A 56,635-nucleotide genomic window follows, 5' to 3' on the forward strand; every position below is an offset into this window, starting at 1 on the left:
TGGTGGCCGATTCCGCCAGCTGGTTGGCCTGGCGCGCGTTGTCGGCGTTCTGCTTCACGGTACCGTTCAGCTCTTCCATCGACGCCGCGGTTTCTTCCAGGGCGCTGGCCTGCTGCTCGGTGCGCACCGACAGGTCGGCGTTGCCCTGGCGGATTTCGCTGGAGGCCATGGCCACGGCGTCGGAGCTGCTGCGCACGCGTACCAGCACGTCCTGGATCTTGGCCACGAAACCGTTGAAGCCGCCAGCAATTTCCGCCAGTTCATCGTTGCCGCGCACGGCCAGCCGCGCCCCCAGGTCGGCGTTGCCGTTCGACAGGTCGGTCATCGCATGGGCCAGCACGCGCAGCGGACGGGTCAGGCGCCGCAGCACGCTGACCATCACGAAGCCGGCGACGATGGCGCACACCACCGACACCATCAGCGCATAGCCGACCAGCGCGCGCGCCGAGGCGGTGGCGACGGTTTCCGGGAAGGCCAGCGCGATCGACCACGGCGCCATGTCCGGATGCAGCTGCAGCGGCTGCAGCAGGTGGATCATGCCACGCTGGTCGCTATATTCGTAGGGCTTGCCCTGGCGAACTGCCTCGAGCGCGGCGGCCGGCAGGTCGTCTGCCTTCTTGCCATTGCGTGCAGGATCGACGTGGCTGGCGTACAGGCCGCCGTTCGACACCAGCGCCAGCGTGCCGCCCTCGATTCGCTCCATTCCGGCGAGGATCTTGCCCAGGCCGACCAGCATGAAGTCGGCCGAGGTGACGCCCACGGGTTTGCCGTCGACGACGATCGGCACCGCCAGCGAGGCGATCAGCTCCTCCTTGCCGTTGATCGGATAGGCGTACGGCTCGGTGAAGTGCTGCTTGCCGGTGGCCTTTGGCACGTCGTACCAGTCGTTGCCGCCCGGGGTCGTGACAAAGGCGATCGGTTCGACGCGCACGTCGCCATTGGCGCCGCGAATCCAGTAGGGCATGAAGCGGCCGGTGGCGTCGTACTCCGGCGACTTGCCAGCATATTCGGCATCCTTGCCATCCAGCGCATCGGGCTCGAAAGTCACGGTCATGCCGACGAAGTCGCGGCTGGCAAGTAGCGACGCCTTGACCAGGCCATTGACCTGTTCGCGCACCAGCGGCTGTTCGGAACCGCGGGCGGCGCCCATCACGGTGGCCATGGCCTGCACCTGCGCCATGCCTGCGCCCAGGCGGCCGCGCAGTGCGGCCGACGCTTCACGGGCGGCGGTGCGCGCCTGCGCCATCGCCGCTTCCTGCGACGAGGTGCTGCTCTCGATGCCGATGAAGGTCGAAGTAATGGCCAGGCTCAGTACGACCAGCGCGGTGGCGGTGGCGCACACCTTGGCGGTCAGGGAAAACGAAAAAGCGCGCGTGCGGCGCGGTAGCGATTGGTCGATCATCATGTCTCCGTCTTGCGTCAGAAAGTGCGCGCCAGGCTCACGGCGAATGTGCCCTTGGCGGGATTCGACACGGCGATCTCGCCGCTCGCGCGCGGCACGCCGGTGGTATAGCGGTCGTAGGCATCGGTCGCACCCCAGGCGCGGGTGTACGCGGCGGCGATGCTCCAGCCGCCGTCGAAGGTTCGGGTAACGCCCGCTTTCGCGTCGCGCCAGTCCCAGATGGCATTGCCGGCGCCCGCGACGCGGCCGTCGCCCAGATGCAGGTTGAGCGTGAAGCCGCTGCCCAGGTCGTAGTTGAAGCCCAGGTCGAGGTAGCCGGTACCGCGCGCATCCGTGATACCGAAGAAGTCGCGCGACACCGTGCGGTAATACTTCGCATAGAATGGCCCGAAGCCCAGGCCCGGTACCAGCTCGGTGTAGTCGTATCTGGTACCGGTAGCGCCGATCCGGGCGCCCGGGTAGCGGTAATGCATGGCCATCAGGCTGACATCGACCGGACCCAGGGCTCCGGCATAGCCGCCATACAGGTCCCATTCGACGCGGCCGCCCTCGATGAAGCGCTCGCTCACGGTGGATGTCCAGGTGCCGGCGGACCAGCCGCTCGGATGGACGACATCGACGCCTGCCTGCAGCGCGGGGCGGCCCCAGCTCTGGCGCATGCCGCGCGAGACATACTGCGAAGCGAGCGTGACCGTGGCGGTGACGGTGGTAGCCGGGGCGGTTTCCTGGCCGCCTGCCTGGACGGCAGGCAGGGCCAGCAACAACAGGGGAACCGGCAGCAGCCGGCGAAGTAGCGCAATCATGGTATCTCGTAGGTTCGTGGGAAGGCAGGACGCCTTGCCGTGATCGTGGCGATCAACTCAGCAATTAATGCCGCACGGAAATAATACGAGACAAATGTGAATATTCACGCGATTGTGACTTGTTCGACAACGAGATTTTGCTCGTCGTGCATCCTCGGTGCAACAATCCCAGCCAATTAGCAAACTCCAGCGGTGTCAATCCGCTTCGGACTGCGCGAGCAGTCCGTGCGCCAGCTTCATGCCCTCCACCATGACTGAAAATGCCTCGTGCTTGGCGGCTTCGTCCGGCACGCGCAGCACGTACGAAGGATGGTAGATCGTGATCACCCAGCAGCCGTCCACGCGCACCGGCTTGCCGAGAAAGTCCTTGAGCGTGACCGTGCCCTTGCGCATGATGGATTTCAGTGCAGTGGCGCCCATCGCGACGATGACCTTGGGCCTGACCTCGGCCAGTTCCTTTTCCAGCCAGTAGTGGCAGGCCTCGATCTCGCGCTGCACCGGCGTCTTGTGCAGGCGGCGCTTGCCGCGCGGTTCCCATTTGAAGTGCTTGACCGCGTTGGTGAGATAAATGGTCTTGCGGTCGACGCCGGCCTGGGCGAACACGCGGTCGAGGAGTTGACCTGCCGGGCCGACGAAGGGCTTGCCAGCCAGGTCTTCCTGGTCGCCCGGCTGCTCGCCCACGATCATGATCGGCGAATGTGCCTCCCCTTCGCCGCCGACCGCCTGGGTGGCGTACTGCCACAGTTCGCAGCGCCGGCATTCGTCGAGCCTGGAGGGCTGCTCGCGCTCCGGCTGCGCCGCTTCGGCGCTGATCGGGATGGTGGCGCCGCCGCGCCGGCCGACCGTGGCTACCTGTCCGATCTTGCGCGCCCCGAGCTCGGCCTGGCTCACCAGCGACGGCACGATCGCGCCTTCCGGCAGGTTCTTCCAGAAGCGCGACGGGATGTGGCTCTGCATCAGCTGGGCATTCACGCGCGCGGGATTGAAGATGCTGCGGTAATAGGTGAGCCACAGCGCTTCGCCCTGGTCCTCGAGCGCGGCCGGGCCGGCCATCAGGGGGCCGGCATGGTGCAGCGTGGCGCCGTCCCACAGCACGCTGGCTTCGGGGGTGGCGATCATCCAGCTGCGCTTGCCCATGCGGGCGATAAAATGCTCGGCCACCTGGGGCAGCACGTCATGGCGCGGCTCGAACCAGGCGACGAAGCGCGGGTCGCCCGCTTCAGGCGGACGTTCGCGGAATCGGATATACGCATGCATGTCGTGCTCCTCGCGGCGCACCGCCTTGACCATGCCATGCAGGCGCGCCCCGTCCGGATCGGCGGGCGACTGCACGTCGTGCTCGCCGTGCGTCCAGCGCCACAGCACGCGGTACAGGAAGGCCCAGCGGTCCGGGGCGCGGAAGCAGGCGGCGCTTTGCAGCATGTCCATCAGCGCGCGCGGGATGCGCGCGGCCGGTCCTGGCGGCGCAGTGGGTGACGATGGCGATGATGATGGCGCGGCGCCATGATCGTCCGCTCCCGCCGCGCCAGGCGCACCCGAGAACAGGTCGCCGCCATCCGCCCTGCCCCAGTCGGCCGCCTCGGGTGGCACGCCGGCTTTCAGCAGCGCGCGCGCCGCCATGCGCCATTCGGCGAAACCGTCAGGCGCCGGCGGCTGGCCGCCGGTGGCGGCGGGGACGTCGGCGGCGGGCTTCATGCCGCCTGCAGCTCCGGCCACAGGTTCATCTGCTCGGGCGCATCGGCCAGGTGGCGCCGCAGAAGGTGCGAACTGGCGGCTCCCTGCGCCGGCTTGTAGTCGGCGGTGACGATGAAGGGCGCCAGCTTCTTCATGCTGCAGCGCAGGCGCGACAGGTCTTCCCAGCGGATGCGGCGCAGGCGGCGCAGCTCGACGATGCGCTTGGCGTTGCGGATGCCGATGCCGGGCACGCGCGCGATCATGGTCTCGTCGGCGCGGTTCAGGTCGAGCGGGAAGTGCTCGCGGTTGCTGAGTGCCCAGCCCAGCTTGGGATCGACGTCGAGCGCCAGGTTGCCCGCTTGCGGCATCAGTTCGCCCGCCGTGAAGCCGTAGCCGCGCAGCAGGAAGTCGGCCTGGTACAGGCGGTGCTCGCGCAGCAGCGGCGGCGGCGCCAGCGGCACGCTTTTCGGGCTTTGCGGGATCGGGCTGAAGGCCGAGTAGTACACCCGTTTCAGCTTGTAGCTGCCGTACAGGGTCTCGGCCGTGTTCAGGATGGTGTGGTCGTCGCTGGCGTCGGCGCCGACGATCATCTGCGTGCTCTGGCCGGCCGGCGCGAAGCTGGGCGCCCTGGGTTCCTCGGCCTTTTCGTCGAGCTTGCGCCGGATCGATCCCATCGCCAGCTTGATGGTGTGGACGTTTTTTTCCGGTGCCAGGCGGGTCACGCTGTCGTGGGTCGGCAGCTCGATGTTGACCGACAGGCGGTCGGCCCAGCGTCCGGCCTCCGCGATCAGGAGCGGATCGGCGTCGGGAATGGTCTTCAGGTGGATGTAGCCGCGAAAGCCATGCACTTCGCGCAGCTGGCGCGCCACCGCCACCAGCTGCTCCATCGTGTAGTCGGACGACTGGATGATGCCCGAGCTCAGGAACAGGCCGTCGATGTAGTTGCGGACGTAGAAATCCTGGGTGAGCCTGACCACTTCGTCCACCGAGAAGCGGGCGCGCGGCACGTTCGAGCTGCGCCGGTTGATGCAGTACTGGCAGTCGTAGATGCAGAAATTGGTGAGCAGGATCTTGAGCAGCGAGACGCAACGCCCGTCGGGGGTATAGCTGTGGCAGATGCCCATGCCGGTAGTGGCCCCCAGGCCGTCCAGGCCCTCGGAACCACGCTTCGGCGCACCACTGCTGGCGCAGGACGCGTCGTACTTCGCGGCGTCGGCCAGGATTTCCAGCTTGTCGGTAAGTTCCATCGCGATCGTTGAACTGTATGGGCATACAGTATACTATCGCACCCGTAAGGGCAGGGTGGGCTTGTCTCGCGTGCGGACGGATGGGCGGTTCAAAGCCGGTGCAAAGCCGCCCGCAGGGTGGGCGGGATGACCCGCCCACCCCACACCTCAACGCAGCGGCTTGCCGTCGGCATCCACCACGGTGACTTCGCCCCAGCCGAGCGAACGCACGCCGGCCTCGATCTTGCGCAGGTCGCCGATCACCATCCACACCGCTTCGTCCGGCTTGATGAACTTGCCGGAAGCGGCGCCCAGCTGCTGCGGCGTGAGCGCGCGCACGTTCGCGGCGTACTTGCTCCAGTAGTCATCCGCCAGGCCGAAGTTGACCGTCGACAGGGCCGCCGATTCGAGCGCGTCCAGGGTGCCGAAGCGGCCCGGCAGGCGCGCCGTCATGTTGCGCATGATGCTCTCGTATTCAAGGCCCACCAGCGGACGCTCGCCGGCCACACCGCGCAGTTCCTTCTGGACTTCGCGCATCGCCTCCACTGTCTTGTCGGTCTGCACCGGCGCGATGATGTAGAACGGACGCTGGCCGCGCACATCGTTCAGGCGTGCCTGGGTGCCGTAGCTCCAGTGCTTGTCGAGGCGCAGGTTGCGGTTCAGGCGCGAGGTCGCGATGCCGCCGAAGTTGGCCATCACCGGTTCCATCGCCAGGTCCTCGGGCTGGCCATAGGCCTGCGACACGTGGGCGGCGACGATGGTCGACTGCGGCGCGTCCGGCTTGTCCACCAGGATCAGGCGCTTGCCGCGGGTCGGCGCCACGGTGGCCATCCCCTTGGCCGGGGCGGTGCCCGGCTGCCACTTGCCGAAGCTCGCTTCCAGCGCCGGCAGCAGCTTGTCCATGCTGGTGTCGCCGGCCACCACGATGGTGGCGCTGCCCGGCTTGAACCAGGTGGCGTGCCAGGCGGCCAGGTCGTCGCGGGTGAGCGACTGCACGCTGCCCTCGAAGCCGCTGGCCGGCTTGCCGTAGGCGTGCCCGGCGCCGTACAGCAGCGCAGGCACGAGGCGCAGCGCCAGGCTGTTCGGCTGCGCCTTTTCCTGGCCGATGCCGGCCAGGCGGCGGCTCTTCGACAGCGTGAACTGGTCCTGCGGGAAGCTCGGGCTCAATGCCGCTTCGGCCATCAGCGCCAGCGAAGGCGCCAGGTTGGCGCTGGTGCCCTGCAGGCGCACATAGGACATGTCCTGGCCGTTGCCGGTGTACAGGCGGGCGCCCAGGTTTTCCAGCGCGTCCGACAGCGCGAAGGCGTCGCGCTGCTTCGTGCCCTTGTCGAGCAGGTCGAGCGCCAGCGAGGCGATGCCGGCCTTGGCGGCGGAATCCGAGGCGGCGCCGGCGTCGATCGCCAGCGAAGCGTTGAAGATCGGGGCCGAGTGGCGCTCGAGCAGCACCACCTTCAGGCCATTCTTGAGCTGGGCGCGCTGCAGCACCGGGAACTTGACATCGGGCGCGTCGCCCAGGCCAGGGAGGACCTTGCGGTCCAGGGTCGACTTGGTGGCGGCCAGCTTGGGCGCCGGGCGCACCGTCATCGTGTAGTGGCTGGCGCGCAGCCAGCGGTTGGCGGCCGCCTTGACGTCGGCCGGGGTGCCGGTGGCATACAGTTCGAGGCGGTCGAGGTAGGCGTCCGGCTTGCCGCCATAGGTCATGCTTTCGGCCAGCACGTCGGAACGGCCGCCGAAGCCGCCCAGGCGCTCCAGGCTGCGCGAGAAGCCGGCCAGCTCGCTCGTCTTCACGCGCTGCAGCTCGGCCTGGGTCGGGCCTTTCTCCATCAGCTCGGCCAGCACGCGCTCCATCTCGCGCTCGACCTCGAGCGGATCGACGCCCGGCTTGACGGTGGCGACCAGGTTGAAGGTGCCGCCCAGTTCACCGTCGTTGACCGAGGCGTTCACGCTGGTGGCGATGCCCTTGTCGTAGACCAGGCGCTTGGTCAGGCGCGCGCTCTTCGAGCCGCTCAGCACGCCGGCCAGCAGGTTCAGGTGCTGGGTGTCGGCATCCTTCCAGGAACCGACGTGCCAGGCGCGGTACACGCGCACTTGCGGTACCTGGTCTTCCATCTCGTCGCGGATGTTGCGGTCCAGCTGCGGGATCCATTTTTCGGTGCGCGGCAGCGCCGGGCCCGGCGGGATCGCGCCGAAGTACTTGTTCACCAGTTCATAGGCGCGCTCCGGCGTGATGTCGCCGGCCAGCGAGATCACCGCGTTGTTCGGGCCGTAATAGGTGCGGTACCACTCCTTGATGTCGTCCAGCGAGGCGGCCTGCAGGTCTTCCATGCTGCCGATCGGCGACCATGAGTACGGGTGCGAGTACGGGTACATCTTGGCCGAGATTTCCTGCCACACGCGGCCATAGGGCTGGTTCTCGCCCTGGCGCTTCTCGTTCTGCACCACGCCGCGCTCGCGCTCGAGCATCGCCTGCGAGATGTAGTTGCCGAGGAAGCCCATGCGGTCCGATTCCAGGAACAGGGTGCGCTCCAGCGCCGATACCGGCACGTCCTCGAAGAAGTTGGTGCGGTCGGTGTTGGTGGTGCCGTTGCGGTTGTTCGCGCCGAGGTCGTCCATCGCCTCGCGGAAGCCGTGCGGGTAGTTCTCGGAACCGTTGAAGAAGAAGTGCTCGAACAGGTGGGCGAAGCCGGTCTTGCCGCGCTTCTCGTTACGCGAACCGACGTGGTACCACATGTTCACGCCGACCACCGGCACGCTGTGGTCGGTGTGGACCAGCAGGGTCAGGCCATTGGGCAGCACGAATTTCTTGTGGGCGATGCTGTAGGCCTTGCGGTCGAACTTGAAGGCTGCGCTGGCCTGGGTGCCGGCGGCCGGCGCGGCGGCGTGGGCGGGCAGCGCTGCCGCGGCGGCGAGGCCGAGCAGGAGGGGGATGGCGAGTTTTTTCATGGCGTCTCGGGGACAAGGTTGTTGTAGGTATGGGTCCTGGCCGCGCATGCGCAGCTTGAACGCGCGTGGGCGGCATAGCCGCCCACCCTACAGGAATCGCTGGGCTCACGCCAGAGGAAATGGATACATACGTAGGGTGGGGCGGCTATGCCGCCCACGCGTTCAAACCACGCCGGAAGACCCGTACGCCTTACGTAAACGCCTGCGCCTGCGCCAGCAGCTGCGGCTCCATGCGCGCCACGATCTTCTTCAGGTAGCCCGATGCCGCCACCACTCCCGCCCCGCCCGCGCGCTGCAGCCAGGCATAGGCCTCGACCAGGTCGCGCTGCACGCCCTGCCCCGCCGAATACATCACGCCCAGGTTGAACTGGGCACGCGCATGGCCCTGGCGCGCCGCGCACAGGTACCAGAAGTGCGCGGCCTCGTAGTCGCGCTCGATGCCCTTGCCGCAATCGTGGCGCAGGCCCAGCTCGAACTGGGCCAGCGCGTGGCCCTGGTCGGCCGCCTTGTGGAACCAGTCGGTGGCCTCGGCCGGATCGGCATGTTCGGCGCGGTCGAGCAGCACGCCCACCATGTACTGGGCCGGTGCGTACTCCTGGTGCGCGGCGCGGCGGTACCACTCCAGCGCCTGCGCCTCGTCGCGCGCCACGCCGGCGCCGGACTCGTAGCGCAGGCCGAGATCGAACTGGGCGCGCAGGTGGCCCTGCTCGGCCGCCTTGCGGTACCAGCCCTGCGCCGCTTCCGGATCGCGCGGCACGCCCTTGCCGGCGTCGACCAGCTGGGCCAGGTGGTACTGGGCCGAAGGCATGCCCTGCTCGGCTGCCTGGCGGTACCAGTGGGCCGCGGTGGCGGCGTCGCGTTCGACACCCTGGCCATGCTCGTAGCGCACGCCCAGGTTGTCCTGGGCGCCGGCATGGCCCTGTTCGGCCGCCTGGCGGTACCAGTGCAGGGCCAGCTCCTCGTCGCGCGCCACGCCGTGGCCGCTGTCGTAGACCAGGGCCAGGTTGAACTGGGAACTGGCGTGTCCCTGTTCGGCGGCGCGGCCGTACCACAGGATGGCACTGACGCTGTCCTGCTCCAGGTCCTGCCCCTTGTCGTAGCGCAGGCCGAGGTTGAACTGGGCCGGCGCATAGCCCTGCTCCGCCGCCTTGCGCAACCAGGCGATGGCCTCGGCGCCGCTGCTGCGCAGGGCCAGGCTGAACTGCGAGCGCGCGTGGTCCTGCTCCGCCGCGCGGCGGTACCACATGGTGGCCGTTTCCTGGTCCTGGGGCACGCCCTTGCCGGTCTCGTACATCATGCCGAGGTTGTGCTGGGCGCCCGGCTCGCCCTGGTCGGCCGCCTGGCTGAACCAGTGCAGGGCCTGGCCGACGTCGTTCGGCACGCCCTGCCCCTTGGCGTACAGCCAGCCCAGGTTGTACTGGGCCGGCGCGTAGCCCTGCTCGGCGGCGCGGCGGTACCAGTAGGCCGCCTGGCCGTAGTCCTGGGCCACGCCCTGTCCCTTCTGGTACATCACGCCCAGGTTGTACTGGGCCAGCTCGAGGTCGGCGCTGGCCGCCATGCGGTACCAGGCCACGGCCAGCTCGTGGTCCTGCGCCACGCCCTGGCCGCTGGCGTACATGAAGCCCAGGCTGTGCTGGGCCGAGGGCACGCCGCGTTCGGCCATCCCTTTCACGCGCAGGAATTCGGCCGTGTAGCGCGGCTCGGCCTTGCGTTCGGCGCGATCGGCGGGGTGGGCCGGGAAGTCGAGCATGGCGGGCGGCCTCTATGCCTGGACGGCGCGCAGGCCGAACAGGGTCGGCTGGGTGCGCAGCGACTTGATGAATTCGCCCAGCGGGATCGGGCGGTAGTACAGGTAGCCCTGCATCGTCATACAGCCGTTGGCGCGCAGGTAGCGCGCCTGCTCCTCGGTCTCGACGCCTTCCGCGATCAGGTTCAGCCCGAGGCCGCGCGCGATCGAGATGATCGCCAGGATGACCGGATAGTGCCCGCCCTCCTCGTGGATCTCCTTGACGAAAGACTGGTCGATCTTCACGGTGTGGATCGGGAAGCGGTGCAGGTAGGACAGCGAGGAGTAGCCGGTGCCGAAGTCGTCGATCGCGATCGACACCCCAAGCTGGCACAGTTTATTCAGCTGCTCGATCGCGTACTGCGGGTTGCGGATGCAGATGTTCTCGGTGATCTCGACTTCGATCTGGCCCGGCTGGATTCCGTAGCGCACCAGGGCGCCGCGCATCTTTTCGAAGAAGTCGCCGCGGTCCAGGTATTGCGGCGACAGGTTCAGCGACAGGCGTACGTGGTCGGTGCCGGAGGCGTTCCACTGCAGCATGTCGCGGCACAGGGCGCCGATCATCCAGTCCGAGATCGGCAGCATCAGGCCGTTCTCCTCCGCGAACGGCAGGAACTCGCCGGCCGACAGCAGGCCGCGGGTCGGATGGTTCCAGCGCATCAGGGCTTCGGCGCCGACGATCCGGCCGGTGAGCGCGTCGATCTGCGGCTGGTAGTACATCTCCAGCTCGTCCTGCTCGAGCGCGCGGCGCAGCGCCTGCTCGAGCGCGATCTTCTGGTGCGACACATCCAGCATCGAGGTGTGATAGAAGCTGTGGCCATTCTTGCCGAGCGCCTTGACCTGGTACATGGCGATGTCGGCGTGGCGCAGCAGCTCGTCGATCGACTCGCCGTCGGTCGGGTAGATCGCGATGCCGATCGAGGCCGAGATGTGCACTTCGTGGCCGTCCAGGTCGAAGGGGCGCTGCAGGGACTCGAGGAACTTGTCGGCGATGATGCGCGCGTCGTCGCGGTCGCGCAGCTCCGGCAGCACGATGGTGAATTCGTCGCCGCCCTGGCGCGCCAGGGTGTCGCCCTTGCGCAGGCAATCCTTCAGGCGGGTGGCGGCCTGCTGCAGCAGCTCGTCGCCCTTCACGTGGCCGAGCGTGTCGTTGACCAGCTTGAAGCGGTCCAGGTCGATGAACATCACGGCCAGCTCGGTCTTCTTGCGCTTGGCCTGGATCACGGCCAGGCCGAGGCGGTCCTTGAACAGGATGCGGTTCGGCAGGTCGGTCAGGATGTCGTGGTAGGCCTGGTAGGAAATCACCTCTTCCGCGCGCTTGCGGTCGGTGATGTCGCGCGCCACGCCGTAGGTGCCGAAGAACTCGAGCTTCTTGACCTCCTGGTCGGGCACGTGCATGCCGATCGCGTTCAGCGAGATCGTCATCAGGGTGTTGTTGAAGGTGCGCTCGTGGCCATTGCCGCCTCCGCCGCCGTTCCTGCACTTCAGGCGCAGCTCGACGTTGCGCGAGGCGCGCTCGTCGACGCGGCGCTCGTTGAACACGTAGCGCGCGCGCTCCAGGTCTTCTTCATGCACCAGCACCGAGTAGTGCTTGCCGAGCAATTCATCACGGGAGTAGCCGAGCAGCTGGTAGGCGCGGTCGTTCACGAAGGTGAAGCGGCCCTCGTGGTTCAGCGTGTAGATGATGTCCGGCGAGGAGTCCACCAGGTAGCGGTACATCTTCTCGGAGTTTTCCAGCTGGGTGGCCATGCGCTCGTTCTCGAGCGCCAGGCGGCGGCCCTTGAGCGCGTTGGCGACCGTGGCCAGCAGTTCTTCGCGCGCGTAGGGCTTGCGCAGGTAGTCGTAGGCGCCGCGCTTGAGCGCGCCGATCGCGGCGTCGATCCCGACCTCGCCGCTCATCACGATCACGTCGGCATCGATGCCCTTCTCGTTGATGAAGTCCATGATTTCGTGACCGCCGATGTCGGGCAGGCGCAAATCGAGCAGGACCAGGTCGAAGCGCAGGCGCGACAGGTGGGCCAGGGCTTCGCTGCCCGAACTGGCGGTGCTCAAGGAGTAGCCGCGGCCCTTGAGCAGTTCGTACAGCGAGGACAGCAGGCGCGGCTCGTCGTCGACCAGCAGCAGGCGTGGCTGGCCATCGGTGTCCAGCGTCGGGGAATAGGGAGCGAGCTCGCCGGGGAACATGGCGTTGTGCGCGTTCATCATGACTTCATGCGGAGCCGAGCGCGCGTGCCGGCAGCGTCATCGGGTTGCCAAGGCCGGTGCCGGCGCCGGCGCCGGACCATGCCGGCAGGAGGATTTCGAATGCGGTGCCGCTGCGGCCGCTGCGGCAGGCGATGTGCCCGCCCAGTTTCTTGACCAGGCTGTGCACGATCGACAGGCCGAGGCCATGGTGAGCGCCGTCCTTGGTGCTCTTCACCGGCGAGAACAGGTGGGCCAGCACCTCGCGCGACAGGCCCGGTCCGTTGTCACTGACGACCAGCTCCAGGTACAGGTGGCGCTCGCGGTTCACGTGGCCGCGGTTGACGATCTCGACCCGGCCGCCGCCCGGGCCCAGGGCCTCGATCGCGTTCTTCACCAGGTTCACCAGGATCTGCTTGAGCACGTCGGCGTCACCCTCGATGCGGGTCGCTTCCTCGTGCATGGTGACCGCGATCTCCACCGAGGCGGGCACGAAGCCGGTGCTGCGGAACAGGCGCTGCACGTCGTCGACCACCTTGGCCACGTCGGTCGGACGCGGGCCGGCATCGCTCGGCTTCAGGTCGGCCAGGCTGCTGACCAGCTGGCCGACGCGGTCGATTTCCTCGTTCAGGATCGACATCTCGCCGCTCACCGGCTCCTGGCGCGCCAGCTTGCTGTCGAGGACACTCAGGTAGTTCTTGATGATCGACAGCGGGTTGTTCACCTCGTGCACCACGCGGCGCGAGGCTTCGCGGTATTCCTCGGCCACGTGCGCCAGCTGGCGCCGCGCATGGCCGCGCTCGAGCAGCATGTTTTCCAGCGCACTGGCGGCCTGCGCCCCGAAGGACTGCATGAAGCGCTCGCGCCGCTGGCAGTACGGGACCTGCCAGGCGGCGATGCCGCCGATCAGCACGCCCAGGCAGCGCGCGCCGGCCACCAGCGGCACGCACACCAGGCTGTCGGTGCCGAGCATGCGCAGCAGCTGCTCCTCGGCCAGGCCGACCGGTTCACCCGCGCCGTGCTCGCGTCCGATGAAGGCCGGACGGCGCTCCAGCGCGCTCTTGGCGATGGCGCCGCCCTTGGCCAGCGGCACCGCGAATTCGGCGATGCGCTGGCTGCCCTGGGTGGGTGCGCCCACCAGCGCATGGCCGGTCGGATTTTCCAGCAGCACCACGGCGCTGCCGAAGTCGAACAGGATGCGCGCCGAGCGCGTCATCGCTTCCAGCAAACCCGATTCGCCCTGCGTACGCGCGAAGCTCTGCCCTACTTCCGAGACCAGCACCATGTTGCGCACCTCTTCCGACAGGCGCTGCTGCACCGGATCGAGCGCGGGCGGCGCGAAGGCCGGCGGCGCCGGCACGTCGTCGGCGCCCTGCAGGTCGATGCCCAGGTGGGCGGCCGCCTTCTCGACCTGGCGCGCGGCGCCCAGCAGCATCGGTTCGACCTGGCCGGCATCGATGCCGCACAGGGCGGCCGCTTCCAGCACCAGCGTCTCGTCCTGCGGATGGCAGGACAGCACATGGGCCAGGCGCACGATGCGGATCAAGGGGTGGGCCGACTCCAGGCGTTCGCTCGGCTCATGGTGGTACAGCACGGCGTCGGCCAGGAAGGAGTCGAGCTGCCAGCGCTCGATCAGCCAGGCGCCGGCTTCGGCATGGGTGATCTGCAGCGTGCGCTGCTCGACCGCGCACAGGTCTTCGTCGTCGCGCGCGGTGAAGTTGTAGGCGTATTCCTTGGGCGCGGTGGCCAGCAGCGCCAGGCGGCCGACGTTGTGCAGCAGGCCGGCGAGATAGGCTTCTTCCAGGTGCGGGTAGTCGACCGCGCGCGCGATCTCCTTGGCCATCACCGCTGCGCTCAGCGAATTCTTCCAGAACGCGCGCAGGTCGGTGCTGCCCGAATGCGGAAAATTATTAAAGGTCTGGAACACCGAATCGCTGATGACCAGGGTCTTGATCATGTCGGTGCCGAGGGCGACCAGCGACTGCTCGAGGTTGACGTTGCGGTGGTGGCGCTGGTAGGCGGAACTGTTGGCGACGGCCAGCAGCTTGCCGGTCATGCCGGCATCCTTCGAAATCAGGGCGGCCAGTTCCGGCATGCCGAGGTCGTCGGCCTGCAGGTGTTCGATGAGACGCACGAGGATCTGCGGCATGGCCGGCAGACGGGCAATCAACAGGCGATTGCGGATATCCTGATCCGAAGCTTGCATGGTCTCAAACGTGGCCGCTTGTCGAGGGTTGTTCCAGGCAACCCAGGACGGGCTGCCACAAGGTCTTGCTCGTTGATCTAGCGCACAGAACAATGTTTTCACGTTTGTTCCAAGCACGAAAAACTTATCTTAGCATATAGACATTTCTGATTAGGAACAATACTTTCTGAAAAAAGTGTTGCCCGGATGTGTCGCCCCGATGTGTCGCCTGCTTCGCCCCACCCAGGCGCCGCAAAAGCGGATGAAAGATTATTTCATATATGTATGCATATATGAAAGATTATTTCATCGACATAAAAAAGGCCGGTTCCGGGCCGGGGGCAAGCTACGGCATCGGATAGCCGTCGCGGATCTTGCGGCGCCGGTAGCGCCGCGCGGTTGCCCACAGTGCGATCGCCAGCAGCGTGAAGCCGGCCTGGCCGAGCGCCAGCGAGAGCACCGAATGCGAGAGCACCGGTGCGATCACGCCCGCCACGATCGCGCCCATCAGCGTGGTCACGAAGGACTGGCAGGAAGCCACGGTGCCGCGGATGTGCGGGAACAGGTCGAGCGCCAGCAGGGTCGCGCCCGGGGCGATGATGGAGCTGCCGAAGGTGAAGAAGAACATGTGGACCACGCTCCAGGGCAGCGACGGCGGCAGGAAGCTGTGGTAGGCCACGTTGAAGGTGATCGCCCCCAGCATGAAGAAGAAGCCGACCCGGATCTGGCGCGCGAAAGTGAGCTTGCCCGCCATGCGGTTGGCCGCCAGTGCGCCCAGGAAGATGCCGCTCACGGTGGGCACGAACAGCCAGGCGAACTGCGAAGGGCCGAGGCCCAGGTGCTCGGGCAACAGCACCGGCGCGGCCGCGATGTACAGGAACAGGCCGGCGAAGTTCATCGCCACCACACCCGACTTCATGTGGAACAGGAAGGAGCTGAAGATCGCGCCGTAGCTCTGGGCCAGGAAGCGCGGATTGAAAGGCTGGCGTCTTTCGACCGGCACCGTCTCGGGCAGGTGCTTCCACGAGAACCAGCCCAGCGCCACCGTGTACACGCACAGCGCCAGGAAGATCGCGCGCCAGTCGAAGAAGGTGACGATCCAGCCGCCCAGCACCGGCGCGATGGCCGGCGCGATCGAGAAGATCATGGTCACCATCGACAGCAGGCGCGCCGCCGCCGCGTCCGAATACAGGTCGCGGATGATGGCGCGCCCCACCACCACCCCTGCTCCCGCCGACACGCCCTGCATGATGCGGAACACCCACAGGTAGTGCACCGAGGAGGCCGAGGCGCAGCCGAAGGTGCCGATCGCGAACACCACCAGCGCCACCAGGATCACGTTGCGCCGCCCGAAGGCGTCGGACAGCGCCCCATGCCACAGCACCATGCCGGCGAAAGCCAGCATGTAGGCGGTCAGGGTCTGCTGCACTTCCAGCGCGGACGCGCCGAGGTTGGCGCGGATCTGCGGGAAGGCCGGCAGGTAGGCGTCGATCGAGAACGGTCCCAGCATCGACAGGCCGGCCAGCAGCGTGGCCAGGCCGCCGGCCGAGAGCATCGCGACCTTGTGCGGCGGGGGCAGCGGCACCGGCGTCACCGGATCCTTGGGCAAGTCGTCGGGTTCGGTCGGCGGCAGCATGGAGGCTTATTGCTCCTGTGTGGGTTTCGCGGGCTTGGCTTCCTCGCGCCGGTTGAAACCGGCCACCATGTCGAAGCGGAACAGGCGGCATTCGAGCGCGCCGTTGAAGAACGGGGTCTTGCGCGCTTCCTTCAGGCGCAGCAGCTTGGGCAAGCTCAGGTCCGCCGTGAACAGGAACACGGTCCAGCCGGCGAAGCGCTGCTTGAGCGTGGTGCCGAGCGCGGAATAGAAGGACACCGCCATCTCGTCCTGCGGCACCGTCGAGTCGCCGCGCACGCCGATCCGCTCGCCGTAGGGCGGATTGGTCAGCAGGATACCGGGCTGGCTGGTGGGCGGCGATACGTGCTGGGCCTCGATCTGCTTGAGCGGCACCTCGAACAGGATGCCGGCCACCTTCAGGTTATGGCGCGTCATCGCCACCATGTCGCCCGAGATGTCGGAACCGAAGATGGTCGGCTCGGTCGGAACAGGATTGGGCTTGATCTCGGCTTTGAGCGCGGCCCAGGCTTCGCGGTCGAAACCGGCGAATTTTTCAAAGGCGAAGCGGCGCCGCGCGCCCGGCGGGATGCCCTGCACCATTTGCGCCGCTTCGACCAGGATGGTGCCGGAGCCGCACATCGGGTCGAACAGCGGGACGCCCGGCTTCCAGCCGGCCACGCGCAGCATGCCGGCGGCCAGGTTTTCGCGCAGCGGCGCGTCACCGGTCTCTTCGCGCCAGCCGCGCTTGAACAGGGCTTCGCCTGAGGTGTCGAGGTAGATGATGAAGTTGCGCTGGTCGAGGAAGCCGACGATGCGCATGTCCGGCTCGCGGGTGTTCACCGAGGGGCGCTTGTTGAACTGGTCGCGGAAGCGGTCGCAGACGGCATCCTTGATCTTCAGGGTCGTGAATTCCAGGCTTTTCAACGGCGACTTCACGGCCGTGACGTCGACCCGGATCGTGTGGTTCACGCCGAACCAGTCTTCCCAGGGCTGCTCGAGCACCAGGTCGTAGATGTCGTTCTCGTTGTTGTAGCTGCGCTGGCCCATGCGCATCAGCACGCGCGAGGCGATGCGCGAGTGCAGGTTGATGCGGTAGGCGTCCACCAGCGAACCGGAGCAGTGCACGCCGCCCGGCACCTGGTTGTGCACCTTCATCGTGCTGCTGTGCTGGGCGATCTCGCCCAGTTCGTCGGCCAGTGCCGCTTCCATGCCGCGCGGGCATGGGCAAAAATAGGAGGTCATGAGGAGTACCCTTTGTCCGTTTGAATGAAATGTGTCAGGCGCCGCCGGTCCGCACCGGCGGCAATGCTATGGGGTGATGCTGTTCAGAACGGCTTGACGACGACCAGGATCACGATCGCCAGCAGCAGCAGCACCGGCACTTCGTTGAAGTAGCGGTACCAGCGATGGCTGCGCGCGTTCGCGCCGCGCTCGAATTTCCTGAGCAGCGAGCCGCAGGCATGATGGTAGCCGATCGTCACGATGACCAGCGCAAGTTTCGCGTGCAGCCAGCCGCCCTTGAACCCGAAGCCCAGCCACAGCCAGATGCCCAGCACCAGGGCCGGCACCATCAGGATGGTAGTGAAGCGGTACAGCCGGCGGCCCATGCCCAGCAGGCGCTCGGTTGCTGCCGGATGGCTTTCCTGCGCCAGGTTCACGAAGATGCGCGGCAGGTAGAACAGCCCGGCGAACCAGGAAGCGATGAAGACGATGTGCAGGGCCTTGATCCAGAGGTACATGCAGGTTCCTTGTTGTTGTCTAGCTGCGTACTTCGCCGTGTCCGAACACGACGTACTTGAGCGAGGTGAGCCCTTCCAGCCCGACCGGCCCGCGTGCGTGCAGCTTGTCGTTCGAGATGCCGATCTCCGCGCCCAGTCCGTACTCGAAGCCGTCGGCGAAACGGGTCGAGGCGTTTACCATCACCGAGGCGGAATCGACCTCGCGCAGGAAGCGCAGCGCGGCGCTGTAGTCCTCGGTGACGATCGATTCGGTGTGCTTCGAAGACCAGGTGTTGATGTGGTCGATCGCCCCGTCGAGCCCCTCCACCACCCGGATCGCCAGCACCGGCGCCAGGTATTCCGTGCTCCAGTCCTGTTCGGTCGCGTGCTTCAGCCACGGGTAGCCGGCGAGGATGGCATGGGCCTCGGCGTCGGCGCGCAGCTCGACCTGCTCGGCCTGGTACAGCTGCGCCAGCTGCGGCAGCACGGTGGGAGCGATGGCGCGCGCCACCAGGAGGGTTTCCATCGTGTTGCAGGTGCCGTAGCGGTGGCACTTGGCGTTGAAGGCGACCGGCAGCGCCTTGGCGATGTCGGCCTTGCCGTCGATGTAGACGTGGCAGATGCCGTCCAGGTGCTTGATCATCGGGACCGTCGCTTCCGCCATCAGGCGCGCGATCAGGCCTTTGCCGCCACGCGGGACGATCACGTCCACGTACTGCGGCATCGTGATCAGGGCGCCGACGGCGGCGCGGTCGGTCGTGTCGACCACCTGCACCGCGTCCAGCGGCAGGCCGGCGCCGGCAAGGCCCTCGGACACCAGTTTCGCCAGCGCGCGGTTGCAGTGGATGGCTTCCGAGCCGCCGCGCAGGATGGCCGCGTTGCCGCTCTTGATGCACAGGCCGGCCGCATCCACCGTCACGTTGGGGCGGGCTTCGTAGATGATGCCGATCACGCCCAGCGGCACGCGCATCTGGCCGACCTGGATGCCGCTCGGACGCGACTTCATGTTGGTGATTTCGCCGACCGGGTCGGGCAAGGTGACGATCTGGCGCAGGCCGTCCACCATGGTGCGGATGGCGCCGTCGGAAAGCTGCAGGCGGTCGAGCAGGGCCGGCTCCAGGCCGGCGGCGCGGGCAGCGATCATGTCTTCCTGGTTCGCCGCGCGCAACACGGCGGCGTCGCGCTCGATGGCGTCGGCGATCAGGAGCAGCGCGCGGTTGCGGGTGGCGCCGTCGGCGCGCGCCATGGCGCGCGCCGCGGCACGGGCCTTGCGGCCCATCGAGTGCATGTGTTCGGTGATGTCCATCGTGTAGCCCGTTTTCGATAATGTGTGGCGAAGTGGCGGATCGAACGTGATTCGACCGCGTGGGCGTTCGTCATTCCGGGCATTGCCCGAAATGACCCCGCCCACCCTGCCGATGTGCGTAGGGTGGGCGGATTCCGCCCACGCGTTCAACCGGCCCAGGAACAGCCGCGACAAACTTACCGCGCCACCCGCAATGCCAGCTGCAGCATGGCATCCCACGCATCCCCGGCAAACGCCTTCGCGCGCAGGCCCTTGACCATGCGGTCCACCTGCGCCGCCTCCTGCAGCGCGGCTTCCAGCGTGGCGAGCGACACGCGCCGCAGGGCCGGTTCCATCATGCGTTCGCGCGGTCCCCAGATGCGGTGTTCCTTCAGCAGCGCCCCCAGCGGCCGCCCCTGCGCCATGCCGGCCTTCAATTTTAGCAGCGTGCGGATTTCTTCACTGACGGCCCACAAGACCAGCGGCAGGGCCTCGCCCTCGCCTTTCAGGCCGTCGAGCATGCGGGCGAGGCGCGCCGGGTCGCCGTGCAGCATCGCCTCCGACAGCTTGAACACGTCGTAGCGCGCCACGTTCAGCACGGCGTCGTGCACCTGTTCGAAGCTCAGCTTGCCCGGCTCGTACAGCAGCCCGAGCTTCTGGATTTCCTGGTGCGCCGCCAGCAGGTTGCCCTCGACGCGGTCGGCGATGAAGTCCAGGCTCTGGCGCTCGGCCCCCTGTCCCTGGGCAGACAGGCGCATGCCGATCCAGTTCGGCAGCTGGGCGCGCTCCACGTTGGGGATCTCGATATACACCGCGGCCCCCTGCAGCGCCGTGACCCAGGAAGCCTTGGCGGTCTGCCAGTCCAGCTTGGGCAGGGTGATGAGGGTCAGGTTGTCGGGCCCGGGGTCCTTCGCGTAGGCCTGCAGGGCGGCGCTGCCGTCCTTGCCCGGCTTGCCGCCCGGGATGCGCAGCTCGATCAGCTTCTTGTCGCCGAACAGGGACATGGCCTGGTTCGCCGCCAGCAGCTCGCCCCACTTGAAATTGCGCTCGACCGTGAGCACCTCGCGCTCGGTATAGCCCTGGGATCTAGCGGTCTTGCGGATGCGGTCGGCCGCTTCCAGCGCGAGCAGGTGCTCGTCGCTGGTGATCACGTACAAGGGCGCCAGGCCCTTGGCCAGGTGGCCCTCGAGGGCCTCAGGCCGCAGCTGCATACAAGGGCTTCACAGCGGTTTGATGGCCGCCAGCCGGCGCAGGATCTGCTGCACCAGGTCGGCCTGCATGTCGCGGTACAGCAGCTGCTCTTCCGATTCCTTGGCCAGCACCTGCGATTCATCGAAGGCGATATTGCGGCGCAGGGTGATCTCCGTCGGGCCCAGCAGCTCCTTGTTGTTGGCATCGCGCACGCGGAACACCAGGGTGTAGCTGAGCGAGTATTCGCGCACCCGGCCCAGGCTGTTCAGCGACAGGATCGCCTTGCCGCGCGACTCGGACAGCACGTCGAACAGCGCCTGCGCCTTCGAGGCGTCGTCCTCGATGCGCACGGTGTCGCCCGCGCGCAGGTTGCGCTTGAGCTCCGTGCCCAGCGGCGAGGTCTCGGGGAAGGCCAGGTAGATGCTCTGGAAGGGCATGTTGTACTGGCCGGTCGAGCCGCGCAGCTGGAAGCCGCAGGCGGCAAGGCTGGCGGCCAGCAGGAGTGCAGCGCAGGTGCGCACCACGGTCGTCTTCATCGCTTACACCACGATGTTGACGAGTTTGCCCGGCACGACAATGACCTTCTTCGGCGTGCCTTCGATGAACTTCTGCACCGATTCCTCGGCCAGCGCCGCCGTTTCGATGGCCGCCTTGTCGGCATCCTTGGCCACCTTGACCGAGCCGCGCAGCTTGCCGTTCACCTGGATCATCAGCTCGATCTCGGACTGCTCGAGCGCTGCCGGGTCCACTTGCGGCCACTGCACGTTGAGGATGTCGCCGTGGACGGCGGCATAGCCCAGTTCCTGCCACAGGGCGTGGGTGATGTGCGGCGCCACCGGATTCAGCAGGCGCAGGAAGATCGAGAAGCCTTCGGCGACCACCGCATTCGACGCCGCACCTTCCGCCAGCTTGCTCGATTCCAGGGTGTTGAGCATCTTCATGCAGGCCGACACCACCGTGTTGTACTGGATGCGCTTCAGGTCGTAGTCGGCCTGCTGCAGCACCTTGTGCACTTCGCGGCGCAGGGTCTTCTGGGCGTCGTCATAGGACGCCTGCTGGCCGCCCTGCAGGGCGCTCGCGATGCGCTCGCGCTGCGCGTAGCCATAGGCCCAGACGCGGCGCAGGAAGCGGCTCGCGCCTTCGACGCCGCTGTTCGACCATTCCAGAGTCTGTTCCGGCGGCGAAGCGAACATGGTGAACAGGCGCGCGGTGTCGGCGCCGTACTGCTCGATTTGCGCCTGCGGGTCGATGCCGTTGTTCTTCGACTTCGACATCTTCTCGGTGCCGCCGATCGTGACCGGCTGGCCGTCTGATTTCAGGATGGCGCTCTGCGGGCGGCCCTTGTCATCAAACGTGAGCTCGACGTCCGCCGGGTTGTACCAGGTCTTCTTGCTCGATGCGTCTTCGCGGTAGTAGGTCTCGTTCAGCACCATGCCCTGGGTCAGCAGGTTGACGAAGGGCTCGTCGAATTTCAGCAGGCCGAAGTCGCGCATCACCTTGGTCCAGAAGCGCGCGTACAGCAGGTGCATGACGGCGTGCTCGATGCCGCCGATGTACTGGTCCATCGGCATCCAGTAGTCGTTGCGCTCGTCGACCATCTTCCCGTTCGAACCCGGAGAGGTATAGCGCATGTAGTACCAGGACGAATCGATGAAGGTGTCCATCGTGTCGGTCTCGCGGCGCGCAGGCTTGCCGCACTTCGGGCAGTCGCACTTCAGGAAGGCGTCGTCCTTGTTCAGCGGGTTGCCGGTGCCGTCCGGGACCAGGTGTTCCGGCAGCACGACCGGCAGGTCCTGCTCGGGTACCGGCACCGCGCCGCAGTCGCCGCAGTGGATCATCGGGATCGGGGTGCCCCAGTAGCGCTGGCGCGAGATGCCCCAGTCGCGCAGGCGGAAGGTGACCTTCTTGTCGCCCAGGCCCTGGGCCGCCAGGTCGCCCGCCACGGCGTTGACCGCCGCGATGTAGTCCAGGCCGTCGTACTTGCCAGAGTTGATGGTCTTGCCCTGCTCTTTGTCGCCATACCACTCCTGCCAGCCGTCGAGCGAGAATTCCTGGCCTTCCACGCTGACGACCTGCTTGATCGGCAGCTTGTATTTGGTGGCGAAGCCGAAGTCGCGCTCGTCGTGGCCCGGCACGCCCATCACGGCGCCGTCGCCGTAGGTCATCAGGACGTAGTTGCCGACCCAGACCGGCAGCTGCTCGCCGGTCACCGGGTGCGTCACGGTGAGACCGGTCGGCATGCCTTTCTTTTCCATCGTCGCCATGTCGGCTTCGATGACGGAACCCAGCTTGCACTCGGCGATGAAGGCCTGCAGTTCCGGGTTGTTTTTGGCCGCGTGCTGGGCCAGCGGGTGCTCGGCCGCCACGGCGCAGAAGGTCACGCCCATGATGGTGTCGGCGCGGGTGGTGAAGACGTACAGCTTGCCTTCGTTGATGGGCTCACCCGAGTCGTCCTTGATGTCGTGCGGGAAGGCGAAGCGTACGCCAGTCGACTTGCCGATCCAGTTGGCCTGCATGGTGCGCACGCGCTCCGGCCAGCCCGGCAGCTTGTTGTCGACGTAGTCCAGCAGCTCGTCCGCGTAGTCGGTGATGCGCACGTAGTACATCGGGATCTCGCGCTTCTCGATGGGCGCACCCGAGCGCCAGCCGCGGCCGTCCACCACCTGTTCGTTCGCCAGCACGGTCTGGTCCACCGGGTCCCAGTTCACAGTGCCGGTTTTCTGGTAGATGATGCCTTTTTCCAGCATCTTGAGGAACATCCACTGGTTCCACTTGTAGTATTCCGGCTTGCAGGCGGTCATCTCGCGCGACCAGTCGATGGCCAGGCCCATCGATTCCATCTGCTTCTTCATGTGCGCGATGTTCGAGTAGGTCCATTCGGCCGGCGGCACGTTGTTCGCCATCGCCGCGTTCTCGGCCGGCATGCCGAAGGCGTCCCAGCCCATCGGCATCAGGACGTTGTAGCCGTTCATCCGCAGGTAGCGGTACATCACGTCATTGATCGTATAGTTGCGCACGTGACCCATGTGCAGCTTGCCCGACGGGTAAGGCAGCATCGAGCAGGCGTAATACTTGCCTTTCGGGAAACGCGGGTCGTGTTCGACGGCTTTATAGGCGTCGATCGACTTCCAGTAGGCCTGGGCGGCTTGTTCTACTTCGGCTGGACTATATTTTTCTTGCATGATTTCTGCAGACGTAATGAGGGGTGGAACCGGACATTATACGACACTGGGCTGGTTCATTTTGCACTGCGGCGAATGCGCATGTGCCGCAAAAAAAACGGCCGCCACGCCTGCCTTGGCAGGGTTGGCGGCCGTCGGGACCGGCAGGCGCGCGACTAGCGCAGCACCAGTTTCAAGGCCGGCTTCTCGCCGTAGTCCTCGTAGCGCTCGTTGATGCCGCCGACGCAGAAGCTGATCTCTTCCAGCAGGTCCGGCACCGCGGCTTTCATCTGTTCGGCGTCACGGATGACGATCTCCAGTACCTCGTTCGGCTTGAGCCGGAAGCACGTCATGTTCTCCTCGTCGCGCAGGTAGCTCATGCAATCCACCCAGGCGTCGATCGAACCGGCGTAGTCCTCCGGGAAACCGAAGGCGCGCCGCGACTCGCGGTGGAAGGCGGCTTCGTCGACGATCGCTGCGCCGTTCAGTTCCACGCTGGCCATGCTCAAGCCTTCAGGCCCAGCACGTCGTCCATGCCGAACAGGCCATTCGGCTTGTCCGCCAGGAAGCGCGCGGCGCGCAGGGCGCCATGGGCATAGGTCACGCGGCTGCTCGACTTGTGGCTGATCTCGATGCGCTCACCGGTGCCGAGGAACATGACAGTGTGGTCGCCCACCACGTCGCCGCCACGCACGGTGGCGAAGCCGATGGTGGACGGATCGCGCTCGCCGGTCACGCCTTCGCGGCCGTACACGGCGCAGTCCTTCAGCTCGCGCCCGAGCGCAGTGGCGACGACTTCGCCCATCTTGAGCGCGGTGCCGCTCGGCGCATCGACCTTGTGGCGATGGTGGGCCTCGACGATCTCGATGTCGTAGCCTTCGCTGAAGCTCTTCGCCGCCATCTCGAGCAGCTTGAGGGTGACGTTCACGCCCACGCTCATGTTCGGCGCGAACACGATGCCAACCTGCTCGCCCGCGGCGCGGATCGCGGCTTTCCCGGCCTCGTCGAAACCGGTGGTGCCGATCACCATGCGCACGCCGTGCGCGGCGCAATAAGCCAGGTGCTGCAGCGTGCCTTCCGGACGGGTGAAATCAATGAGGACGTCGGCATCCTTCAGCGCGGCGGCGAGCTCGGACTGGATGACCACGCCGGTCAGCTGGCCGGCAAACGCGCCGGCGTCCATGCCGATCGAGGGAGAAGCGGCGACGTCCAGCGCGCCCGCCAGTTCGGCGTCCGGCGCGGCCAGGATCGCCTCGACCAGCATGCGTCCCATGCGGCCGCTGGCGCCGGCGACGGCAATCTTCAACTTGCTCATGGCTGCCGTTACGGTTGGATGACGGGCGCCCCGCCGACCTTGGCCGGTTCGACCGGGCGCGATTCCGCCTTGGCCTTGCTGCTGACCTTTGCCGGGCCGGCGATGCGGTCGATGTACTCGCGCTCGGTCGGCAGGTTGCCGCCCTCGAAGCGCTCGACCTTGTCGCCCTTGAAGAAGACGGTGACGCGGCTGGTGGTCAGCTCGCCGTTGCCGCGCGCGAGGTAGAACGGGAAGTCCCAGCGGTCTTCGTGGAAGACGTCGGTCAGCAGCGGCGTGCCGAGGATGAAGCGCACCTGGTCGCGGGTCTGGCCGACCTTCAGCTGGCTCAGCATTTCCTGCGAGACGAAGTTACCCTGCTGGATGTCGGGACGGTAAGGCGAGAAGATCCAGAAGAATTTCTGCAGCTTGGTCGCCTGTACGGTCTGGGCGCCGGCATTGGCCATGGTGGCCGATTTCTGGGCGTCGGCCACGATCGCGGCGGGGTCCGTTTCCACCGGCATGGCGGGACGCGTCTGGTTGCGCCAGGAGGCGCAGCCGGACAGTACCAGCGTGCATGCGAGGCCTGCCGCGAGCGCTGCCCGGGCAGAAAATCGATCAGGAACGGCTTGTTTGACGCGCATAGGTAACCTCAAAACGTTTGAGCGGGAGCTCCAAAACGCTATATCATAAAGCACTATGCCAAACTACGAGCAAGAAACGTGAGCACGCCCCATGAGTAACAACCCGACCGACCTGAAGGCAAGCGGCCTGAAGGCCACCCTGCCGCGCCTGAAGATCCTGGAAATCTTCCAGAACAGCTCGGTGCGGCACCTGACGGCGGAAGACGTCTACAAGATCCTGCTGGCCGAGAACATGGATGTCGGCCTGGCCACGGTCTACCGCGTGCTGACCCAGTTCGAGCAGGCCGGCCTGCTGAACCGCAACCATTTCGAGACCGGCAAGGCCATCTACGAGCTGAATGCCGGCTCCCACCACGACCACCTGGTCTGCCTCGACTGCGGCCATGTGGAAGAGTTCTACGACGAGGAAATCGAGTCGCGCCAGCACAAGATCGCGGTCGAGCGCGGCTACAAGATCGCCGAGCATTCGCTGGCGATCTACGGCAACTGCGTGAAAGTGGACTGCCCGCGCAAGCAGTGAGACTTGCGTCCCCCGGCACGCTTTCGTCCAGGCCGGCTCAGGGCTGGCTCAGGGCATTCGACAACAGCTTCGCCGTGATGTCCACGATCGGGATCACGCGCTCGTAGGCCATGCGGGTCGGGCCGATCACCCCCAGGGTGCCGACGATGCGGCCATTCACCTCGTAGGGCGCGGTCACCACGCTCATCTCGTCCATCGGTACCAGCTTCGATTCGCCGCCGATAAAGATCTGCACCCCGCCCGCCTTGCTGGAGACGTCGAGCAGCTGCATCAGCCCGGTCTTTTGCTCGAACATCTCGAACATCTGGCGTAGCGAACTCATGTTGGAAGACAGGTCGGATACCGACAGCAGGTTGCGTTCGCCCGCGATCACCATGTCGTCGCCCTCGGCCATGGCTTCGCTGCCCGCCTCCACCGCCACCTGCATCAGGCGGCCCATGTCGTCGCGCAGCTGGGCCAGTTCGCCGCTCAGGCGCGCGCGCACCTCGTCGAAGGTCAGGCCCGCGTAGTTCTGGTTCAGGTAGTTGGCCGACTGGGTCAGCTGGGCCGGCGAGTAGTCGGCCTCGGTCAGCAGCAGGCGGTTCTGGACGTCGCCGCGCGGATCGACGATCACCAGCAGGATCCGCTTCTCGGACAGGCGCAGGAATTCGATCTGCTGGAACACCGATTCGCGGCGCGGGCTCTGCACCACGCCGGCGAACTGCGACAGCGAGGACAGCATCTGGGCCGCGTTGGCGATGATCTTTTGCGGGTGCTGGCTCGGCAGGCGCATGTTCCGGGCACCGACCGCGTGCTCGTCGATGTGCTGCACGGTCAAGAGGGTGTCGACGAACAGGCGGTAGCCGCGCGGCGTGGGAATCCGGCCGGCCGACGTGTGCGGGCTGGCCACGTAGCCCATCTCCTCGAGGTCGGCCATGATGTTACGGATCGTGGCGGGCGACAGGTCGAGGCCGGAAATCTTCGACAGCGCACGCGAGCCGACCGGCTGGCCGTCGGCGATGTAGCGCTCGACGAGGGCTTTGAGCAGGGTCTGGGCGCGGGGTTCGAGTTCCATGGGTCCGGAAAGTACGGCAGGTAGGCTGGATGCGGTCAGCTATATTATGCACGCTCGGACGCGCATGGCGCCAGTCACGCGTGCTCGCGCCGCAGCCAGTCCAGCAGTCCGTCCAGGCTGCTCACCTCGGCGTCGGGCCGGACTTCGTCGCGCAGGTAATTGACCTGGCCGGTGCGGTTCATCCAGACGGCGCGCAGGCCGGCGCGCTGGGCGCCGTAGATGTCCAGGCGCAGGTCGTCGCCGACATACACCGCTTCGGCCGGCGCCACCTCCAGCTGGCGGCAGGCTTCCAGGAAGATCGCGGCGCTCGGCTTGGCCACCCCGAAGCTGGGCGCTGCCACCGAGGCGTCGAAGTGGCGCGCCAGGCCGATCGTCTGCAGGTCGGCATTGCCGTTGGTGACCGAGCCGATCTTCACCCTGCCCTTCAGGCGCAGCAGGCCGGGCAGCACGTCGTCGTAGGGAATCACGGCATTGCGGGCAGCGAAGAACTCGGTCATCGCCAGCTCCACCTTGGCCGCATCCTCGCCGGCCTGTTCGAAGGCGGCGATCAGGCCGGCGCGGCGCAGGGCGCCGAGGTCGAGCTGGAACGCGGGCTGGCGCGCCAGCAGCTCGAGCCGGGCCTGGCGCAGCGTCTCGATGGTGAACTGCTGCGCCACCCGCGGCGCATGTTCGCGCAGCCAGGCGAACAGGATCTGCTCGGCTTCCAGGATCACGGGAGCGATCGGCCATAGCGTATCGTCGAGGTCGAACAGGACGGCTTTGGGCCAGGCGCGGCGTGGGTTCATGGTGCGTTTCTGTCGGGTATGGGGTGAAAGCTCGGACCAAGCATAGCGAGCACGCCTGTAGAAAGCAATCGGTCACTGCCCGCTGCGACCGCCGGTTACACCGTGATACAAAGGCAAACCGTCCAGCGGCTTGGCAAATGCACTAAAATGTTGGGCGAATAATCCTTGGATGACGAGCGTCCAGACACGTGTGCGGCAATTTCTTGTGCAAGCGGTACACGTTCACCAGTCAGATTTTTTTGGAGAAATTATGAAGAGTACCTACCTGCGTGCCGGTGCCGTGCTGGCATGCGCGCTGGCGCTGTCCGCCTGCGGCGGCGGCGATGGCGAGCTGGGCATCGGCGGTTCGTTTAGCGGCGTGACCAAATCCGGACTGGTATTGACCAACAATGGCGGCTCCGACCTCGTGGTCGCCCCGACCGCGGACGGCAGGGGAACCTTCTTCTTCCCCGATCTGGTGGAGACTGATTCGAGCTACAACGTCAAGGTCAAGAGCATCCCGAGCAATGCGGTCAAGTGCGAGGAGTTCAACAATACCGGCAGGGCGGCGTTCAACATTACCAACATCGGCATTGTCTGCACCATCAAGCAGCATGCGCTGACCGGCAAGATCACCGGCCTGACCGGCGCCAACCTGGTGCTGGTCAACGGTGCCGACCGCGTGCCGGTCCCCGCCGGCGCCACCTCGTTTGCCATGGCCCCGGTCAGCGAAGACTCGCCGTATGGTGTCGTCGTGCTGACCCAGCCCGACAACCAGACCTGCACGGTCGCCAACGGCAGCGGCACCATGGGCGAAAACGACGTGACCAGCCTGGCCGTCACCTGCGGCCCGCGCGCCTAATCTTCCTGGAGCATACTGAATGAAGTTTTCCCTGATCCGTCCGGCCGGCATGCTGGCAATGGCGCTGGCCCTCGCATCCTGCGGTGGCGGCGACGACGATACCTACACGGTGAGCGGCACCGTCGAAGGCCTGGTGTATCCGAACCTGGTGATGACCAATAACGGCGGCGACGACGTGAGCGTGGCGCCGCCGGCCAAGCCCGGCGATCCGGTCACCTTCAGCTTCTCGAAGAAGCTCGAGTATGGCGATACCTACCTGGTCGCCGTCAAGACCCAGCCGCTGCACCAGAGCTGCGGAATCGACCCGAACTTCAAGCTGAGCGCCGCCGACACGGCTGGCCGCCTGGGGGCCATCAATGCGCGCTTCCGGTGCTACGTCAACGCCTACGCGGTCGGCGGAAAGATTACCGGCCTGACCAAGGACAACACCGGCCTGGAGCTCGCCAATGGCAGCGTCAGCGGCAAAGTGGCGATCTCGGCCCCGGCAGACAACACCACCGGCGCGGCCTTCGATTACCAGATCGCCGAGGTGCCATACGGCGAGACCTACAGCATTGTCGTGATCACCCAGCCGACCGGCCGATTCTGCACCGTCCAGAACCCGGCTGGCACCATGGGCGACGCCGCGGTCACCAACGTGAACATCAACTGCGTGCCGCGCTGATAGTTATCTGAAATACTTATGTCTTGTATGCGAAACAGGAATTGGATTTATATGCTGTAACGCAGCATAATGCTTCCTGTCTCCTCCAACTCTCCTCAGAAAAGAATTGGATTTCAGCCCGCTCCCGTAGCGGGCTTTTTTTTGTCCGCTCAGGACGGACGCTTGGCGCTGACCTTCACCACGGCGACCACCGGGATCTCCGCCGCTTCCACCACAGCCTCGGGCTGGGCCTTGCCGGCGTCGCCGCCGCGGGTGATCGCGGCTTGCGCATAGGTGCTGGCGCTTGCCAGGACCAGGGCTGCGACGAAGATGGCTTCCATGTTCTTGAGGATGTTCATGTGATTTCTCCTTCAGCATATCGTTGTTGGTGAGGGCCGGTTCCGGCTGTCGATGGAAGCACTGTAGCGAAGGGGCCAGCAAGGCTCCAGCGCAGTGCGACGGACTGCAGGAAACGGCGGCTGAAGGGAGGAAAACGCGTGTTGCGCCGCGATGTTGCGGCGCAAAAGAACAGACGGGAGATGGGATTAGAGCAGCTTGGCCAGGGCGACGTACTGCTCCAGCGTCACCGCTTCCGGACGGGCGCCCGGATCGATCCCGGCCTCGGCCAGCTGGGCTTCGGTAAACATTCCCGCCACGCAGTTGCGGATCACCTTGCGGCGCTGCGAGAAGGCCTTGGCCACGACTTTTTCCAGGGTGGCGGCGTCGGCTTCCAGCATCTGGCGCTTCGGAATCATGCGCACGATGGCCGAATCGACCTGGGGCGGCGGATCGAAGGCGGTGGGCGGCACGATGAACAGCAGCTCCATGTCGTAGCGCCATTGCAGCATCACCGACAGGCGGCTGTAGGCCTTGGTGCCCGGCTCGGCCACCATGCGCTCGACCACTTCCTTCTGCAGCATGAAATGCTGGTCCTCGACCAGGGGCGCGAATTCGGCCAGGTGGAACAGCAGCGGGCTCGAGATGTTGTATGGCAGGTTGCCCACCACGCGCAGCTTTTGCCCTTGCGCGACCGGGATCGATCCGAAATCGAATTTCAGCGCGTCGCCCGAGTGGACGGTCAGCTTTTCGCGCGGGTAGGCTTTTTCCAGGCGCGCCACCAGGTCGCGGTCGAGTTCGACCACATGCATGTGGTCGAGCGACTTGAGCAGCAGCGCCGTCATCGCGGCCAGGCCCGGGCCGATCTCGACCATCGTCTCGCCGCGGCGCGGGCCGATGGCGTCGATGATGTTGTCCAGGACGAGTTTGTCGGTCAGGAAGTTCTGGCCGAAGCGCTTGCGGGCGACGTGTTTCATGTGTGCTTTCTTGTTGCGTGTTCTGTTCAGGGACGGCGCGCGGCGCGCGCGGCCGCCATCTGCATGGCGGCGCGGATCGCTTCGATCATGCTGCCGCAGTCGGCCAGGCCCAGTCCCTGCGCCGCGAGGTCGAGCGCGGTGCCGTGGTCGACCGAGGTGCGCACGATCGGCAGGCCGAGCGTGACGTTGATGCCGCGCCCGAAAGTGGCGTGCTTGAGCACCGGCAAGCCCTGGTCGTGGTACATCGCCAGCACGCAGTCGGCATCCTGCAGGTACTTGGGCTGGAACAGGGTATCGGCCGGGTACGGGCCGCGCGCATCGATGCCGCGCGCACGGGCCTGTTCCAGCGCCGGGGTGATGACCTCGATCTCTTCGCGGCCAAGATAGCCGTTCTCGCCCGCGTGCGGGTTCAGGCCGGCGACCAGGATGCGCGGCGCGGCGATGCCGAATTTGTCCTTCAGGTCGGCGTCGATGATGTCGATCACCTGCGCCAGGCCTTCGCGCGTCAGCGCGGCCGGGACATCCTTCAGCGGCAGGTGGGTGGTGGCCAGGGCCACCCGCAGGTAGGGCTGCGCATCCGCCCCTGCTGCGGCAGGCTGGCCGGCCAGCATCATCACGACCCGCGGCGTGCCGGTTTTCTCGGCCAGGTATTCAGTATGGCCCGAGAAGGCCACGCCGGCGTCGTTGATCGTGCTTTTCTGGAGCGGCGCGGTCACGATGCCGTCGAACCAGCCGGCCTGCGCGCCCTCGATGGCGAGGTCCAGCGTGGCCAGCACCGCGCGGCCGTTTTCCGGGTCCAGCCTGCCCGGGACAACATGGGCCGCGAGCGGCACGTCGATCACGGCCAGGCGCTCAGTGCCGAAGTGCGGCAGGCCGCCATTGCGCAGCGCCTGGATCGACAGGGCCGAAAGGCGGATCGCGGGGTCGATCAGGCTGGCGGTGAGCGCCAGGAAGGCGGCGTCACCGACCAGCACACAGTTGGCGGATGCGCGCAGCGCCCAGGCTGCGCGGATGGCGATCTCGGGGCCGATGCCGGCCGGCTCGCCGACCGTGACCGCAAGCGTCGGACGGCGGCTTGCCTGCATGGCCATCGGATTACTGCTCCTCGCGGAACTCGACGTAGGCGCGGTCGCGCACCTGGCGCATCCAGTCTTCCAAGGCTTCCTGCAGCTTGCGCTCGCGCAGGACCTGGCGCGCCATCGCGCGTTCCTTCTGGGCGCTCTGGTCTTCGCTCTTGCGCTCGACGAGGCGCAGGATGCTGAAGCCGAACGGCGACTCGATCACGTCCGAGATCTCGCCCGGCTTCAGGGTGGCCAGGGCCTGGTCGAATTCCGGACCGGCATCGCCCGGCTCCAGCCAGCCCATGTCGCCGCCCTTGGCCGCGCTGCCCGGTTCCTGGCTGTTCTGGCGCGCCAGCTCTTCGAAGGTGGCGCTCTTGTCGAGGATCTTCTGGCGCAGCTCGCGCAGCTTCTTCTTGACCTCGTCCGCGTTCATGGTCGGCGTCGGCTTCATGAGGATCACGCTGACCCGGGTCTGCTGGACCACGTCCTTCTCGGGCGCGGCGGCATCGGCCAGGCTGCGCAGCTCGGCGATCTTGAGGATGTGGAAGCCGTTGTTGGTCTTGATGACCGGGGTGACCTGGCCGGCCTTGAGCTTGCGCAGCTCGGTGGCGAAGATCGGCGGCAGGCGGTCCGGATCGCGCCAGCCAATCTCGCCGCCCTTCAGGGCGTCCGGGGTATCGGAATAGGTGGCGGCCATCTTCGCGAAGTCGGCGCCGGTGCGCAGCTGGCGCGCCACGTCATCGGCGCGCGCGCGGCGCGCCGCGATCTGCTCGGGCGAGGCGTTCTCGGGCACGGCGATCAGGATCTGCGACAGGTTCATCTCGACCTTGTCCGCCGCCGCAGCCTTCGAGGCAGTCAGGTAGGTGTCGATTTCCGCTTCCGAGACCTGGATCTTGGAGTCGACCTCGTGCTCGCGCAGGCGCTGCATCATGATCTCGTTGCGGATGTCTTCGCGGAACTGGGCGTAGGGGGTGCCCTCTTTTTCCATCTGGTTGCGCATTTCCTGCACCGACAGCTTCTGGTTCTCGGCGATGCGGGCGATCGTGCTGTCGAGCATGCGGTCGTCGACGCGCACGCCCATTTCCTTGGCCAGCTGGATCTGGGCACGCTCGACGATCATCGCCTCGACCACCTGGCGCTCCAGCGCGGCCACGTCCGGCAGCTGCACGTTGCGCGCCTTCAGGTTCTGCACGGTCTGGGCGACGCGGCCGCGCACCTCGTTCTTCGTGATCACTTCGTCATTGACCACCACGTGGATCGAATCGATCACCTTGGCGTTGCTGGATGCCGGCGGCAGGAAGCCGCTGCCCGGCTTGGTGGCAGGCGCCGCTGCCGGCCCGGTCTGGGCCAGGACCTGGCCCGCGGTCAGCGCGCACAGCAGGGCCGTGGCGAGCAGCGCGGCAGGCTTGCCTGCGCGCTTGGTAGTGTGCAAACGGGTGGAACGCGTCATCGGGAAAGCACTCATTCAGGGTGAATAATTATTCAGTTGCCAGCCGGGCAGTGTACATCGCTGCCGTTAAGTCGTCCTTAAAATCTCAGGGACGTCCCACATTGGTATTCAGCTGCGTATAGCCCGGGACGCCTTTGCTGAACGCCTCGAGCGGGTTGCTGCCCAGGCTCAGGCGCGACAGGCCGTTGAGCTCGAGCTGGAAGAAGATCGGCGTCGAGGTGGTCTGGGCCGCGGTCACGAAGCGCTGGGCGCCGAAACGGAACACCCAGCAATCGGCCTTGTACTCGAGGCCGAGCAGGCTCTCGAGCAGCTTGCCTTTCCCGACCGGGGTCGCGCCGCCCACGCCGTACGAGCGCAGCGCATAGCTGACCCGTCCGACGCCGTACCAGCGCGCCGACAGCGGCCATTGCGCCGAGAAGTCGACGTTGCGGAAGCTGTCACGCTGATAACGGTACTCGGCGTTGACGACCTTCATCCGGGCCGGCTGCCACTGCATGCTCAGGTTCGAGCTATACAGGTTGCTGCCGGTCGCGTCGTATTGTACGCCGCTATCGAAAGTCCAGGTCTCGGAAATGCGGCCCGATGCTGCCAGCAGGACGTCCGAGCGGCTCTGGTGCACCGGTTCGCCCGGCAGGCGCACGCGCGGTTCGCTGAAGTACATGCGCTGGCCAAAAGCCATGCGCAGGCGTTCGGCGCCGTCCGGCTGGATGAAGCGCGACACCACCGCCGCGGTCAGCTGGTTGGCGTCGGACACCCGGTCGGCGCCGACGTAGCGGTTCTCGCTGAACAGCTGGGCGTAGTTGAAACCGGCGCGGCCGGTGTCGAAGTTCGGGAACAGGGTCTGGTCCTTGTACGGCGTGTACACGTAGAACAGGCGCGGCTCCAGGGTCTGGGTGACACCGCGGCCGAACAGCGAGGTGTCGCGCTCGAACACCAGGCCACTGTCGAGCGAGAAGGTGTTCAGGCTGCGCGACAGCTTGGTCGGGCCGGTATAGCTGGTGGTGCGGTCCAGGTCATACCTGGTGTGGTGGCTGATCAGCTTCGGGGTCAGGAACCAGCCCGGGCGCACGATCGGGTAGCTGGCCTGGGCCACGGCCACGGCGCGATTGCCGCGCACCCAGTCCGGATGCCGGAAGCTGACCGCCTCGGCGTCCACCGCCCAGTCGAAGCCGGCGACGTCGTAGCGGCCGGCATGGAAGTTAATCTGCGGCAGCCGGTCGTAGGGACGCGGCACCGTCAGGCGCGCATCCCTTTCCGCGGCCGGATCCTGCAGCACCTGGTAGTTCTGGGCACGCGCCGACAGGCTCCAGAAGCGGCCGACGTAGTCGGTGCGCACCTCGCGCAGCAGCTGGCGCTCGGCGCTGACCGCCACCGTGCGCGAGAAGTCGCTCGGGTATTCGTTGTCCGAGGCAGCGTGCAGGTTCCAGCCGTAGGACCAGCCCGGCCCCAGGGTCTGGGTGTGGACCGAATCCACGCGCCAGCGGTCCTCGCCGGTCTCGCGGTCATGGCGCAGGCCTTCGACGTGGGTCTCGCCGTTGTAGGGACCGCGCCCGGTCACGCCCAGGTAGCGTCCGGTGGCGCCGAGCTGCAGGCCGCGATCGAACATCATGCGCGGGAACACCGTCAGGTCGCGGTTGGGCGCGATGTTGAAGTAGTACGGCACCATCACCTCGGCCTTGCCCTTGGCGCCGAAGCCCATGGTCGGCGCCAGCCAGCCGGAGCGGCGCGCGCCCGACAGCGAGAACGACAGGGCCGGGGTGCCGAGGATGGGCACGTCCTTGAAATAGATGACGGTCTTGCCGGCCAGGCCGACGTCGCGCCCGCTGTCCAGGCGCAGCGTGCTCGATTTCAGGTACCAGTCCGGATCCGGCCCCTCGCAGGTACTGTAGGTGCCGTCGCGTACCAGCGCCACGTCCTCCCCCAGGAAGTCGATGCGCGAGGCGTTGCCCTGGGCGTTGTTCAGCTGCAGACGGTATTCGGGACGCAGCAGGTAACCCTTGCCGGTCTCCAGGTTCAGCTGCAGCTCGTCGCCCTTGTAGCGGTCGCCGAAGCGCCACATGTTCACGTTGCCGGTGGCCGTGACCTGGTCTTCGACCCGCAGGTAGCAGGCGCTGTCGGCGGTCAGGCGGGTCTGGCCGCGCGTCAGTTCGACATCGCGCTCGAGGTTCAGCTGGCGGTCGGGGCGGCCGCTGATCTCCTCGGCGCGGATCGTGACCGGCAGGTCCTGCTCGCTCGCATGGGAGGCGGGATGTGGTGCAGCGGGTACAGTCTGGGCATGCAGCGGCGCCGAGGTGGCGATCGCGGCCGTCGCCAGTACATACAATGCGCGCACTTGCCGTGGAGGAAATGGGTGGGCCGAAAACCAGCTCATGGAGAATCTGCGTGCGCCATAAAGGGCGGTATTTTTGGAATGAATCCCTTATTATATGGGAACTTACTCAACCAACCGGATTCACCAGGCCGTTTCATGTCTTCTTTGTATCAAAATCACTTCACTTCCGGCGGCCCCGACGCGCGCCTGCAGCAGCTGGCCGAATGGCTGGCATCGACCGGCCTGGTGGAAGTGGAAAGCGGCCGTCCGGCATCCGCCGATGCCAGTTTCCGCCGCTATTTCCGCTACGACGTCGTGCCCGCCATGCGCGACAAGCTCGGCGCCACCCTGGTGGCCATGGACGCGCCACCGGAACGCGAGAACGTGCCGGCCTTCATCCACGTGCAGGGCCTGCTGCAGGAAGCCGGCGTCACGGTGCCGGCGATCGTCGCGCGCAAGGTCGAAAGCGGCTTCCTGCTGCTGTCCGACCTCGGCGTGACCACCTACCTTCAGCGCCTGGACGCGGACAATGCCGCTTTCATGTATTCGGATGCGGTCGATGCCCTGCTCAAGTTCCAGCTCGCCAGCCAGCCGGGCGAACTCCCCGAGTTCGACCGCGCCTTCGTGCTGCGCGAGATGAACCTGTTCCCGGAGTGGTACATCGAGCGCCACCTGGGCGTGAAGCTCGATGCGAAGCAGCAGGAACAGCTGGACAAGGTGTTCGAAGCGATCACCGCCAACGTGCTGGCCCAGCAGCAGGTCTACATGCACCGCGACTTCCATTCGCGTAACCTGATGTGGCTGGAACAGGGCAACCCCGGCGTGCTGGATTTCCAGGACGCCGTCTACGGCCCGGTCACCTACGACCTGGCCTCGCTGCTGCGCGACGCCTACATCCAGTGGGACGAAGAGATCGTGCTGGACTGGGTGGTGCGCTACTGGCAGAGCGCCAAGGCGGTCGGCCTGCCGGTCAACCCGGACATCGACGCCTTCTACCGCGACTTCGAGTTCATGGCACTGCAGCGCCACCTGAAGATCCTCGGCATCTTCTGCCGCCTGAACTACCGCGACAGCAAGCCGCACTACCTGGGCGACCTGCCGACGGTGATGGACTACGTGCGCCGCACCGCCGGCCGCTACACCGAACTGAAACCGCTGATCCGCCTGCTCGACGCGCTCGAGGACAAGGCGCCGGCGGTCGGCTACACCTTCTGACGACGAGTCCATTCCATGAAAGCCATGATTTTCGCCGCCGGCCGCGGCGAGCGCATGCGTCCGCTCACGGACGCCTGCCCCAAGCCGCTGCTCAAGGTGCGCGGACGGCCGATGATCACCTACCACGTGCTGAACCTGGTGCGCGCCGGGATCACCGACATCGTCATCAACCACTCGCACCTCGGCCACATGATCGAGCAGGAGCTGGGCGACGGCAGCAGGTACGGCGCGCGCATCCGCTACTCGCACGAGCCGGTGCCGCTCGAGACCGCGGGCGGCATCGCCAATGCCCTGCACCTGCTGGGCGACGAGCCCTTCCTGGCGGTGTCGGGGGACATCTATGCGCCCTACTTCGACTTCTCGCAGGTGACCGATGTCCTGAAGGACAAGGACATGCTGGGCATTCCCTATCCTCCCGACAAGCGCGACATCGCCTGGCTGTGGCTCACGCCCAATCCCTGGCACAATCCGGAAGGCGACTTCGCGCTCGACATGTACACGCTGCGCAACGACGGCGACGTGAAGTGGAACTTCGCCGGCATCGGCGTCTACCGCCCCGAGATGTTCGACGGGATCAAGGCCGGGGAATTCGTCAAGTTCGGCCCCCTGATGCGCAAGTTCATCGAACAGGGCCGCGTGGGCGGCGAGTTGTACCAGGGTCCCTGGGTCAACGTCGGCACCGCCCAGCAGCTGGAAGAATTGAACGCGCCGCTGGCGGCCAAGACGGGGTCATGACCGCGGTCCCGGCTACCTGTATCGAACGCCGGGCGCGCCTGGCGGCGCGCATGCAGCCCGGGTCGGCGGCGGTGCTGGCCACCGCCCCCGAAGTGCTGCGCAACGGCGACAGCGAGTATCCCTACCGGCACGACAGCTATTTCTATTACCTGAGCGGCTTTGCCGAACCGGAAGCGGTGCTGGTGCTGCTGGCCGCGGCGGGCGATGCGCCGGTCCGCTCGATCCTGTTCTGCCGCGAGAAGAACCCGGAACGCGAGATCTGGGATGGCTACCGCCACGGCCCGGAGGGCGCGCGCATCGCCTTCGGCTTCGACGAAGCCTATCCCATCGGCGAACTCGATGCGAGGATGGCACAGCTGCTGGCCAATGTGCCGGCGCTGTACTATGCGCTCGGCCACAGCGCTGCGCTCGACGCCCAGGTGGCGGGCTGGCTCAGGGCGGTGCGCGCCCAAGGCCGCAGCGGCGTCGCCGCGCCTTCGTCCATGCACCACCTGCCGGCCATGCTCGACGAAATGCGCCTTGTCAAGGATGCGGGTGAACAGGGGCTGATGGAGCGCGCCGCACGCATTGCGGCCGGCGCCCATGCGCGCGCGATGCGGTTTACGCGCCCCGGCGTGTTCGAGTACGAGATCGAGGCCGAACTGCTGCACGAATTCCGCCGCCACGGCGCCCGGTTCCCGGCATATACCCCGATCGTGGCGTCGGGCGCCAATGCCTGTGTCCTGCACTACAACCAGAACGACCGCCAATGCCGCGCGGGCGAGCTGGTGCTGGTCGATGCGGGCTGCGAGTTCGATGGCTATGCCTCGGACATCACCCGCACCTGGCCGGTGAACGGTCGTTTCAGCCAGGAGCAAAAAGCCTTGTATGAGCTGGTGCTGCACGCGCAGGACGCGGCCTTTGCCGCGATCGTGCCCGGGCGGCCCTACAGCGGCATGCACGAGGCGGCGCTGCGGGTACTCACCGAGGGCATGCTCGACCTGGGCCTGCTCGACCGGTCCAGGTATGGCTCGCCGGAAGACGCGATCGCCGACAAGGCGCACCTGCAGTTCTACATGCACGGCACCGGGCACTGGCTCGGGATGGACGTGCATGACGTCGGGTCCTACCGCGACATGGCCGCGGCCGAGCGTCCTTCGCGCCCGCTGCTGCCGGGCATGGCGCTGACCGTGGAGCCGGGCATCTATGTGCGCCCTGCACCAGGTGTGCCGGAAGCGTACTGGAACATCGGCATCCGCATCGAGGACGACGTGATCGTCACCGACAGCGCTTGCCGCGTGCTGTCCGCGGATGCGCCGAAGGGCGTGGCGGAGATCGAAGCCTGGATGGGAGAAAGCTGATGGCGGACGACGACATCCTCGACGTCGATGTGGCGGTGTGCGGGGCCGGCCCGGTGGGCCTGGCGCTGGCGGCCTTCCTGGCGCAGCGCGGCGTGGCGGGCAGCCGCATCGCCCTGGTCGACGGCAAGTCGCTGGGCCAGGCGATCACGGACCCGCGCTCGATCGCCCTGTCCTGGGGCAGCGTGCAGCTGCTCGAGGAAGTGCGCGCCTGGCCGCTGCCGGCCACGCCGATCCACGAGATCCACGTCTCGCGCCGCGGCCAGCTTGGACGCAGCCTGATGGACCGGTCCGAGCACGCGCTGCCGGCGCTGGGCTATGTGGCGCGCTACGGCGACGTGGTGGATGCGCTGGCGCGCGCCTGCGACCGCGCCGGCGTGCGCACCCTGCGCCCGGCGCGGGTTGCGTCCTTCGATGAGGGGCCGGATTCGGTGCGCCTGCTGCTGGACGATGGCCGCCATGTGGATGCGCGGGTGGCGGTGCAGGCCGAGGGTGGCGTGTTTGGCCAGCAGGAAGGCAAGGCGCGGCAGCGCGACTACGGGCAGACGGCGATCATCGCCCGCGTGAGCGTGAGCGAGCCGGTGCCGCACCGCGCCTTCGAGCGCTTCACCGACGAGGGCCCGCTGGCGCTGCTGCCGCAGGATGGCGGCGATGGACACGGGTATGCGCTGGTCTGGTGCATGCGCCCGGAGCGCGCGCTCGACGTCCAGCTGCTCGACGACGCTGGTTTCCTGGCCCAGCTCGGCGACGCCTTCGGCACCCGCCTGGGCCGCTTTACCGCCAGCTCGCCCCGGGTCGCCTTCCCGCTCGGCTTGAACGCCGAGGCACGCGCCACCAGCCGCACGGTCGCCATCGGCAACGCCGCCCAGACCCTGCATCCGGTCGCCGGCCAGGGCCTGAACCTGGGCCTGCGCGACGCCGCCGTACTGGCGCGCCAGCTGGCCCGCGGCGCCGCGCCGGCCGCGATCGCGGCCTTCATGGCGGCACGTGCACAAGACCGCCGCCTGACGATCGCCCTGACCGACACCATGGCCCGCATCTTCGCCGGCCGCGGTCCGCTGCAGCCTTTGCTGGGCATGTCGCTGGCCGCCCTCGACGCCGTCAAGCCCGCCCGCCTGCTGCTGGCCGAACTGATGATGTTCGGCCGCCGCTAAACCCTTAGTGGGGTCAGAGTCGAATTATTTGCCAAGATCTTTCAATTCACTGTGCGTGGGCCATTAACCATAATGGCAGGCAGGTGATTGAAAGCTCGTGCTCGAAAAATCGACTCTGACCCCAAGCCGGCTTAGAGGCGGGTGACGGTATCGCAGCCGGGTGCGGCGTCTTCGTGGAACAGGTCAGCCAGGTATTCAGCCAATCCCTCTTCGCTTATCTCAACTGGGATGACGAAATCGGCTGGGCGGCGCGTACCGTCGCTCCCAGGATAAAAGGCGTGCCACGATCCCGCTTGCCCAGCGATGCCGACGATCTTGCCGAAGACCTTAAACAGCATATGGGGTCAGCGTCGAATTATTGGCCAACAGCCTAGGATCAGTTGAGGAGGCGCCATGTTTCTTGCAATGACGACTGATCTCCGGATCAATTGGTAAATAATTCAACTCTGACCCCAATAAGCTTTAGTCGACGGCCTTGACCATCGCTTCGATGACTTTCTTGGCGTCCCCGAACACCATCATCGTATTGGGCTGGTAGAACAGGTCGTTGTCCAGGCCCGCGTAGCCCGAGGCCATCGAGCGCTTGTTGACGATGATGCTCTTGGCTTTGTAGGCCTCGAGGATCGGCATGCCGGCGATCGGCGACTTCGGGTCCTTGGCCGCCGGGTTCACCACGTCGTTCGCGCCCAGCACCAGCACCACGTCGGTCTGGCCGAACTCGCCGTTGATGTCCTCCATTTCCACCACCTGGTCGTAGGGCACTTCGGCCTCGGCCAGCAGCACGTTCATGTGGCCCGGCATGCGGCCCGCCACCGGGTGGATCGCGTAGCGCACCTGCACGCCATGCTCGACCAATTTGTCGACCAGTTCCTTCACCGAATGCTGGGCACGCGCCACCGCCAGGCCGTAGCCGGGGACGATGATGACCGATTCCGCATTCTGCAGGATGAAGGCGGCGTCGTCGGCGGAACCGGATTTCACCGGACGCTGCTCTTTCGCGGTGCCGTCGTCCACCGGAGCCTCGCCGCCGAAGCCGCCCAGGATCACGTTGAAGAAGGAGCGGTTCATCGCCTTGCACATGATGTACGAGAGGATCGCGCCGCTCGAACCCACCAGTGAACCGGCGATGATCAGCATCGAATTGTTCAGCGAGAAGCCGATGCCCGCCGCCGCCCACCCCGAATACGAGTTCAGCATCGATACCACCACCGGCATGTCGGCGCCGCCGATCGGGATGATGATCAACACGCCCAGCACGAAGGACAGCGCGGCCATGACGATGAACGGGGTCCAGGCTGGCGCCACATTGTCATCGAAGCAGAACAGCAGTCCCAGCCCGATGATCGCGATCGCCAGCACCAGGTTCAGGATATGCTGGCCGGCGAAGCGCACCGGCGCCCCCTGGAACAGGCGGAATGTATATTTGCCCGACAGCTTGCCGAAGGCGATCACCGAACCGGAGAAGGTCACCGCACCCACGAAGGTACCGATGAACAGTTCCAGGCGGTTCCCGAAGGGCAGCGCGCCGCCACGCTCGGCGATGTTGAAAGCCCAGGGCTCGGACACGGCGGCGATCGCGATGCACACGGCGGCCAGGCCGATCAGCGAATGCATCGCCGCCACCAGTTCGGGCATCTTGGTCATCTCGACCCGCTTCGCGGCCACGGCGCCGATCCCGCCCCCCACCACCACGCCCAGCAGCACCAGCGCAAAGCCCATGCCGCCGCCGGTCGCAAGCTGCGCCTGCAGTTTCAGCATCAGCGCAATGGTCGTGACGACCGCGATCGCCATCCCGGCCATGCCGAAGGTATTGCCGATGCGTGCCGTCGCCGGTGACGACAGACCCTTCAGTGCCTGGATGAAGCAGACCGAGGCCACCAGGTAGAGCAGGGTCACGACGTTCATGCTGATGAAGTTCATGCCCGCTCCTCCGTTGCAGTCTTCGCGGCCGCCGGATCGCCGGACCGTTTCGGCTCCTTCTTCTTGAACATCTCGAGCATGCGGCGCGTGACCATGAAGCCGCCGAATACATTGACCGCGGCCAGCGCCACCGCGATGGTGCCGGCCACCTGCCCGATCAGGCCTTCGGTAAGGCCGGCGGCCAGCATGGCGCCGACGATGATGATGGCCGAGATCGCGTTGGTCACCGCCATCAGCGGCGTGTGCAGCGCGGGCGTGACGTTCCAGACCACGTGGTAGCCGACGTAGATGGCCAGCACGAAGATGATCAGGTTGATGATGGTGTGGCTGATGTCCATGCTTCGCTCCTCCGGTCCGGTTCTTAAGTGCGTAACACTGCGCCGTCCGCGCACACCAGGGTGGCGCGCACGATCTCGTCCTCGCGGTCGATCACGAAGCGGTCTTCCTTGTCGATGACGAGCTTGAGGAAGTCGAGCACGTTGCGCGCGTACAGGGCCGAGGCATCGGCCGGCACCAGCGCCGCCAGGTTCGGCTCGCCGATGATGTGCACGCCGTGCCGGCATACCGTCTGGCCCAGTTCCGCCAGCGGACAGTTGCCGCCCTGCTCGACCGCCATGTCGACGATCACCGAGCCCGGCTTCATGGCCTTGACCGTGTCTTCGCCGATCAGGATCGGCGCGCGGCGGCCCGGGATCAGGGCGGTGGTGATGACGATGTCGGCCAGTTTGGCGCGCTCGTGCACCAGCGCCGCCTGGCGCTGCATCCAGCTGGCGGGCATCGGGCGCGCATAGCCGCCCACGCCTTGCGCGATGTCGCGCTCTTCATCGGTTTCGTAAGGCACGTCGATGAACTTGGCGCCGAGCGACTCGACCTGCTCCTTCACGGGCGGGCGCACGTCCGAGGCTTCGATCACGGCGCCCAGGCGCTTGGCCGTGGCGATCGCCTGCAGGCCGGCGACGCCCACGCCCATGACCAGCACGCGCGCAGCCTTGACCGTGCCGGCCGCCGTCATCAGCATCGGCATGAAGCGCCCATAGGTGTTCGCCGCCAGCAGCACGGCCTTGTAGCCGGCGATGTTGGCCTGGCTCGACAGCACGTCCATCGACTGGGCGCGCGTGATGCGCGGTGCAGCCTCGAGGGCGAAGGCGGTGAGGCCGGCACCGGCCAGCTGCGCCAGGTTCTCGGTATCGAAGGGATTGAGCATGCCGACCAGGACGCTGCCGGGCCGCATGCGGGCGCGTTCGGCGCCGTCCGGGCTGCGCACCTTGAGCACCAGCTCGGCGCCGAGGGCGCCGGCGCCATCGACGATGGTGGCGCCCGCAGCCTCGTAGGCGGCATCGGGACAGGAGGCGCGCAGGCCGGCGCCACTTTCCACCAGCACCTGGTGGCGCGCGGCCAGCTTCTTGACGGTTTCGGGAGTTGCAGCCACGCGGGTCTCGCCCGGCCGGGTCTCGGCCGGTATGCCAATTCTCATGAATCCCTCCGTTCAGTGGACCATTCTGGCCACAATCTACCATGTAATTACGACAATTGCTCGATATCAAATACCAAAAAACCAATATTCAATTCTGGCAAAGGCGCCGGAATGTGACCAGCCTGGCGGCTTGGCAGTTTGCAATGAATCAAGGCGATTTAACGACAGGCAAGCGCACCGTATCCGGCACGGATGAGCAGAGCTGCCCGCTGTCAAGGTAGAATGTCGGCTCATTTTCAAGGACGCGCATGACCGATATCTTCAAACCATCCGTGACCGTCGCTGCGATCATCGAGCGCGATGGACGCTTCCTGCTGATCGAGGAAGAGACGAGCGAGGGCGTGAAGCTGAACCAGCCGGCGGGCCACCTCGACCCGTACGAGTCGCTCGAGCAGGCGGTGGTGCGCGAAGCGCTGGAGGAAACGGCGCACGAATTCGTCCCGACCGCGCTGGTGGGCATGTACATGTCGCGCTACCATTCGAAGTCGCGCGGCACCGAAGTGACCTACCTGCGCTTCACCTTCTGCGGTCATGCCGGCCGCGAACTGGACCAGCCGCTCGACGAAGGCATCCTGCGCACCATGTGGATGACGCGCGACGAGATCGCCGCCTCTGCCTCCCGCCACCGCAGCCCGATCGTGCTGCAGTGCGTGGACGACTACCTGGCCGGCCACCGTACCCCGCTGCACCTGCTGTACACCCATCCTTCGGTCTTCGAAGGCGGAATCTAAAAGAACGGAAGCGAAGTCAAACAAGATGAGCAAGAAAAAAGTCGTGATCGGGATGTCGGGCGGCGTCGACTCCTCGGTCGCGGCGTGGATGCTGAAGGAACAGGGCTACGAAGTCATCGGCCTGTTCATGAAGAACTGGGAAGACGACGACGATTCGGAATACTGCTCGACGCGCCAGGACTGGATCGATGCGGCCAGCGTGGCCGACGTGGTCGGCGTGGACATCGAGGCCGTCAACTTCGCCGCCGAATACAAGGACCGCGTGTTCGCGGAATTCCTGCGCGAGTACCAGGCCGGCCGTACCCCGAACCCGGACGTGCTGTGCAACGCCGAGATCAAGTTCAAGGCCTTCCTCGACCATGCCATGAAGCTGGGCGCCGACCTGATCGCGACCGGCCACTACGCGCGCGTGCGCGAAAATGACGGCCGTTTCGAACTCCTCAAGGCGTTCGACCACACCAAGGACCAAAGCTACTTCCTGCACCGCCTGAACCAGGCCCAGCTGTCGAAGTCGCTGTTCCCGCTGGGCGAGATCCCGAAGACGGAAGTGCGCAAGATCGCCGAACGCCTGCAATTGCCGAACGCGGCCAAGAAGGATTCGACTGGCATCTGCTTCATCGGCGAGCGCCCGTTCCGCGACTTCCTGAACCGCTACCTGGCACACAAGCCGGGCCCGATGAAGCTCGACACCGGCGAAACCGTGGGCGAACACATCGGCCTGTCGTTCTACACGCTCGGCCAGCGCAAGGGCATCGGCATCGGCGGCCTGAAGTCGCGCAAGAACGCGGACGGCACCAGCGAGCCGTGGTTCGTGGCGCGCAAGGACGTGGCCAGCAACACCCTGTACATCGTGCAGGGACACGACCATCCGTGGCTGCTGTCGCCGCACCTGGAAGCGGGCCAGGCCAGCTGGATCGCGGGCGAGGCGCCCGCTGATGGAAAAGCACTGTCGGCCAAGACCCGCTACCGCCAGGCCGACGTGGCCTGCAGCGTGCATGCCGACGGCATGGACCGTTTTGCGCTCGATTTCGAGGAAGCGCAGTGGGCGGTCACGCCGGGGCAGTCGGCCGTGCTGTACGACGGCGACGTATGCCTGGGCGGCGGGATTATCGATACCGGCGCAAGCTGATTCCCTGGCGTGGACGGCCTGGCCGTCCACCTACCGGAGCGCGAGCCACTCCGTCAACAGGGCCGGCGCCATCGGCCGTCCATAATGATAACCCTGCGCCTCGTCGCAACCCGCGGCGCGCAGCAGCTGCGCCACTTCCTCCGTCTCCACGCCTTCCGCCACCACCCGGTGCCCGAGGTCGTGCGACAGCTTGATCATGGTCGCCACCAGCGCACGCGTGCGCTCGTCCTTTGCCATCCCGCGCACGAAGGACTGGTCGATCTTGACCACGTCGGCCGGCATCTCCTGCAGGTAGGCCAGGCTGCTGTAGCCGGTGCCGAAATCGTCGATCGCGATCTTCACGCCGCCGGCCACCAGCCGCTCCATGGTTTCCCGCGCCGCCTTCGGCTTGCGCATCAGGGCGCTCTCGGTCAATTCCAGCGCCAGGCTGCCGGCCGGCATGCCATGGCGCGCCAGGCCGTCCAGCACGCGCTCGCAGAAATCGGGTTCTTCCAGGTTCACGGCCGACACGTTGATCGCCACCTGCAAGTCCACGTCCGCCGCGCGCCAGGCCACCAGCTGGCACAGCGCCGCTTCCAGCACCCATTCGGTGGTGGCGCGTGCGAGCGAGGTACTTTCGACGATCGGGATGAACTCGGCCGGCGACAATGCACCCTCATCGGGGTGGGTCCAGCGCAGCAGCGCTTCCACGCCGCGGCAGGCGCCGGTATGCAGGTCGATCTTGGGCTGGAAAGCCAGGTGCAGCTCGCCCGGCTGGGCCAGCGCGCGCCCCAGTTCGCCGATCAGCCAGAAGCGGCGCTGGTAGGCCGCGTCGAGCTCCGGCGAGAACACGCGCAGGCCGGATTCGGCGCTCAGGGCGTCGTGGACGGCACTGTGCAGGTTGCGCAGCAGGTCGAGCGGCGCCTCCTCGCCCACCGCGAAGCGCGCCAGGCCGACGGTGGTCGTGGTGAGAAAACGGGTGCCGCGGGCGGCGGCCGATTCGCCCAGCCAGCCGAGCAGGCTGCCGCTGAAGCGCACCAGCGTGGAGCCGGCGGGCGCCAGCAGTACGAACTGGGCGGTGCCCACGTGGTAGACCTTGCCACCGCCGGCGAAACGGCGCATTGCCGGCACCGCGGCCCGCACGATCTCGTCCAGGTGCGCACTGCCCATCACGCGCATCGCGTCGCTCAGTTGTTCCGGGCTGGCCAGGCTGACCATGGCCGCCAGCTGCGCCGTCCCTGCCGGCAGGGCCAGTGCCAGGTCGCGCACGTCACTGACGAACTGGTTCCGGTTGGGCAGGCCGCTGATCGGATCGATCCGGCCAAGCGCGTGCTGGAGTTCGATCTGCGCCATCGCCATTGCCGCCAGGTCCTGCAACGCGGCGCGGTCGGCCTCGCTGACGCTGCGTGGTTCGAGCCCGAGCACGCACATCGCGCCCAGGCAGTGGCCGGTCCTGGTCACCAGCGGTGCGCCGAGATAGAAGCGGATGCCGCTGTCGGCCAGCGGACTGTCGCGGAAGCACGCATCCTCGAGCAGGTCCGGTACTGCCAGCAGCTGGCCGCTCTCGGCCACCGCCGCGCAGGGCGCGCGCAGGCGCGGGATCTCGTTGTGTTCGACCCCGACCTTCGACTTGAACCATTGGCGGTCGGCATCCGTCAGCGACACCGCGGCGATCGGCAATCCAAACAGTTGCGCGGCCATGCGCGTGATGCGGTCGAAGGCCTCGCTCGGCGCGGTGTCGAGCAGTTGCAGCTGGTGCAAGGCGTCCAGCCGGGTCATCTCCCGCACTGATGGGTCGAACGGAGGCGTCATGGGGTGGGCTTGGCGCTGCCAGTGCGTCGAATGTATTTATCGGAAATGATGATTACGAAGAGGATTCTGCGTTATCCATCGCTGAGCAGTCAATGTTTTTTCACACTAATAATCATTTCCGTCAGATAGTGTGGGATTTCGGGTAGAATGGCTGCATCGACTACCTATAACGACAAGCATGAGCGAGGACGACCCGATCCTGACGACACGCGAAGCGGCGCAGTTGCTGGGCGTGGCCGTCAGTACCGTGCAGATCTGGATGGAAAACGGTGCCCTGCCAGCCTGGAAAACCCCGGGTGGCCACCGGCGCGTGCGCCTGAGCGCGGTGCGCGGGCTGCAGTCGTGCCAGCCGCGGGAGGCAGCGGAAGCGGACCTTGGCGCAGCGCCTGCACCTGGCCATGCGCTGCTCGACACGCCGCCCGAGGAAGCCTTCGACCGCCTGGCGCGGCTGGCCGCCCAGGTGACGGATTGCCCGATGGCGCTGGTAACGGTGCTGACCCCGCGCCGCCAGTGGTTCAAGGCGCGCGTCGGGCTCGCACTACGGGAGACTCCGCGCGAATGGGCATTCTGCAACGAGGCGCTGGCCAGCGGCGAGGCGTTCGTGGTGGGCGACGCCGCCAACGATGCGCGCTTTGCCGATCATCCCCTGGTGACGGCGGCGCCGCACGTGCGCTTCTATGCCGGCGTGTCGCTGGAAGACGCCCACGGCCGGCGGATCGGCACCCTGTGCGTGCTGGACCGCGAGCCGCGCCGCCTGCGCGAGCGCGAACTGCGGGCGCTGCGCGAACTGGCGGCGATCGCCTCGGACGAGATCAAGCGGCGCGGCTGAAGCGCCGCCGCGCTTTACGCCGGCTTGCCGGACGCCGCGGCCTGCTGCTTGCGCACCACCGCGATCACGGTGTTGCGGATGGTCTTGAGCACGGCGTCGGCCTTGAAGGGCTTGACGATGAAGCCATGCACGCCGCGCTGCAGCGCCTCCTGGATCGCGGTAGCGTCGAGCGTGCCCGAAACAATGAAAATCATCGCCTTCGGCAGCTGGGCGCGCAGTTCCTCGACAATGCGGCTGCCGTCCTCGACCTGCTCGCGCGCGATGCAGACGATCTGCGGCCGGTGCTTGAGCGCCAGCGCGCAGCCCAGCAGTCCGGTATGGGTCTGGGCCACCACCTCATAGCCGCCCTCCATCAGCACCGTGTTGAGCAGGCCGCGCGAGATGGCGCTGCCGTCCACGATCAATGCCTTGAGCATCGCTCTACCTCCCGATCTCAGTGCGATTCATACGCCAGCATGTTCCAGGTGACGCCCAGCCGCACATCGGTCCTGAGCTCGACCAGCCGGCGCGACAGCGCCAGTATCTCACGCTCGGCGCGCAGCCGTTCGCCCAGCGGGGTCTTGAGGATGCCGGCGCCGGCCATCACCGCGTCCAGGCTGCCGTAGGCATTGAGCAGGCGCGCCGCGGTCTTCATGCCGATCTTCGACACGCCCGGCACGCCGTCGGTCGGGTCGCCCATCAGCGCCAGCAGGTCATGCAGCAGTTCCGGCGCCACGCCGAAGCGCTGGCGCACCCAGCTGTCGTCGTGCCATTCGTTCTTGAAGTGGTCCCACACCAGGGCCCCGTGCGCGATCAGGATGTGCAGGTCCTTGTCGGTGGTGGCGACGATGGCTTCGCCGCGCCCCTCCTGCAGCCAGCGCATGACGCCAGTGGCGATCACGTCGTCGGCCTCGACTTCGGGCACGGCCAGCACCTGCAGGCCGGCCTGGCGCAGGCGTTCATGGAACTCCGGCAGGGCTTCGCGCAGCGGCGCCGGCATCGCGGCGCGTCCCTCGCGGTAGCGCGGATACAGGGCGTGGCGCCAGTTCGGTCCCCCGTAGTCGAAAGCGGCCAGCACGTGGGTGGGCGCATGCGCTTCCAGCACGTTGCGGAAGGACGAGAAGGCGTGGCGCAGCGCGATGCTGGCCTTCAGGTCGGAATCGGGCTCGGGGCTGGCTTCGTACACGCGGCGCACGATGTTCAGGCCGTCGATCGCGAGCAGCTTTCCCTGTTTGCTCATGTGATGCGCTTGTCGGAGATGGTTGCGGCGCCGCCATGATAAACCGGACTGCGCGCGCGGCAAAGCCGGACAGCCTCCTATTGCCCCGCCGTGGCCCCCGCCTGGTACCAGGCGCGCACCATCTCTCGCTCGGCCTGGGTCATGCCGGTCTGGTTCCCGTAGGGCATGAACTGGGTCTCGACCACGTTGACGTAGATGCGGCGCGCGTCGGCCAGGATCTGCTCCGGCGTGTCGAAGCGGATGCCGCGCGGGGCGCCATGAAAGCCCGGGATGGTCGGCGTCACCGAATGGCAGGCCACGCAGCGCGCACGCACGATCGCCTGCACCCGCGGGAAGGCGGGCGAAGCGGCGACCACGGCCAGCGCCTCCTGCACCAGCGCGCCCGCTTCGGTTTCGGTGGTAGCGGGCGTCACCTTGCCCAGTACCTGGCGCAGCGCCGCCACTGCGGCCTCGCCATGGTAAGCAGCAGCGCGCTCCGGTGTATCGAGCGCGGTGGTGAATGCCGCCGCCACCTCGGCCTTGCGCTCGAACATCCGCAGGTCGTCGCTATGCGCCCCGGCCAGCAGCGCCACCGGCACCTGGCCGCGGCTCAGGATGCCGTTCGCCAGCGCGCCGGCCCAGAACGCCAGGCCGCCGGGATCGGGCGCGCGGTTGAACAGGTTGCGGTACATGGCTGTCACGGCAGCCTCGTGCTCGCCCGAGTACAGGGCAAAGGCCTCGGGGCTGTTGGCCAGGCTGTCGAGCACCTGGCGCAGCCCGGAATCCGCGCCATAGCGCGTGTACATGGCGCCGGGGTCCATCGGCAGCATGGCGCGGCTGCTGGCGCCGGCGAAGAACTGCAGCCCGGCAGGGTCGGCGGCGCGGCCCAGGTAGGCCAGATACAGCTGCTGGGCGAGGCGTTCGTGGTCGGCCTGCGAAACCGGCACCGGGGCTGCGGTGCGCGGTGGCGGGACCGGCTCCTCGACGGCGCTGCCGCCGCAGGCGGCCAGCAGCGTGGCGCTGCAGGCAAACGCCAGGAAAAAACGTGGCCTCATGCTGTTCCGAAAGGTGTGTAGTCGATCCCACCTTCGATGGCGGCGATCACCTGGGCGCGGTTTTCCGCGCTCTCGGCAAACATTGCCAGCAGGTCGGCGCGCGAATAACCTGCGCGGATGGCTGTGACCCAGAAGTCGAATCCGGCCTGTTCGGGCGCGCGGTGCAGCACGTTCTGGTACAGCTTGCCGACGAACTCCTCGGCCGTGGGGTTGGCGCCGTACAGCCTGATCGCTTCGGCCGACTCCAGGAAACCCTGTGCGACCGAAATCACGTCCACGCCGTTGTCCAGGTTATAGAGCCAGAAGCCGAGACCGCCCACATCTGCCGGGCGGTCGAAGGCTGCCTGGTAGATGCGGTAAGTCTGGCCCGCCGCGCCGTCGATGTCGAACGCCACCGCCGTCTTGTCACCGAACAGCACGCGCTCCACGTCGACCAGGTGGTCCTTGCCGCCGGACTTGGTGGCGCTGACGCTGCCGTCATCGTTGCGGGCGAAGCTGACGCTGGCACGCGCTCCCGCATAGCTCAGCACGTCCAGCCCGGCACCACCGTTGATGTGGTCCCAGCCGGCACTGGCGGCGATGCGGTCGTTGCCGCCACCGGCCAGTACGGTGTCGTCGCCGGCGCTGCCGGCCAGGCTGTCGGCACCATCGCTGCCGCCCGCCGTCGCCGACAGCTGGCGCACGGCGACGAAGGCGGTGTAGTCGTTGCTGCCCCTGGCGTCGGTGATGGTATACGTGAAGCGGTCTTCGGCCGCGTAGCCCCGCTCCGGCGTATACACGTAATTCCCGTTTCCGGACAGGGTCAGGCTGCCATGCGCGGGCCCGTCCTTGAGCTTGTAGCTGACGACTGAACCGTCGCTCGACTCCGGCAGCTTGCCGGAGGTGGAAGCGTTCTGGTCGACCTCGATGCTGGCATCGGAGGCCAGGCCGGCATTGTTCCAGCTGATCGTCATGTCGGCGAAGCGCAACTGCTCGATGTTGACCAGGGTGTCGAAGCCCGAGCTGCCGTCGCGCGCGGTGACGAAGACCTTGCCGAAGCCGGTGCTGAGCAGGTAGTCGGCGCGCCGGCCTTCCAAGACGGCAGTGTCGCTGCCGTCGGCGCCGTCGATCCAGTCGTTGCCCAGGCCGCCGCGCAGGACGTTGTCGCGGATGTTGCCGATCAGGAGATCGTCGTAGGGCGAGCCAATCGCCGCCTCGATCCAGGTGCCGGGCGTTATGCCCAGATTATGCACCGCCACCGCTCCCGCCTCGCTCACCCCGACGCTCGACAGGCTGCCCGGCCTCAGGTCGATCGACACCCCTAGGACAGAACCGGAGGCGTCGATGCTGTCGTTGCCGCCATCGTCGGTAATGCTGGTCTGCGCCTGGAAGCGGGCGGCGTCGAGCGTGTAGACGGTGTCGCCGGCGCTCGCGGCGCGGCTGCCGTAGAGGTGGCGCAGCGCGGCGACGTCGAGCGCGCCCCAGGTCGACGGAAACAGTCCATCGCTGCTGGCACCGTGGGCCATCACCGAGTAACCCGTGACGTCGTCCTGCTCGCGCCACTGGGCGATCCAGGCATCGCCTGGGTCGACGTTGCGCGGATGGCGCAGGCCGAGCGCATGGCCGATCTCGTGCAGCAGGGCCGCATAGCCTTCCGAACCCGGGGTCAGGTCACGCACCGAGTCGGTATCCATCCACACCTGGCCGGCGCCGGCCTGGCCGGGCATGAAGGCGAGGCCCTTGCTGCTGGACTGGGCGCTGGCGCCGAACAGCAGCTGTGCGCTGCCCGGAGCCTGTTCGCGAAAACTCAGCCCGGTAAGCTGCGCCACGCTGTCGAGGATGGCACGCACCGCCGCCTTCTGCGCTTCGGTGAAGGCCACGAAACCGCTGGCGCCGGGGCCGCTGGCCGGAGCGCTGGTGGCGAAGCCGAAGCTCAGCTCGATACCGGTACCGAGCGGACTGCCGGCGTTCCAGCGGTTGCTGTCGGAGCCGACCAGGCCTTCCTTCGCCATTTGTTCGGGCTGGATGAAATCGGTGACCGCCACGGTGATCTCCGTGCCGCCAACGGTCAAGCGCTCCACATTGCTGAAAATGAGCTTGAACTCGGGCCTGCCGGCCCAGGTCAGGGCACCGCTGAGTCCGTCGATCGAGACGATGATCCTGAATTCGGACAGCGTGAGAGCCCGGCCACCGTTCTGGTCGCGAAAGTCTGGCAGGATGACCAGGTCGTCGCCGGCCCGTCCGTCGACGACGGTCTCACCGCCGCCCACGAAGAAATCGTTGCCCAGGCTGGTGCCGTAGAGCTGGTTGTTGCCCCAGCTCCCGGACACCTTCTGGACCCCGACCAGGGTGTCGCGCGTACCCCAGCCGTCTTGTGCCCAGCCGGCCTCGAGGTCGACCACGACATTGCCCGGGCTATCCCAGTAAGCGGCGGTCAGCAGGCGCCACCAGTCGCTGCTGGGCAGCTGAACGATGCGGTCGCTGCCAGGCCCGCCAAGGACGTTGCCGAGATAAACCTGGATCTCATCGTCGCCGCCCAAGGCAAGGTAGTTGTGCCATTCGCCCTCCAGCACGGTATGGACGTACCGGTCCTTACCTTCGGTAAGTTTGATATCCATGATGTCTTATGCGTGCAGCAGGTTGATGGTTTTCTGGCTGAAGTTGGCCAGGTTCGGGAATACCTTGTGGAAGTCGGCCGCGGGCAGGCCCAGCCACTGCATCAGCGTCGCGCCCACCTGGTCGGTCGAGATGGTCGGCACGAAGCGTCCGCCGCCGTTCGGATCGGCGTCGTCGGGGCCGCCCAGGGTCAGGGTTGGCAGGGTACCGACCACCTGGCCGCCGCGCACCGGGCCGCCGATGGCGAACCAGTGGTTGCCCCAGGCATGGTCGCTACCGCCGCCAGAGGCCTGGCGCAGCGTGCGGCCGAAGTCGGTCATCGTCAGCGCCACCACATTCTGGTCGAGCCCTGCGGCCCGGTTGGCCTGGTCGAAGGCGTTCATGGCGCCCGCCAGCGTGGCCAGTTGCGCATCCTGGCTGGTCGGTCCGGTGCCGCGCTGGGCCGAGTGGGTATCGAACTGGCCCCACTGGACCAGGAACACCTGGCGCTTGAAACCACGCTGCTTGAATACCGGCATCAGCGAAGCCAGCTTGCGCAGCGCGCGCGACAAATCGTCGTCGCCGAAGTCCCCGGCGGGATTCCTGGCCGCGAGCGCGACCTGGGTGAACAGCGTGGACTCCTGCACCGCGCGGCCGAAGGTGCGCGAGTACTCGGCTTCGTAGTGGGCCGCGAACTGCCAGCGTGCCATGCGGTTCAGCGCTTGCGCCGCCGGGCTCTGGGGCTGGGCCAGGTCGGCCTGTCCCCAGTAGCGCGAATCCCAGGGGCTGAGGAAGGACACGGGCGAATTGCGGCCCAGCACCAGGGTACGGTCGGTGTTCATCGTCACCGCGTTGGCTTGGTTGCGCAGCGCTGTCGGAAGCAGTTCGAGGCCGCGCCCTGCCCAGCCGCTGGCATCGCTGTCACCCAGCCACCCTTGCTGCCACATGACCTGGTCGCTGTGCGACAGCAGGAAGGATGGCACCGGCACGCTGCGCTCGATGACCTGGCGCGCGGTGGCCGGCGCCACCAGCGGGCCGGTGTTCGCGATCCAGGCCAGGCGCCCACTGTTGTACAGCTGCGCCAGCGGCGCCAGCGCCGGGTGCATGCCGTAAGTATGGCCACCGCTGGAGCCCGACAAGGGCGCCAGTACGCTCTTGTTGATCGCCAGTTCCGGACGGGCGCTGGCGTAGTCGTTATAGGCCGCATCGGTCGGCACCAGGCTGTTCAGGCCGTCGTTGCCGCCGCCGAGGAATACGACCACCAGGGCGCGGTAATCGTCACCGGCTGCATGGGCCGGGCCGGAATCCAGGTAGGTCGAGGCGCCGAGCATGCTGAGCACCGGTGCGGCGCCGGCAAAACGGAGAAAGTGGCGGCGGTCCATTAGCGGATCACTCCATAATAAGGGGTGGCCAGCGCGAATTGCAGCAGGCTCAGGGCTTTGTCGTCGGGCGTGTTGCCCCAGGTCGTCGGCGCCAGGTCGATCAGGTTCTGGCGTAGCGTGGCCGGCATGGCGCCGCGGAAGTAGCGTTCGCTGACCAGGTCGGCGAAGGCCGAGGGCGAGCTGCTGAAGGCGCGGCTGAAGGCGCTGGGATCGCAGTCCGTACCGGCGCGCTTGACCTCGTCGTTCAAGCCACCGCGCAAGCGCCACGACAGCTCCTCTGAAGTCAGCAGGCGCTGTTCCGGCGCCAGCAGGTTGCTGCCTGGCGCGCGGTCGGTGGGCAGGTAGTAGCTGAAGACGCTGGACGCGTCGAACGGGCGCTGCGACGGCGGATTGATCACATCGACGGCGTTCCACTTCAGCCCGCGCTTGCAGCCCAGGCCACGCATCAGGCCGGTGTACCACAGCAGCGGCTCGCGCATTTTCCCGAACTGCGGGCTGTCGGTGCCTGGCTGGTCGCCGCGGCGCGCCTCGGGATCGAGCAACACGGCCTTGACCACCGCCTTCATGTCGCCGGCGACGCCTTGGCCGTTGTCGCGGAACACGGTGGCGACGCGCGCGATGTAGGCCGGGCTCGGATCGCTCGTGACCAGGTGCTGGATCAGGCGCAGGCTGACAAAGGGCGCGATATTCTGATGCGTCATCAGGACCGACACGATGGTGTCGAGTTCCTGGCGCGCCTCGCCGCCGGCCGGGAAGCTGCGGCCGAGTACCACCTTGGCGCCGCGGTCGTGGGCTGCTCGCCATGGATCGGGAATCAGCTCGCCATCGTAGCGGCGGTAGTCGGTCCGGTCGAAGTTGCCGTCCATGCGCCAGCCGGTCAGTGCGCGCGCCAGTTCCTCGACGTCCTTCTGGCTATAGGTTTCGACCGGCTTGCCGGTCTCGTCGCGCTGGATCGTACCATCAAGATTGAGCTTGACCACACCCAGCGTGAACAGCTGCATCAGCTCGCGCGCGTAGTTTTCGTTGGGCGCGCACCACCGGCATTCGTCGCTGGTGGGGCGGTTTTCGAGGTTGTCGAGATAGACGCCCATCGCGGGATTCATCGTTACGGCGCGAATCAGTTCCCCGTAATTGCCGAACGCCTGCTTCTGCAGGAAATTTGAATAGCTCAAGCCGCCATAGGGCTGGACCTTGGCGATCGATGCGACGACGAATTGCGACAAGGCCCAGCTTACCCGCCGGCGCAGCTGGTCGGGCACATCCAGAAAGGACTTGTAGAGCGCTTGCCCCGCATGGCGGTATGCGAAATCGGCCTGCTCGCGGATCTGGTCATCGTAGACGGCGATCGGACTGGTATCGATCAGTGACACTGGCAACGCGAACTGGTCGTCGATCCAGCGTTCGAAACCTTTCGCCTGGATCTCGGCGACAAGTTCGGGCGTGGCACCGAAACTGACCTGGTCGGCAAAGCGCGCGGCCGCATACCGGGTGACCGGCGTCGTCGCAACCGGCTTGACCTGGCCGGCGGAAGCGCTGAACGCTTCGGCCGGCTGGCCGGCGTCGCGACTGCATCCGGCCGCAAGCAGCAGGACGGCAGGAATCAGCCAGGCCCGCGCGCGGGAAAGGCGTAAGAAGGTGGGCATGGGAACTCCAACGTCGGCAATATATCGATTATTGCACGGCTGAGTTCGCCAGCGACCATAAAAAACTGGCCGCCGCCACACTAATGGTTAAAAAATACCGGCCTTACCTACTTATGTTGCATAATCGTAAGGACCTCCTTTTCCAAGCGCACGCTGGTAAGCCGGCCGCGCATGGATCCTGCGCAGGAAGTCCGCCAGCTTGGGATACTGGCTCCCCAGCCCCCCGCGCGATGCGGCCGCTTCCAGCGCAAAGCTCATCTGGATGTCGGCGGCGCTGAATTCCTCGCCGGCGAACCAGGTCAACTTGCCGAGTTCGGCCTCCAGGAAATCGAGCTGGCTGCGGATGTTCGGCATGATGAAACCCTGCTTCACCTTGCGTGCGATCGCGCGCGCGATCGGTTTCGCAAAGAAGGGCATCGGCCCGTTCTCGACCTTGTCGAACACCAGCTTCATCAGCAGCGGCGACATCGCCGAGCCTTCGGCGAAATGCAGGTAATAGGTGTAGCGCAGGCGCTCGGGCGTGCCGGCGGGCGGTACCAGCCGCCCATTGCCGTAGCGGCCAGTGAGGTATTCGACGATCGCTCCGGATTCGGCCACGACAATGTGCTCACCGGGGCCGTCGTCGGTGATCACCGGCGACTTGCCGAGCGGATGCACGGCCTTCAGTTCCGGTGGCGCCAGCATCGTCTTCGGGTCGCGCTGGTATTTCCTGATCTCGTAGTCGAGGCCGAGTTCCTCGAGCAGCCACAGGATGCGCTGCGAGCGCGAATTGTTCAGGTGGTGGACGACGATCATGGGCTTCCCGCGGAGTTCGACAAGTTGCCAGCTTAGCATGCCGTGCGCCCGTCTGCAGGTGCAGCCGCCTTGCGACGTGCGACGCCTGATTGCGGTGCTGGATGCCATGGCGGCGCCGGCGGACTAGAATGGAAGTCCATCCACGCAGTGAACGACCAGGAGGCCATGATGAACATGCTTCGCGTCAGTACCGCTGTTTCCACCCTACTGTTTTCCACCGCCCTGTTCGCTGCCGACGGCACGCCCCTGCGCAGTGTCAACGGCGTCCTCGTCGACAGCGCCGGCATGACGGTCTACACCTATGACAAGGACACCCCGGGCAGCGGCAAGAGCAGCTGTGTCGCCACCTGCGCGACCAACTGGCCGCCGGTGATGGCGCAAGGGACGCCGGCCGCGCCCTATTCGGTCGTCACGCGCGAGGACGGCGGCAAGCAGCTGGCGCACAAGGGCAAGCCGCTGTACACCTTCGTGAAGGACAAGAAAGCGGGAGACCGGACGGGGGACGGCGTCGGCGGCGCCTGGCACGTGGTCGCGGGCGACTAGCCCGCGTAGAGGACAAGGCCTGGCGGCGGCTGGTTCAGCGCCGCTCG

At 66.6% G+C, this 56,635-nt stretch carries 49 protein-coding genes (2 of these 49 only partly in view); 11 read left to right on the plus strand and 38 right to left on the minus strand.

All coding sequences use genetic code 11. The annotated features are described in order from the left end of the window. The 18 genes from LCI23_RS16230 to LCI23_RS16315 form a co-directional block, all read right to left on the minus strand. A protein-coding gene (locus tag LCI23_RS16230) for a methyl-accepting chemotaxis protein (RefSeq protein ID WP_224947488.1) crosses the window boundary here: on the minus strand, window positions 1–1,405 show its 5' portion. Its footprint begins 623 nt before the window's first position; only the first 1,405 of its 2,028 coding nucleotides appear in the window; its start codon is at window positions 1,403–1,405; its stop codon lies off the left edge, out of view. 14 nt (window positions 1,406–1,419) lie between these two features. Next, complete coding sequence (locus LCI23_RS16235) at window positions 1,420–2,205, minus strand: TorF family putative porin (protein ID WP_224947489.1); 786 nt, start codon at window positions 2,203–2,205, stop codon at window positions 1,420–1,422. Between the two features lie 195 nt (window positions 2,206–2,400). Continuing rightward, window positions 2,401–3,900: a UdgX family uracil-DNA binding protein gene (locus LCI23_RS16240; protein WP_224947490.1), complete on the minus strand. Its 1,500-nt coding sequence runs from the start codon at window positions 3,898–3,900 to the stop codon at window positions 2,401–2,403. Continuing rightward, entirely contained in the window at window positions 3,897–5,126 is a 1,230-nt protein-coding gene (locus LCI23_RS16245; protein ID WP_224947491.1) for a putative DNA modification/repair radical SAM protein, read from the minus strand. The genes LCI23_RS16240 and LCI23_RS16245 overlap by 4 nt, the downstream gene beginning before the upstream one ends. Before the next feature lie 147 nt (window positions 5,127–5,273). Beyond that, window positions 5,274–8,048 carry a pitrilysin family protein gene (locus LCI23_RS16250; RefSeq protein ID WP_224947492.1) on the minus strand — a complete coding sequence of 925 codons (2,775 nt, stop codon included), beginning with the start codon at window positions 8,046–8,048 and terminating at the stop codon, window positions 5,274–5,276. A 190-nt stretch (window positions 8,049–8,238) separates the two neighbouring features. Continuing rightward, window positions 8,239–9,798, minus strand: coding sequence for a tetratricopeptide repeat protein (locus LCI23_RS16255; RefSeq protein WP_224947493.1), 1,560 nt, complete (start codon window positions 9,796–9,798; stop codon window positions 8,239–8,241). A 12-nt stretch (window positions 9,799–9,810) separates the two neighbouring features. Continuing rightward, window positions 9,811–12,036: an EAL domain-containing protein gene (locus LCI23_RS16260; RefSeq protein ID WP_224947547.1), complete on the minus strand. Its 2,226-nt coding sequence runs from the start codon at window positions 12,034–12,036 to the stop codon at window positions 9,811–9,813. Between the two features lie 7 nt (window positions 12,037–12,043). Further along, the gene (locus tag LCI23_RS16265) at window positions 12,044–14,221 is read right to left on the minus strand and encodes an HDOD domain-containing protein (RefSeq protein WP_224947494.1); all 2,178 of its coding nucleotides are present in this window, start codon (window positions 14,219–14,221) and stop codon (window positions 12,044–12,046) included. A gap of 325 nt (window positions 14,222–14,546) precedes the next feature. After that, window positions 14,547–15,836, minus strand: coding sequence for a multidrug effflux MFS transporter (locus LCI23_RS16270; RefSeq protein ID WP_224947495.1), 1,290 nt, complete (start codon window positions 15,834–15,836; stop codon window positions 14,547–14,549). Between the two features lie 6 nt (window positions 15,837–15,842). Continuing rightward, complete coding sequence (locus LCI23_RS16275) at window positions 15,843–17,057, minus strand: class I SAM-dependent RNA methyltransferase (protein WP_374041184.1); 1,215 nt, start codon at window positions 17,055–17,057, stop codon at window positions 15,843–15,845. A gap of 83 nt (window positions 17,058–17,140) precedes the next feature. Then, entirely contained in the window at window positions 17,141–17,554 is a 414-nt protein-coding gene (locus tag LCI23_RS16280) for a CopD family protein (protein WP_224947496.1), read from the minus strand. Window positions 17,555–17,573: 19 nt separating this feature from the next. Beyond that, the gene (locus tag LCI23_RS16285) at window positions 17,574–18,839 is read right to left on the minus strand and encodes a glutamate-5-semialdehyde dehydrogenase (protein WP_224947497.1); all 1,266 of its coding nucleotides are present in this window, start codon (window positions 18,837–18,839) and stop codon (window positions 17,574–17,576) included. A 176-nt stretch (window positions 18,840–19,015) separates the two neighbouring features. Further along, window positions 19,016–20,029 (minus strand): DNA polymerase III subunit delta, encoded by a 1,014-nt coding sequence (gene holA, locus LCI23_RS16290; RefSeq protein WP_224947498.1) that lies wholly within the window; start codon window positions 20,027–20,029, stop codon window positions 19,016–19,018. Window positions 20,030–20,038: 9 nt separating this feature from the next. After that, window positions 20,039–20,545: an LPS assembly lipoprotein LptE gene (lptE, locus tag LCI23_RS16295; protein WP_224947499.1), complete on the minus strand. Its 507-nt coding sequence runs from the start codon at window positions 20,543–20,545 to the stop codon at window positions 20,039–20,041. A gap of 3 nt (window positions 20,546–20,548) precedes the next feature. Beyond that, on the minus strand, window positions 20,549–23,191 hold the full coding sequence (leuS, locus tag LCI23_RS16300) for a leucine--tRNA ligase (protein WP_224947500.1): 2,643 nt from the start codon (window positions 23,189–23,191) through the stop codon (window positions 20,549–20,551). A gap of 155 nt (window positions 23,192–23,346) precedes the next feature. Next, window positions 23,347–23,673 (minus strand): barstar family protein, encoded by a 327-nt coding sequence (locus tag LCI23_RS16305; protein WP_224947501.1) that lies wholly within the window; start codon window positions 23,671–23,673, stop codon window positions 23,347–23,349. Window positions 23,674–23,675: 2 nt separating this feature from the next. Then, entirely contained in the window at window positions 23,676–24,485 is an 810-nt protein-coding gene (gene dapB / locus LCI23_RS16310) for a 4-hydroxy-tetrahydrodipicolinate reductase (protein ID WP_224947502.1), read from the minus strand. A gap of 8 nt (window positions 24,486–24,493) precedes the next feature. After that, entirely contained in the window at window positions 24,494–25,105 is a 612-nt protein-coding gene (locus LCI23_RS16315; protein ID WP_224947503.1) for an outer membrane protein assembly factor BamE, read from the minus strand. A gap of 91 nt (window positions 25,106–25,196) precedes the next feature. Here LCI23_RS16315 and fur point away from each other — a divergent pair, with 91 nt between their 5' ends. Beyond that, window positions 25,197–25,625, plus strand: a complete 429-nt coding sequence (gene fur, locus LCI23_RS16320; RefSeq protein ID WP_224947504.1) for a ferric iron uptake transcriptional regulator — start codon at window positions 25,197–25,199, stop codon at window positions 25,623–25,625. A gap of 37 nt (window positions 25,626–25,662) precedes the next feature. On the opposite strand, the gene hrcA is transcribed toward fur, so the two are convergent. Both hrcA and LCI23_RS16330 read right to left on the minus strand, forming a co-directional pair. Further along, window positions 25,663–26,679 (minus strand): heat-inducible transcriptional repressor HrcA, encoded by a 1,017-nt coding sequence (gene hrcA / locus LCI23_RS16325; protein WP_224947505.1) that lies wholly within the window; start codon window positions 26,677–26,679, stop codon window positions 25,663–25,665. Window positions 26,680–26,753: 74 nt separating this feature from the next. Then, entirely contained in the window at window positions 26,754–27,464 is a 711-nt protein-coding gene (locus tag LCI23_RS16330; protein ID WP_224947506.1) for an HAD family hydrolase, read from the minus strand. A gap of 250 nt (window positions 27,465–27,714) precedes the next feature. Here LCI23_RS16330 and LCI23_RS16335 point away from each other — a divergent pair, with 250 nt between their 5' ends. Next, window positions 27,715–28,305, plus strand: coding sequence for a hypothetical protein (locus LCI23_RS16335; RefSeq protein WP_224947507.1), 591 nt, complete (start codon window positions 27,715–27,717; stop codon window positions 28,303–28,305). A gap of 19 nt (window positions 28,306–28,324) precedes the next feature. Further along, a complete protein-coding gene (locus tag LCI23_RS16340) occupies window positions 28,325–28,969 on the plus strand; it encodes a hypothetical protein (RefSeq protein ID WP_224947508.1) in 645 nt (214 codons plus the stop codon). 149 nt (window positions 28,970–29,118) lie between these two features. Here the strand turns inward: LCI23_RS16340 and LCI23_RS16345 are convergent, their stop codons facing one another. From LCI23_RS16345 to LCI23_RS16365, 5 genes are all read right to left on the minus strand, one after another. Then, complete coding sequence (locus LCI23_RS16345; protein WP_224947509.1) at window positions 29,119–29,307, minus strand: hypothetical protein; 189 nt, start codon at window positions 29,305–29,307, stop codon at window positions 29,119–29,121. A gap of 186 nt (window positions 29,308–29,493) precedes the next feature. Further along, a complete protein-coding gene (rsmA, locus tag LCI23_RS16350; RefSeq protein ID WP_224947510.1) occupies window positions 29,494–30,261 on the minus strand; it encodes a 16S rRNA (adenine(1518)-N(6)/adenine(1519)-N(6))-dimethyltransferase RsmA in 768 nt (255 codons plus the stop codon). Window positions 30,262–30,287: 26 nt separating this feature from the next. Next, on the minus strand, window positions 30,288–31,346 hold the full coding sequence (pdxA, locus tag LCI23_RS16355) for a 4-hydroxythreonine-4-phosphate dehydrogenase PdxA (RefSeq protein WP_224947549.1): 1,059 nt from the start codon (window positions 31,344–31,346) through the stop codon (window positions 30,288–30,290). Window positions 31,347–31,356: 10 nt separating this feature from the next. Further along, a complete protein-coding gene (locus LCI23_RS16360) occupies window positions 31,357–32,772 on the minus strand; it encodes a peptidylprolyl isomerase (protein WP_224947511.1) in 1,416 nt (471 codons plus the stop codon). An 85-nt stretch (window positions 32,773–32,857) separates the two neighbouring features. After that, window positions 32,858–35,143 carry an LPS-assembly protein LptD gene (locus LCI23_RS16365; protein ID WP_224947512.1) on the minus strand — a complete coding sequence of 762 codons (2,286 nt, stop codon included), beginning with the start codon at window positions 35,141–35,143 and terminating at the stop codon, window positions 32,858–32,860. Window positions 35,144–35,239: 96 nt separating this feature from the next. Here LCI23_RS16365 and LCI23_RS16370 point away from each other — a divergent pair, with 96 nt between their 5' ends. Genes LCI23_RS16370 through LCI23_RS16385 form a run of 4 tightly spaced genes read left to right on the plus strand, consistent with a single transcriptional unit; the run spans window position 35,240 to window position 39,524 of the window. Further along, on the plus strand, window positions 35,240–36,298 hold the full coding sequence (locus LCI23_RS16370) for an aminoglycoside phosphotransferase family protein (protein ID WP_224947513.1): 1,059 nt from the start codon (window positions 35,240–35,242) through the stop codon (window positions 36,296–36,298). 15 nt (window positions 36,299–36,313) lie between these two features. Beyond that, complete coding sequence (murU, locus tag LCI23_RS16375) at window positions 36,314–37,033, plus strand: N-acetylmuramate alpha-1-phosphate uridylyltransferase MurU (protein WP_224947514.1); 720 nt, start codon at window positions 36,314–36,316, stop codon at window positions 37,031–37,033. Beyond that, a complete protein-coding gene (locus tag LCI23_RS16380) occupies window positions 37,030–38,373 on the plus strand; it encodes an aminopeptidase P N-terminal domain-containing protein (RefSeq protein WP_224947515.1) in 1,344 nt (447 codons plus the stop codon). Before murU ends, LCI23_RS16380 begins: the two co-directional genes overlap by 4 nt. Next, a complete protein-coding gene (locus LCI23_RS16385; RefSeq protein WP_224947516.1) occupies window positions 38,373–39,524 on the plus strand; it encodes a UbiH/UbiF/VisC/COQ6 family ubiquinone biosynthesis hydroxylase in 1,152 nt (383 codons plus the stop codon). Before LCI23_RS16380 ends, LCI23_RS16385 begins: the two co-directional genes overlap by 1 nt. Before the next feature lie 131 nt (window positions 39,525–39,655). Here LCI23_RS16385 and LCI23_RS16390 read toward each other — a convergent pair whose 3' ends face one another. The 4 genes from LCI23_RS16390 to LCI23_RS16405 all read right to left on the minus strand — a co-directional run bounded on the left by LCI23_RS16390 (window position 39,656) and on the right by LCI23_RS16405 (window position 42,918). Next, a complete protein-coding gene (locus LCI23_RS16390) occupies window positions 39,656–39,862 on the minus strand; it encodes a hypothetical protein (RefSeq protein WP_224947517.1) in 207 nt (68 codons plus the stop codon). 124 nt (window positions 39,863–39,986) lie between these two features. After that, entirely contained in the window at window positions 39,987–41,444 is a 1,458-nt protein-coding gene (locus LCI23_RS16395; protein WP_224947518.1) for an NAD(P)(+) transhydrogenase (Re/Si-specific) subunit beta, read from the minus strand. Continuing rightward, the gene (locus LCI23_RS16400) at window positions 41,441–41,782 is read right to left on the minus strand and encodes an NAD(P) transhydrogenase subunit alpha (protein ID WP_224947519.1); all 342 of its coding nucleotides are present in this window, start codon (window positions 41,780–41,782) and stop codon (window positions 41,441–41,443) included. The genes LCI23_RS16395 and LCI23_RS16400 overlap by 4 nt, the downstream gene beginning before the upstream one ends. Before the next feature lie 23 nt (window positions 41,783–41,805). Beyond that, on the minus strand, window positions 41,806–42,918 hold the full coding sequence (locus tag LCI23_RS16405) for a Re/Si-specific NAD(P)(+) transhydrogenase subunit alpha (RefSeq protein WP_224947520.1): 1,113 nt from the start codon (window positions 42,916–42,918) through the stop codon (window positions 41,806–41,808). A gap of 248 nt (window positions 42,919–43,166) precedes the next feature. On the opposite strand from LCI23_RS16405, the gene LCI23_RS16410 reads away from it, so the two are divergent. Together LCI23_RS16410 and mnmA are read left to right on the plus strand one after the other, a co-directional pair. Then, window positions 43,167–43,649: an NUDIX hydrolase gene (locus LCI23_RS16410; protein ID WP_224947521.1), complete on the plus strand. Its 483-nt coding sequence runs from the start codon at window positions 43,167–43,169 to the stop codon at window positions 43,647–43,649. 25 nt (window positions 43,650–43,674) lie between these two features. Further along, the gene (gene mnmA, locus LCI23_RS16415; RefSeq protein ID WP_224947522.1) at window positions 43,675–44,778 is read left to right on the plus strand and encodes a tRNA 2-thiouridine(34) synthase MnmA; all 1,104 of its coding nucleotides are present in this window, start codon (window positions 43,675–43,677) and stop codon (window positions 44,776–44,778) included. A 30-nt stretch (window positions 44,779–44,808) separates the two neighbouring features. Here mnmA and LCI23_RS16420 read toward each other — a convergent pair whose 3' ends face one another. Then, window positions 44,809–46,569 (minus strand): EAL domain-containing protein, encoded by a 1,761-nt coding sequence (locus LCI23_RS16420; RefSeq protein WP_224947523.1) that lies wholly within the window; start codon window positions 46,567–46,569, stop codon window positions 44,809–44,811. A 178-nt stretch (window positions 46,570–46,747) separates the two neighbouring features. Between LCI23_RS16420 and LCI23_RS16425 the strand changes: the two genes are divergently transcribed. Further along, window positions 46,748–47,398 carry a GAF domain-containing protein gene (locus tag LCI23_RS16425; protein WP_224947524.1) on the plus strand — a complete coding sequence of 217 codons (651 nt, stop codon included), beginning with the start codon at window positions 46,748–46,750 and terminating at the stop codon, window positions 47,396–47,398. A gap of 14 nt (window positions 47,399–47,412) precedes the next feature. Here LCI23_RS16425 and LCI23_RS16430 read toward each other — a convergent pair whose 3' ends face one another. The 7 genes from LCI23_RS16430 to LCI23_RS16460 form a co-directional block, all read right to left on the minus strand. Further along, a complete protein-coding gene (locus tag LCI23_RS16430; RefSeq protein ID WP_224947525.1) occupies window positions 47,413–47,814 on the minus strand; it encodes an ANTAR domain-containing response regulator in 402 nt (133 codons plus the stop codon). Between the two features lie 17 nt (window positions 47,815–47,831). Beyond that, window positions 47,832–48,617, minus strand: a complete 786-nt coding sequence (locus LCI23_RS16435) for a 5'-3' exonuclease H3TH domain-containing protein (protein ID WP_224947526.1) — start codon at window positions 48,615–48,617, stop codon at window positions 47,832–47,834. Between the two features lie 77 nt (window positions 48,618–48,694). Continuing rightward, window positions 48,695–49,651 (minus strand): DUF4214 domain-containing protein, encoded by a 957-nt coding sequence (locus LCI23_RS16440; protein WP_224947527.1) that lies wholly within the window; start codon window positions 49,649–49,651, stop codon window positions 48,695–48,697. Beyond that, complete coding sequence (locus LCI23_RS16445) at window positions 49,648–52,248, minus strand: DUF4214 domain-containing protein (RefSeq protein ID WP_224947528.1); 2,601 nt, start codon at window positions 52,246–52,248, stop codon at window positions 49,648–49,650. The genes LCI23_RS16440 and LCI23_RS16445 overlap by 4 nt, the downstream gene beginning before the upstream one ends. Window positions 52,249–52,254: 6 nt before the next feature. Further along, window positions 52,255–53,607 carry a DUF1501 domain-containing protein gene (locus LCI23_RS16450; protein WP_224947529.1) on the minus strand — a complete coding sequence of 451 codons (1,353 nt, stop codon included), beginning with the start codon at window positions 53,605–53,607 and terminating at the stop codon, window positions 52,255–52,257. Next, window positions 53,607–55,250 (minus strand): DUF1800 family protein, encoded by a 1,644-nt coding sequence (locus LCI23_RS16455; RefSeq protein ID WP_224947530.1) that lies wholly within the window; start codon window positions 55,248–55,250, stop codon window positions 53,607–53,609. Before LCI23_RS16455 ends, LCI23_RS16450 begins: the two co-directional genes overlap by 1 nt. 111 nt (window positions 55,251–55,361) lie before the next feature. Beyond that, complete coding sequence (locus LCI23_RS16460; protein WP_224947531.1) at window positions 55,362–56,045, minus strand: glutathione S-transferase; 684 nt, start codon at window positions 56,043–56,045, stop codon at window positions 55,362–55,364. Between the two features lie 168 nt (window positions 56,046–56,213). On the opposite strand from LCI23_RS16460, the gene LCI23_RS16465 reads away from it, so the two are divergent. Continuing rightward, entirely contained in the window at window positions 56,214–56,588 is a 375-nt protein-coding gene (locus LCI23_RS16465) for a hypothetical protein (RefSeq protein WP_374041185.1), read from the plus strand. A 34-nt stretch (window positions 56,589–56,622) separates the two neighbouring features. Here LCI23_RS16465 and LCI23_RS16470 read toward each other — a convergent pair whose 3' ends face one another. Next, window positions 56,623–56,635: the end of a DUF6587 family protein gene (locus tag LCI23_RS16470; protein ID WP_224947533.1), read on the minus strand. 263 nt of this gene lie beyond the right edge of the window; the window shows 13 of its 276 coding nt (coding positions 264–276); the start codon falls outside the window, past its right edge — the gene reads right to left on this strand; it ends in the stop codon at window positions 56,623–56,625.

Source organism: Massilia sp. MS-15 (assembly GCF_020176695.1).
Taxonomy (GTDB): domain Bacteria; phylum Pseudomonadota; class Gammaproteobacteria; order Burkholderiales; family Burkholderiaceae_D; genus Telluria; species Telluria hydrophila.

Excerpts from the sequence above, each read along its gene's own strand:
- LCI23_RS16235 (WP_224947489.1), bottom strand. The coding sequence starts at position 2,205 with ATGATTGCGCTACTTCGCCGGCTGCTGCCGGTTCCCCTGTTGTTGCTG.
- LCI23_RS16240 (WP_224947490.1), bottom strand. The coding sequence starts at position 3,900 with ATGAAGCCCGCCGCCGACGTCCCCGCCGCCACCGGCGGCCAGCCGCCG.
- LCI23_RS16245 (WP_224947491.1), bottom strand. The coding sequence starts at position 5,126 with ATGGAACTTACCGACAAGCTGGAAATCCTGGCCGACGCCGCGAAGTAC.
- LCI23_RS16250 (WP_224947492.1), bottom strand. The coding sequence starts at position 8,048 with ATGAAAAAACTCGCCATCCCCCTCCTGCTCGGCCTCGCCGCCGCGGCA.
- LCI23_RS16255 (WP_224947493.1), bottom strand. The coding sequence starts at position 9,798 with ATGCTCGACTTCCCGGCCCACCCCGCCGATCGCGCCGAACGCAAGGCC.
- LCI23_RS16260 (WP_224947547.1), bottom strand. The coding sequence starts at position 12,036 with ATGAACGCGCACAACGCCATGTTCCCCGGCGAGCTCGCTCCCTATTCC.
- LCI23_RS16265 (WP_224947494.1), bottom strand. The coding sequence starts at position 14,221 with ATGCAAGCTTCGGATCAGGATATCCGCAATCGCCTGTTGATTGCCCGT.
- LCI23_RS16270 (WP_224947495.1), bottom strand. The coding sequence starts at position 15,836 with ATGCTGCCGCCGACCGAACCCGACGACTTGCCCAAGGATCCGGTGACG.
- LCI23_RS16275 (WP_374041184.1), bottom strand. The coding sequence starts at position 17,057 with ATGACCTCCTATTTTTGCCCATGCCCGCGCGGCATGGAAGCGGCACTG.
- LCI23_RS16280 (WP_224947496.1), bottom strand. The coding sequence starts at position 17,554 with ATGTACCTCTGGATCAAGGCCCTGCACATCGTCTTCATCGCTTCCTGG.
- LCI23_RS16285 (WP_224947497.1), bottom strand. The coding sequence starts at position 18,839 with ATGGACATCACCGAACACATGCACTCGATGGGCCGCAAGGCCCGTGCC.
- holA (WP_224947498.1), bottom strand. The coding sequence starts at position 20,029 with ATGCAGCTGCGGCCTGAGGCCCTCGAGGGCCACCTGGCCAAGGGCCTG.
- lptE (WP_224947499.1), bottom strand. The coding sequence starts at position 20,545 with ATGAAGACGACCGTGGTGCGCACCTGCGCTGCACTCCTGCTGGCCGCC.
- leuS (WP_224947500.1), bottom strand. The coding sequence starts at position 23,191 with ATGCAAGAAAAATATAGTCCAGCCGAAGTAGAACAAGCCGCCCAGGCC.
- LCI23_RS16305 (WP_224947501.1), bottom strand. The coding sequence starts at position 23,673 with ATGGCCAGCGTGGAACTGAACGGCGCAGCGATCGTCGACGAAGCCGCC.
- dapB (WP_224947502.1), bottom strand. The coding sequence starts at position 24,485 with ATGAGCAAGTTGAAGATTGCCGTCGCCGGCGCCAGCGGCCGCATGGGA.
- LCI23_RS16315 (WP_224947503.1), bottom strand. The coding sequence starts at position 25,105 with ATGCGCGTCAAACAAGCCGTTCCTGATCGATTTTCTGCCCGGGCAGCG.
- fur (WP_224947504.1), top strand. The coding sequence starts at position 25,197 with ATGAGTAACAACCCGACCGACCTGAAGGCAAGCGGCCTGAAGGCCACC.
- hrcA (WP_224947505.1), bottom strand. The coding sequence starts at position 26,679 with ATGGAACTCGAACCCCGCGCCCAGACCCTGCTCAAAGCCCTCGTCGAG.
- LCI23_RS16330 (WP_224947506.1), bottom strand. The coding sequence starts at position 27,464 with ATGAACCCACGCCGCGCCTGGCCCAAAGCCGTCCTGTTCGACCTCGAC.
- LCI23_RS16335 (WP_224947507.1), top strand. The coding sequence starts at position 27,715 with ATGAAGAGTACCTACCTGCGTGCCGGTGCCGTGCTGGCATGCGCGCTG.
- LCI23_RS16340 (WP_224947508.1), top strand. The coding sequence starts at position 28,325 with ATGAAGTTTTCCCTGATCCGTCCGGCCGGCATGCTGGCAATGGCGCTG.
- LCI23_RS16345 (WP_224947509.1), bottom strand. The coding sequence starts at position 29,307 with ATGAACATCCTCAAGAACATGGAAGCCATCTTCGTCGCAGCCCTGGTC.
- rsmA (WP_224947510.1), bottom strand. The coding sequence starts at position 30,261 with ATGAAACACGTCGCCCGCAAGCGCTTCGGCCAGAACTTCCTGACCGAC.
- pdxA (WP_224947549.1), bottom strand. The coding sequence starts at position 31,346 with ATGCAGGCAAGCCGCCGTCCGACGCTTGCGGTCACGGTCGGCGAGCCG.
- LCI23_RS16360 (WP_224947511.1), bottom strand. The coding sequence starts at position 32,772 with ATGACGCGTTCCACCCGTTTGCACACTACCAAGCGCGCAGGCAAGCCT.
- LCI23_RS16365 (WP_224947512.1), bottom strand. The coding sequence starts at position 35,143 with ATGAGCTGGTTTTCGGCCCACCCATTTCCTCCACGGCAAGTGCGCGCA.
- LCI23_RS16370 (WP_224947513.1), top strand. The coding sequence starts at position 35,240 with ATGTCTTCTTTGTATCAAAATCACTTCACTTCCGGCGGCCCCGACGCG.
- murU (WP_224947514.1), top strand. The coding sequence starts at position 36,314 with ATGAAAGCCATGATTTTCGCCGCCGGCCGCGGCGAGCGCATGCGTCCG.
- LCI23_RS16380 (WP_224947515.1), top strand. The coding sequence starts at position 37,030 with ATGACCGCGGTCCCGGCTACCTGTATCGAACGCCGGGCGCGCCTGGCG.
- LCI23_RS16385 (WP_224947516.1), top strand. The coding sequence starts at position 38,373 with ATGGCGGACGACGACATCCTCGACGTCGATGTGGCGGTGTGCGGGGCC.
- LCI23_RS16390 (WP_224947517.1), bottom strand. The coding sequence starts at position 39,862 with ATGCTGTTTAAGGTCTTCGGCAAGATCGTCGGCATCGCTGGGCAAGCG.
- LCI23_RS16395 (WP_224947518.1), bottom strand. The coding sequence starts at position 41,444 with ATGAACTTCATCAGCATGAACGTCGTGACCCTGCTCTACCTGGTGGCC.
- LCI23_RS16400 (WP_224947519.1), bottom strand. The coding sequence starts at position 41,782 with ATGGACATCAGCCACACCATCATCAACCTGATCATCTTCGTGCTGGCC.
- LCI23_RS16405 (WP_224947520.1), bottom strand. The coding sequence starts at position 42,918 with ATGAGAATTGGCATACCGGCCGAGACCCGGCCGGGCGAGACCCGCGTG.
- LCI23_RS16410 (WP_224947521.1), top strand. The coding sequence starts at position 43,167 with ATGACCGATATCTTCAAACCATCCGTGACCGTCGCTGCGATCATCGAG.
- mnmA (WP_224947522.1), top strand. The coding sequence starts at position 43,675 with ATGAGCAAGAAAAAAGTCGTGATCGGGATGTCGGGCGGCGTCGACTCC.
- LCI23_RS16420 (WP_224947523.1), bottom strand. The coding sequence starts at position 46,569 with ATGACGCCTCCGTTCGACCCATCAGTGCGGGAGATGACCCGGCTGGAC.
- LCI23_RS16425 (WP_224947524.1), top strand. The coding sequence starts at position 46,748 with ATGAGCGAGGACGACCCGATCCTGACGACACGCGAAGCGGCGCAGTTG.
- LCI23_RS16430 (WP_224947525.1), bottom strand. The coding sequence starts at position 47,814 with ATGCTCAAGGCATTGATCGTGGACGGCAGCGCCATCTCGCGCGGCCTG.
- LCI23_RS16435 (WP_224947526.1), bottom strand. The coding sequence starts at position 48,617 with ATGAGCAAACAGGGAAAGCTGCTCGCGATCGACGGCCTGAACATCGTG.
- LCI23_RS16440 (WP_224947527.1), bottom strand. The coding sequence starts at position 49,651 with ATGAGGCCACGTTTTTTCCTGGCGTTTGCCTGCAGCGCCACGCTGCTG.
- LCI23_RS16445 (WP_224947528.1), bottom strand. The coding sequence starts at position 52,248 with ATGGATATCAAACTTACCGAAGGTAAGGACCGGTACGTCCATACCGTG.
- LCI23_RS16450 (WP_224947529.1), bottom strand. The coding sequence starts at position 53,607 with ATGGACCGCCGCCACTTTCTCCGTTTTGCCGGCGCCGCACCGGTGCTC.
- LCI23_RS16455 (WP_224947530.1), bottom strand. The coding sequence starts at position 55,250 with ATGCCCACCTTCTTACGCCTTTCCCGCGCGCGGGCCTGGCTGATTCCT.
- LCI23_RS16460 (WP_224947531.1), bottom strand. The coding sequence starts at position 56,045 with ATGATCGTCGTCCACCACCTGAACAATTCGCGCTCGCAGCGCATCCTG.
- LCI23_RS16465 (WP_374041185.1), top strand. The coding sequence starts at position 56,214 with ATGAACATGCTTCGCGTCAGTACCGCTGTTTCCACCCTACTGTTTTCC.